The organism is Bacillus sp. RC51 (assembly GCF_044908115.1).
Taxonomy (GTDB): domain Bacteria; phylum Bacillota; class Bacilli; order Bacillales; family Bacillaceae_G; genus Bacillus_A; species Bacillus_A mycoides.
This window is the reverse complement of the sequence record NZ_JBIYCW010000001.1, coordinates 865,069-911,684: the sequence shown is the minus strand read 5'-3', so window position 1 is coordinate 911,684 and position 46,616 is coordinate 865,069. Positions and strand designations below refer to the sequence as shown.

Below are 46,616 nucleotides of genomic sequence, written 5' to 3'. Positions count from 1 at the left end.
GTTGCTCCTGTTGCTCCTGTTGCTCCTGTTGCTCCTGTTGCTCCTGTTGCTCCTGTTGCTCCTGTTGCTCCTGTTGCTCCTGTTGCTCCTGTTGCCCCTGTTCCTGCTGGGCCTGTTGCTCCTGTTGCTCCTGTTGCTCCTGTTGCTCCTGTTGCTCCTGTTGCTCCTGTTGCTCCTGTTGCTCCTGCTCCACCTGCTCCTGTTGGACCTGTTGGACCTGTTGGACCTGTTGCTCCTGCTCCTGGAGTAGCACCAATTAATTGAGTTAATAAATTTAATAGCAGTTGTAAACTTGCTGGATCAATAATTAAAGAGAAGAAGAATGGTGCAAGGGCACTGTAGAATTGTTGTAATAAAGAAAGTAATTCGCTTAAGTTTGGATTAGGGGATTGTAGTACATTGATAATACTTTGAATTAGTTGTTTTAAATAATTCCCCTCTGGAGATGGTGCTAATCCATTTAGTAAATTTAATAGTTGAGTAAACAAATTGAGTAAATTTAATCTGTTTGCATCACTTGGATTTGCAAAAAACGCTGCAATAGCTGAAATTAAAGAATTTAGTAAAGTGATTAATTGTCCTAATTGAGTGCTAGTAATTGGAACTGTTTGTGGATTATTACAACATTCTGGAGTGAAAACTATCGGATTGCAGTTATTATGACCAAAACAATTGTTATGTGACATTTATTTCCTCCTTACTTGTCTTATAGTTGAGTGTTTTCCTATTATAAGAACCATAAAAGTGTACAAAGAGTTATGTTATATATTCACTTAAAATAGGAAACATGAATTATAATTAAACTTTAAAACGACATTTAATTATGTTCATGACTCACATATTAATTATATGTTTTTAATAATTGACTGCTTAGATTAAACACCTAAACTTAAGAGTTTATTTTATTTTTCCACGTTTATCTATTAGGTCCAAAAGCACATTTTCATTTAAAAATTAAAACATAAATAAATCATTAGCATATATTCCACAAGTAACAACATCATTCTTTCAAATAATTAACAATGATACCTTTACTAATATTGTGTTCCTTCTATAAGAATACAGCCGTTTCTATTATAAAAAACTTTCATACAATATAGTGGACAAGTTATTCTATACTTCGTTCAAAAAAATAATTAAAGGAGTGAAATTTAATTGCCAATCATTCAACCATTTATCGCTTCTAGGAGATTTACATCTACACTAGGAGCTGGAACAGGAACAGGTGCAGCTTTTGCGATTGCTGCAACAGCTTGTTTAAACGATGCCGGTACTACTGCAACTGCCTTTCCAACTTTTACGTATTACAACCTCTATGTAAACGGCATAATTCAACCTAGCGTGAACTCCAGTGTCACCACAGGTCCTACTGGTGCTATTACAATTCCTGGCGGAGATGCATTAGACGGTGGAATCCCAATAACAATTGAATTTATCGTCACTTAATTTTAACTAATGTAATTTAGAACAAAAAAAGACAGATTCCTTTTTCCATTAAGAATCTGTCTTTTTTAATTAATAATAATAAATTGTAATATAATTGATGACCCTTGCGAAGGTGGTTGATTATCCAATAAAGTTAGTTTACCAGTACTAACTTCATAAAATGGTTGTGGTTGCAAAATTCCATTAATAAACAAATTTATATATGAAACCTCACTAGGTGATAATATATTCGTTGTCCCATATTGAGCTATCCCATCTGCATCTGTATATATAAGTTTCTCTCCATCTGAAAAAGTATAATATAATAAATTGGTTGTTGTTATGGGACCAATAACCCCAGGTTCTCCTGTTGGTCCCGTTGTACCGGTCGGGCCTGTTACACCTGTGGATCCCGTTGTGCCGGTCGGGCCTGTTACACCTGTGGATCCCGTTGTACCAGTCGGGCCTGTTACACCTGTTGGTCCCGTTGTACCGGTCGGGCCTGTTACACCTGTGAATCCCGTTGTGCCGGTCGGGCCCGTTACACCTGTGGATCCCGTTGTGCCGGTCGGGCCCGTTACACCTGTGGATCCCGTTGTGCCAGTCGGGCCCGTTACACCTGTGGATCCCGTTGTGCCAGTCGGGCCTGTTACACCTGTGGATCCCGTTGTACCAGTCGGGCCTGTTACACCTGTTGGTCCCGTTAGACCGGTCGGGCCTGTTACACCTGTGAATCCCGTTGTGCCGGTCGGGCCCGTTACACCTGTGGATCCCGTTGTGCCGGTCGGGCCCGTTACACCTGTGGATCCCGTTAGACCGGTCGGGCCTGTTACACCTGTTGGTCCCGTTGTACCTGTTGGTCCCGTTGGAATATAAATTGGGGGAAGCACTGGAAATGTAGGTCCAATATTTCCAGGTTCTATCATAGCTTTATTTATTGATAATTTATCATCACGCTTCAATTTAATACCTCATTCCACATTTTTGTCTACTAATTTATATAATAATAACTCTATCATTTTAGAAAAATTCCATAACTAATCTTTTTTTCATTCTCAAATGATTTTTACATACATTAAACATTTACCTTTGCTATAACTACTATTGAACTCTTCCATTCCACTTCCTAGATCTATTTTTACTCCCGCAATATCAACTTCAAATTATAATAATAATTTAATTACCAATTTATTTGCTGGTAATACAATTTCACTTCAATTATTCGGCATATTATCCATCTTTAATTTAGTTGAAGGTGGTTCAACAGGTACCTTTCTAACAATTATACGAATCGATTAAAAAATGATTCATTCTTTTTTTTAATAAACATTTTTAGATACTAAACTAGTAACTATCACGACAGTGATTAAGCAACAAAAACACATTTCACTATATTCATAGTAGTAACTATCTTTACTAAATTTTCCGTATATATATTATCAATTTACACTGCGCCCATGCTGATGTTACATTAAATAAGAAGACAGTTTCTCCTTTACGAACCATCTCAATACGTATTTGAGAAATATTCTCCAATCCTATACGCGAGAGCAATACTGTGTTGACACTCAAATGAGTGTCTTTTTTTGTAAATTGTAATAAATAAAACCATCTCTTATAGATGGTTTTATCAAAACATATCTCTTTATATTTTAAATAAAATAGCAAGTTTATGAAGCTGGATAATAAATGGTCATACTTAACCGAGTTAGCGTTCGTCCGGAATTATGATAAGAGTGCGGTCTATCCGCCTTAAAGCGAATTGAATCTCCGCTATTTAATGTATATTGACAATCATTTATTTCAATTGTCAATTCTCCCTCAAACACCGTTATAAATTCTTCGGTCCCTTCTTTATGGCCTTCCGAACTTAATTTTCCTTCCTTTTCAATTTCAACCGTATAGATTTCAAAGTTCCTATCATCTTGAAAAGGAAAAGAAGGATACACTTTATATCTCCCATTGTCTTCTGATAATACTTGAACATCGTTTCGTAAAACCACTTTCGTATCAGGCTGTGGATTATTAATTAAAGACGTAAAAGACACTTTTAAACCATTCGCAATTTTCCATATCGTTGTTAGTGTCGGGCTTGAATCTCCTCTTTCAATTTGTCCAATCATCGTTTTACTCACACCCGTTAATTGGGAAACCTTTTCTAAACTTAATTTTTCTTTCTCACGTATTGCCTTTATATTTTTCGCCAAAATAAGTTGAATTTCTTCCATAAAAAACACTCCTATACTATATACAATATAACGACCGTTATGTATAATAAAAAGCACGCGTTATATTGTTCTTTTCGGTCATTATAACACACGAAAAATACTTAGGGGGTTTTGAAATGCCTTTATTTTCTTTTTTATTATTTGTTTTTATTAGTAGCTTCACACCAGGTCCTAACAATTTTTTAGCTATGACATACGCAAATCAACTTGGTTTGAAAAGGAGCATGCAATTTTGCTTTGGAGTAGCTTTCGGTTTTTTCCTCCTCACTTCTTTATGTAGTTTCTTTAATATCGTACTAATTAATATTTTACCCAAAATCGAATTACCTTTAAAAATTTTAGGAGTAGCATACATGCTATATCTAGCTATTAAAATACTCACTAGTAAAGGCAGTACAGATCCCGATGAAAAAGATAATAAAAACTTATTTACAGTGGGGATTTTTCTTCAGTTTGTTAACCCTAAAGGGATATTATTCGGACTGACTGTAGTTTCTACTTTTATTCTCCCTTACTACAATTCATATTCCAGTTTTCTACTTTTTTCATTATTTCTAGGTGTAGTCGGTTTAATGAGTACATTTAGTTGGAGCCTGTTTGGTTCAATATTCCAAAAACTTTTATTACAACATACTCAATTATTTAACATCATTATGGCTGTTTTATTGGTTTTCAGCGCTATATCAATCGTTATAAACTAGCTCTATACTCATTCCGGTTACTTATAAACTACCTTTCTATATATTTTTAAAACTTAGATTGTTTTTAATAGTAATCTATTTCATAGTTCTAATTCATTCATGGGTTGAGGTGATACTCTATATACCATTTGTGACATATCGAAACGAACTAATTCCGATATGTCACAAATGCTTAAAGCTTTTACCTAGTCAGCTCAAATCTCCCACCTATTTATTGGACTCTGCTCTATTCACTCCTTAAGGCGGGAGTTTTCTGCAAAAAAATAATAACGTATAGCTTTAATCGAAGCGGATTTTTGTTCATTTCCCACTAAATATAAGCTGAAACCAAACTGACTTGCCCCCCAACATAACAAAGCAACAAACACCGAATCAATCTTACTTCAAATTTACTCAACTTCATACCACCAGCCTTATGATCAAGCCAACCTCTTTTCACCTAGTCTGCAAAAGTACGCTGTTAAAACATTCAGTGAAAGACTATTCGGATAGCAATGTTTGCAAATATAAAAAATGAGGTTTCTCTTTTCTAGAGAAACCTCACCACATCAATATTTTTGTTAAATTTTAAACTGACTCGTATACAAATCAAAGTAGAATCCTTTCTCTTCCATAAGAGATTCGTGATTTCCTCTTTCAAAAATACTACCATCTTTAATTACAAGTATTTGATCTGCTTTTTCAATCGTTTTCAGCCGATGAGCGATTACAAAACTTGTTCGCCCTCTCATTAAATTATTTAATCCAGATTGAATTTGTAATTCTGTTCTCGTATCAATATTAGATGTTGCTTCGTCGAGAATTAATATATCTGCATCTGCTAAAATCGCTCGTGCAATCGCAAGGAGTTGTTTTTGTCCTTGACTTAAATTCGAACCTTCTGAAGCAATTTCCGTTTCATATTGATTCGGTAGATGTTTTATAAAAGAATGTGCTGATGCTGCTTTTGCTGCTGCAACTACTTCTTCATCACTTGCATCTAAACGTCCATATCGAATATTTTCCATAATCGTTCCTGCAAATAAATACGTATCTTGTAAAACAACCCCTATTTTACTCCGCAAAGAATTAATATCATAATCCTTTATATCTTTTTCATCAATGCTAATTTGCCCTTTTTGAATGTCATAAAAGCGAGTTAACAAATTAATAATTGTTGTTTTTCCTGATCCAGTTGGACCGACTAAAGCGATTGTCTCCCCAGGATTCGCCTTGAGACTCACATCTTTTAAAATCATGTTGTCCTGTGCGTATCCAAATGAAACTTTCTCAAGCCTAACATGTCCTTGTAAATTTTGTACAAGTACTGCATCTTTTTTATTTTGAATTTCTGGTACTTCATCCATAATTTCAAAGACACGTTCTCCTCCAGCAACTGCCGCTTGAATCGTATTCATTAAAGTTGCAAATTGACTAAGTGGCCTTGAAAATTGTCGAGAATAATTAATAAAAGCTGCAATGACACCTACTGTTGTCATTCCGTTTAATACCATTACCGATCCAGTTCCAATTACAAGCCCCATTCCTAAGTTATTAATAAAGTTCATACTTGGAAAAATAAATGCTGAAAACGTTTCAGCCTTCGTTGCTGAAATTCTTAGCTGTTCGTTAATTTTATTGAAGTTATGTACGGTTTCTTTTTCTTTTCCGTATAACGTAGTTACGTCTGCACCTGTAATGGCTTCCTCAATAAATCCATTTAATTCTCCTAAATCCTTTTGACGCTTCGCAAAGTTTTTCCCACTATAAGCAACTAGTTTTTTCGTAACGAAAAACATAATAGGTACTGTAATTAAAGTTACAATCGCTAAAATCCAATCTAATGAAAACATCGCAATTGTTACACCTATAAACGTTAACGCTGATGAAATGATTTGCACAACACTTTGTGTCAAAGCTTGATTTAAGTTATCAATATCATTTGTCACACGGCTCATTAAATCACCTTGAGAACGTACATCAAAGAATCGTAGAGAAAGTGTTTGGATTTTTTCAAAAATATCTTGTCGTATTTTTTGTATCGTCTTTAATGCAACATTAATCATTACAAATGTTTGTAACCATGTTAACAATACGGTTATCCCATATATTGCAATGAGCAGCATGCACATTCTCGCTGTCCCGCTTAAATCCTTCGGTACAATGTATTCATCAATGATGACCCCCATATAATATGGCCCAAGTAAACCTAGTAATGTCGTGATAAATACAAGAATAATAACGAACATAAGAGATGCTTTTTGATACCCCATGTAGTTCCATACTCGCATTATAGTTCCTTTAGTATTCTTTGTTTTTCCAGTTTTCGGATTGTTACGTCCACCTTTATTTCCAAATTGTCCTTGAAAATTACGCATGCTCTTCCCCTCCTTCTTGCTGCAGGCTACCACCTTGGGAAAGATAAATTTCCTGATACACTTCACAAGTTGCCAATAAATCCTCATGCGTACCATTTCCAACTAATTCACCGTTATTCAAAACGAGGATTTTATCAGCATCTATAATAGAAGATATTTTTGATGCAATTAAAAATGTCGTTGTGCCACTATATCTTGTCCTTAACGCTTCCTGTATTACAGCTTCTGACTTCGCATCAACTGCCGATGTAGAATCGTCTAATACAAGAATAGATGGCTTTCTCACTAGGGCTCTTGCAATAGATATACGTTGTTTTTGACCACCAGATAGATTGGTTGCACCTTGTGTTAAGTTATATTCATAAGAGTCTTCCAGCTTATTGATAAACTCAGTCGCACAAGCAGATGAAGATGCTAATTCCAATTCATCATAAGTTGCATCTTCTTTGCCATAACGTAAATTCTCTTCTATACTACCTGAAAAAAGAAGTGCCTTTTGTGGAACGAAGCCAATGGAAGCACGAAGTTTTTGCAAATCGTATGCTTTCACATTAACATCATCTATACATATTTCACCTTGATCAACATCGTAAAGTCGTGGCAATAGTTTCGCCAATGTAGATTTACCACTTCCGGTCGATCCAATAATCCCTATTTTTTCACCTTTACGTACAGTAAATGAAATATCTTTTAAAACATATTCATTATTTTTCGTATAACTATAGCTAACATTTTTAAACTCTACATTACCACCCACTTGTTTTGGTTCATATACGTCGCCTTCAGTTGTAATATCAACTTCAGTATGTAAGACTTGTTGTACACGATCAGCTGATGGAAAAGCACGGGCAATTTGAATAAATACCATACTAATAGACATAAGTGACATTAAAATGATATTTAAATAGTTAATAAAAGCTAAAATGGCCCCTACTTGGAGTGTACCGTTAAAAACTTTCTCGCCACCAATCCATAAAGTTGCTACAATTCCGCTATTTACAACTAGCATAATAATTGGCATCATCAATGAAATAATTTGTATTGCACGAATATTTATTTCAGTTAAACTTGTATTAACTTTCTCAAACTGTGCGATTTCATATTTTTGTCTTACATATGCTTTTATAACACGTACACCAGATAAATTTTCTTGTAGCTTTGTGTTTACTTTATCTAATGCTTCTTGTACTCGCTTAAATGAACCGCTCGATTGACCTGCAATCAATACAATTGCAACTAATAATACGGGTACCACAACAAGTAAAATTGGAAATAGGTCTCTCGCTGTTACAAAGACTATAATGATACTTCCAATAAATAATAACGGTCCACGGACAAGTACACGTAACGTCATCGTCATTGCCGATTGAATAGATGTAATATCATTTGTCACGATTGTTAATAATTTACCTGTTCCAAATGAATCACGATTTTTGCTAGAAAATGTTTCTATTTTCGCGAACACGTCTTTTCGTATGTCTGTAGCGAAATTAACAGCAGCTTTTGTAGAATACATCATACAACCAAGTCCTCCAACTAAACCGATTGCTGCTGCTCCTATCATAAGAAGCCCCATTTTTATTACATAATTCAAATCCCGGTTTGCAATTCCAACATCAATAATATGTTGCATTATTGTCGGTTGAATTAAGTCCATCGCGACCTCAAGTACCATAAATAGCGGTCCAATAATAGCGAAGAACATGTATGGTTTTAAATACTGTAACAACTTGCGAAATGATTTCATACACAATCTCCTTTTTTCATGAAATTACCATCGAATAATTTATATTCCTCCTTATTTGAGCGATATAGTCTGTAATTTCTCCATTAGTCCTATTATATTAGGTAAATTAATATTTAACATTATTAAATGATAAGTTTTAAATCATTTTTAGTCAATAAAATGGAACTTTAATCTACCAGGCATTTTCACTGCCAGTTGATGTGAATACTCTTTAACTTAATAAAAACCGCATTCTCATTTAGTAAGAATGCGGTTTTCCCATCTATATTTGTTCAATTTTAAAATCGAAAACCTCGGTCTCGAATCCATTATTTTCAGAAGGACTACACGTATAAAAACCAATTTTAACAGGCTCATTACCTATGTCCTCCATCAAATGAGCGATTCTTATTTGTTCCCATCGCTGACTCGTTTTCACATATATTGTATAATCGCCAAGTTTTCTAATAATTCGAAAACGTAATCGTTGCTTAGCAAACTCATTTGGATAGTCTTGCGTTGACCAATCAGAATAGCCATTATTCGTTACGACAGCACCTAAATGTGATGGCCCCTCAGGAATATATTCTAAAGATGTTTTTAACCAACACTTCTCAGAAATCATAACAAATAAACCCGCTTGATCGTATGTCGCATTTGGATTCATGCGCAATTGAACCTCAGCCTGAAAATCTGTCATTATCTCATCATAAAATACATGGCCATTCATTACTTCAAAACCATAATGGGTTTTCAGCCAAAAATCTGTTTCTTCTTTCGAATGGACAATGAATGTATCATTGTCTTCAAGTTTGTAAAATTCAGGTGCGTTCATTACAGTAAGTTGCTCAATATGATTTGGTATATATGATGTTTTCATAATTCCTCCATAAAAAAGCATTTAAATTAATATTTAAAACTCAGTTAATACCGGGAATTTATAACCTTTAAAATCTAATTCTTTATTACTTCGAACCATTAAATACTTACTAGTCTGTAATTCTGTATATTGTACATCATCAATTCCTAATTGATCTGGGTAAAAATAAAATTCAATCTCCGTAAATTCCCCAGGGATTTCCTCACATAATTCATCTAAAATCGGAATTACCGGCGCAAATACTCCAAATAATTTTAGTTTTTGATTTTCTACTGTAAAAATAATCAGCGCATCTAATTTCTCTGAATAATACAGGTTTTCATTCCATGTTGAATCATACATATTTAAATAAAACGAAGAGCGGTAATTTAACGTTGAAAATTTATTAGAAAGCCTTTGGCCATTTTCAATAATCTCATATATTAATTGTCTATCCGCTTCATTATAAAAATCTAACTTTTTAAGTTGAGAATCTTTATTACTCTTGTTTTCGTATGATACTGTCATCAAATATTCTTGCACAATTTGAAAACCAAATGGTTTATATAGTTCCGGATTTTCAGTAAACAAGACCGTACACTCGAATTGCTCATCAATTTCCTCTATCATCTTACTAAATAATTGTTTCATTAATCCTCGTCTACGATAATTCGGATGTGTCATTACTGATTGAATACCCGCTGCATTTATTTTTTCACCATTAATTAAAAGCGGAAGTGAAAATGCCGCAACATTTGCAATCGCTTTATCATCTTGTAAAAATGATAATGCTTTATATGTATAATCCCAATACCCTTTCTCCGAAAAATCATTCAATGTTTGACTTGTAATCCCAAACACTTCTTCAAATAAAGGAAATAACTGTTCTCTTCTCGGTTCTTCTAATAGAAAGTTTGCCATTTTTTCAACATTCCCCATGTTGTACCTCCATATGTCAATTCCATAAAATTAGATATGGTTATATGACCTACTCTTAAAATAATAGATCTTACAAATCAATATACTATCATAAAATATAAAAAAATAGTCCAATTAATTTTATGTTTTCACCATTTGAAAACAAGTCGAATAAAAAAATATTAAGATTTTTGCATATTAATAAGGTTATTATATAAAAATAGTGCTTTCTATTTAGTCTTTACTAATAGAAATGCACCATTTTTTTAAAAAAATTTTTATTCTTTCGTTCCTTCAAGCCTCTCCTTCGTATTAATTTCTTCTCCCCTCAGTCGCTTTTCAAATGTCTTTCTCCAACTAGTAGAAAGTGCATGTACTTCTAATATTCTCTTTATCCCTTCTATATTCTGTTTTTCCTTATGCATAATACGATTAGCAAACGCTACTGTAACACTTATTGGATCAGACTTCAGCAACTTTAACGTATCAACTGGTGATACCCACCCTTCTTTTAATACACGAAAATAAAATCCTGTATATCCCGTGTCTTGAAAATACAGTGGTAACTTGGGAATATTGTATTTCTTAGCTAACTTAAAACAAGGTTGTCTTGGTTGCGTTACTTGTACAATCGCTTCTCCGAGCTCAAACGTATCACCGATACAAACATCCTCTTCACGTATACCGCTAACTGTTATATTTTCTCCGAACGCTCCATATTCAAGGTCTTGATTCAATGTTTCTTCCCAATAACTATAATGTTCGCTCGAATACACACAAACCGCTTTATCCACACCACCATGATGAACTAAATCCGCCTGACCATCACCTTTAAATTTTAGAAATGATAAATATATAGGTTCCTTTGTTTTCGTTTTATTTATACCCGTATGAATTAATTTGCCTCCATACATAACTTCTTTTGGGAATCCTATATTTAGTGATAGTACCTCATATAATTTATTTATCATAATTGCCTCTCTCACTTTCCGCACATTTTTTTAAAAGATTGATTTATTATTTCAAAACCCTTATCAATTTCTTCATTTGAAATGACAAGAGGCGGTAAAAAGCGTAGTACATTATCAAATATCCCCGCTCCAATACTTATAAGCCCATTCTTCCAAAAATCTTCAATTAGCTTTACTGTTAGTTCTTTTGCAGGTTCTTTCGTTATGCGATTCGTTACAAGTTCCATTCCAACCATCGCACCGATTCCACGAACATCACCAATCACTTCGTACTTTAATTGCATTTGATGTAGATGTGACATTATTCTATTTCCAATTTGCTGAGCCCTTTCAACTAGATTTTCTTCTTCCATTATTTCAAATACAGCAAGACCGGCTGCACATGATAACGGACTCCCAGCAAAAGTTCCACCAATTTGTCCTCTCCCAGGAATGTCCATCAACTCCGCACGACCGACAATAGCACTTAATGGTAAACCGCCAGCAATTGATTTTGACAAAGTCATTATGTCAGGTTCTATATGAAAATATTCCGTTGCAAACCATTTCCCTGTTCGGCCAAATCCAGTTTGCACTTCATCCATTATCATTAAAATACCGTATTGATTACAAATTTCTCGTAATCGTTTTACAAATGAAATAGAAGGAACAATAAACCCACCTTCTCCTTGCACTGGTTCCATTACGATTGCTGCTACTTGTTCAGGTGATACTTCTTCTAAAAACTTTTCAAACTGATAGATGACTTGAGAATCCACTTCTTCAGGAGAAACTCCTTCTTCAGCTCTGTAATAGTACGGATACGGCAATATATGCATGTCTGAAACGAACGGACCAAATCCTGCTTTATATGGATTTTCTTTGGTCGATAAAGACATTGTCATTAATGTTCTCCCATGAAATCCTCGTTCAAACGAAATTACTTTCCTCCGCCCTGTTACTTTACGTGCGATTTTTACAGCATTTTCAATCGCTTCCGCACCACTATTGGCAAACATCGTTTTTTTCTTACTTGTACCTGGCACTTTCTCATTAATTTTCTCCGCTAAAGTAATATAATTCTCATATGGAGTTACATGAAAACAAGGATGTATAAATGATTCTGCTTGTTTTTGTACCGCTCTTACAACTTTCGGATGACAATGTCCAACATTTTGCATACCAATTCCACCAGCAAAATCAATAAACTGATTTCCATCTACATCTGTTATTATCGCTCCCCTTGCTTCTTTTACATATAAAGGCGTTAAATGATATATTCCTTTCGGTACAGCCTCCTCATACCTTTTTTGAAGTACTTGTGAATAACTGCCCGGTAATACATTAGATTTCAACAATTCTTCTTCACCTCATCTAATTTTTTAATCAATCCATTTCTGATAAAGTGATTATATATCCCACAAAACCATTGTTCAATTCAATTATTTATATAATAATGATAGGTATATCCTATGATTAAACTTGAGGTGATTTCAATCGAATTACGACAATTAGAATACTTTTTAGCTGTTTCGAAAGAATTACATTTCACAAGAGCAGCCGAGAAATTAAATATTTCACAACCTTCACTAAGCCAACAAATACGTGCATTAGAACATGAAGTAGGAATGCCACTTTTTGATCGAATTGGTAAAAAAATATCTTTAACTGAAGCAGGCAGAGTTTTATTATCGCACAGTAAAACAATCTTCCACGAAGTCGAACAAGCCCGCTCTACCATTCAAGATTTAAACGGATTACAACATGGATCCTTAACAATCGGCTCATTGTTAACCGTCGTAAATTATTTACTGCCACCAGCCATTTTAAATTTCAATAATTTATATCCGAATATTGAACTTTCTGTATTAGGTCTTCGTACAGGGGAAATTCGTGAAAAATTATTACAAAATGAATTAGATATTGGCATTACATTTCTTCCAGTGCAAGATAAAGAGATTGTTTCTATCCCACTATATAAAAGTGAGCTTACATTAGTCGTGCCAACCGGTCATACTTTAACTGAACATGATCGTGTATCTATTGCAGAATTACAGAACTATCCTCTAATTCTTTTACCTAAAAATTTCTTTTTAACTGAACTAATTACATCCCATTGTCAAAACTTTAACTTTAAACCAAAGCCAATTTTAGAAATTAGTACAATGGAATCTTTAATTCAAATGGTCGCACAAGGTATGGGGATTACCGTGTTACCAAAACCGTATATAGACTTTTTGCAAAATGAGCACATACAAGCTATTAAAATTGAAAACCCCACTCCAACAATAGATATAGGACTTATTTATAGAGGAGATAAATATATGTGCGCTGCTACCCGGAAATTTATTGAGCAACTCAAAATAACAGTACATTCTTTACAAAAATAAGCATAAAAAGAGATTATCCTATGCAGCCGTTACACAACGACCTATTAGAATAATCTCTTTTTATAATGATATAAAACATTACATTTTATGGTTTCTTTTCTAATAACCTATTATTCATTATAAGTGCTAAATTATTATCGTATTATTAAGCTACACATCAGCGATATTTTATGTCTATTTCGTATAGGTGTTAGCAAGTCCGTTTGCAAACTTGTTAGCACACTTTTATAAAAATTATATAATGCTTCACAAAGTAGGAATCCGTTTCGATTAATCTTTTTTCAAAATGGATTCCTTTTTGTCTCTTATCAATATTCAAATGTTACAGTAGTACCATTAAAACCATCAAAACAATTAGAGCAATTAGAGCAATTAGAGCAACCACCACAGCCAAAACAACTAAAGCAACCGAAGCAACCAAAACAACGGAATCCACCACAACGACCACCGCCACAACCACCACAACGACCACCGCCACAACCGCCACAACGACCACAACCGCCACAGCGACGAGCATCATCTGTAATATAGTAATATGGATATTGGTTTTGCTGGTCCCAATACACAATATTTCCAGACTGATAATCATTAAGGCTTAACGCTTGTAGTTCTTGTTGAAACTTATTCATTTTCATGACCTCCGTTTATAAACTACAACCCCATCGATGCTTTCCTATATTTCTGTTCGTTAAATCTAAGTAGAAATAGCGCTATAAAGTGACACTTTAATCAGTGGGGAGTGTTCATCCCCCACTGATTATTAGCCCGCCCCAGTAGGGCGTTTACAGGTAGCCTGACTCCCACCTAACTTCTTTGCTCGTCGAATTTTGAGGTGGGAGTTTTACTGCCCACAAATAGCGGGATAAACTAAGTTCAATACGTACACCAACAAAATATGACCTATCACTAGAGGATGCACCTTGTTCATATGCCTATTTTTAGGTTATTTTTACTATGGGCTCATTTTTATAAAGTGACACTTTAATCAGTGGGGATTTTGTTCATCCCCCACTGATTATTAGCCCGACTCCCACCTAACTTCTTTGCTCCAGTCGAATTTTGAGGTGGGAATTTTACTGCCCACAAATAGCGGGATAAATGGAAATTATAAAATATGAATTTAAACAATAACATTTAGATTTATGTCGTCATTTTCTAGTTCTATAGTCGTATATTCCATAATTTTGTTTGGTCATCTTCGTATTTCCAATAAGCAATCCCATCTTTATTTTTCTTCGCTTCAATATCTGCTATATTAGAGCTAATTTTATAAGTATTTATAATTAGTGATTTCTGCTAAGAAAAATCTATTTTTATGAATGGCATATCAGCGATGTTTTATGTCTATTCCGCATACATGTTAGCACTTTTTTATATTTCTTCTATTGCATACACCTTCATAATTTCAATATATTTCCCCTTATCACACGGACATGGTTGCTCTCTTCTATATGATTCTTATCGTCACTTTTCATTTTAGAAAAAAGAACGATGCCCCCGCTTGAGCCTGTTCTTCTTGATTTTTCATCTGAACGCACAATGCTTTGTAGTTTTTCAGCTCCTTCATCACAAGTCTTCGCATCTCTTTTTCATCTGCGTTTCCAAAAAAATACAATTGATTTGTACGATACGGTTCCCCTCCGTTCGATCTACTTACTTATAAAGGATTATTTTATTAAGTTTTATTTCCACTAAACAATCCAGTCTCTTAAATGTATTAAGAGGCTGAAAAAAATTCAAATCAGATGCCCGTTATATGGAATGCGCGTCATATTAATAAAATCATATGTCATAATATTTTCTATGCCTATGATTACATGTAAAATAAGAGCATCTTCACTTTATTCACATATACTTTGAAAGAAGAAACATTTCTGAACATTTCATATTAAACATATAACCATAAATACTTTAAACTCAGTTGCTAATATAGATTATCAAGACATACCTAACATTTAAAATTTTTTAGAGGAGTTATTTATGAGATATAATAATAAGTCCAACTCACCAAATTCGTGTGATAAGTTTCAGCTCCCCTGCTTTATTTCTGTATCCCCTTGTAATCAAAGTAATTGTTGTACACCTGTTTTTTTCTCAAATTCTCAACAACAAGAATTATTGCAAATAATAAACCAATTAAACCAAGCTATTCTTTCTTTCTTCACAACACCAAATCCTACAACTAGACATATACTCCAAATAACATTACAGGCATTAAATGATTTATTAATAGCAGTACAACCAAATACACCAAATAGAAATTTAGTTTTACGAACTATAAACCAATTAATCAATTCCTTACCTACTGCATCTCTCACTCAAATCTCAGCATTGTTCCAATTTCTATTCCAAAACTTGTCTTCGCTTATTAGTTGTTCAAATATATCGGACCCCTTGTTGCAGCAGACATTTAGCTTAATTTTACAAGGAGTCTTGAATAGTTCACTATTAAACATTACTGGAACGACGGGACCTACGGGACCTGAAGGGCCTACTGGACCTCAAGGCGTGCAAGGTATTCAAGGAACTGAAGGGCCTGAAGGGCCTACTGGACCTCAAGGCGTGCAAGGCATTCAAGGAACCGAAGGGCCTGAAGGGCCTACTGGACCTACTGGACCTCAAGGTGTGCAAGGTATTCAAGGCATTCAAGGACCACCAGGACCTACTGGTTCAGGGACAGGAACAGGAGTTCCTGGTCCACCAGGACCTACTGGACCTCAAGGTGTGCAAGGCATTCAAGGGTCTGAAGGGCCTGCAGGACCTGAAGGACCTACTGGACCTCAAGGCGTGCAGGGCATTCAAGGAACTGAAGGGCCCGAAGGGCCTACTGGACCTCAAGGCGTGCAAGGTATTCAAGGGCCTGCAGGACCACCGGGACCTACTGGGCCATCGGGAGATTGTGATTGCCCACCGGGGCCAACTGGACCGACGGGACCTGGATGTAATTTCCTTGTTTATGCTACAAACGCAGGAGCCATTGATGATCCTGCAGATGATACAGTATCTGTAATTAACACCGGAACAAATACAGTAGTCGATACAATCACTGTAGATAATGCACCTCTCGAAGTAACAGTTTCACCAAATGGGACTCGTGCTTATGTTACTAATATTTTTTCTAATACCGTTTCCGTTATTGATACTGCCACTAATACAGTTATCGCTACCATCCCTGTTGGAACTAATCCAATTGGTGTAGCTGTTTCTCCAAATAACACAACTGTTTATGTTGGAAATCATGGTAATAATACAGTTTCTGTTATTAACGCTGCTACCAACACAGTTGTTGGTACCATTAATGTCGGAATCGCTCCGCAAGGAATTACTGTTTCTCCAAATGGGACCTTTGCGTATGTTGCAAACGAATTAAGTAATACAATTTCTGTTATCGCTACTGCTACCAACACAGTTGTTGGTACCATTAATGTCGGTATTCGACCTAGGATAATCGTCTTCACACTAGATGGGACTCGTGCTTATGTCACAAATCAAAACAGCAATACTGTTTCTGTTATTAACACCGCTACAAATTCCGTTATTGATACAATTAACGTAGGTACCGAACCTGTTGGTATAGCTATTACACCGGATGGAGCTCGTATTTACGTTGTAAATAAAGTAAGTAATAATGTATCTGTAATAAGTACGTTGACAAACACCGTCATCGATACCATTCCGGTTGCACTATCACCAGACCAAGTAACTATCATACCAGATGGCACTCGCGCCTATGTTACAAACCAAGCTAGTAATACTGTTTCTGTCATCAATACTGCTACAAATACGGTTATTGATACGGTCCCAGTAGGTGTTGCTCCAACTGGTATAGCAACCGGATTTATTTGCGGATAATATAAAAAACAGAGAGACACTAATCATATTTCTCTGTTCTTCCATTAATCCCCATCATATCCGAGCAGTTAGCTTTTGCTAGCTGCTTTTTTTATAAATAATAATTAATTTGCCCAAGAGCATTTCAAAATATTTTCGTATGATATGGTGTATTCCTTTCTTTTGAGTGAATGATCTCGTCATGAGAGCACTTTATTAAGTGCTCTTTTCGTGTTTCAAATACATACAAAATAAAATTTTTATATTAATTTTAATTACACATTTAATTGAATATTAATTCATCAGATACGAATCATTTCTTATAAGGGCGCTCTGTACTTGCGCCCTTATATAAATACTCAAATTTATTCCCTCGCATATTTTTATAAATTGTATACAGTTCCATATGGAATTGTTGAAACAGAAATTCCGTATGGTGTAATATGATGCATTGGATAATAATACTCCATAGATGAATAGTACGGTTGTATACCTTGCTGTATTTGTTGCATTTGCTGCTGTGCTTGTAACGCTTGTTGAACAGCTTGAATTGTACTTTGCGCTCCACTATACGTAATACCCGCCGTACCATACGGACGCATTCTATCTCGGGTATCAAAATATGAATAAAACATTAGTATTCAACTCACTTCCATATAAGTTATTACAAAGTATATTATGAGTATTAATTTCAGTGAGTGTTAAAAACTAGTCCACTAGCTTTTATTCAAATAACGTTTTTGTTCAACTGCCTTTTTTTAATCTCCACGCCTTATCAAAATATAATCTTATATATCTTTCAATTTATTATGATGCAAGTGTCTACACTAAATTGTTAGACAAGAATAAAATAAATTAAGTCTAATAATAAAGGAAAAATAAATATGCAAAACCGTTACATGCTTACAGTCAAACTCACCTCATTTAACGGGACAACGCTGACTGGCATTACTATAGAAGGTATCACGTTGACAGCGAACGTCACGTTAAGAACAACCTATCATCAATCATTTCTCAATCGATTTCCTCCTCAGGACCCAGTTCGTCCCCTAGTCGTGAACTATAACGTAGCCGTCAAATCTGGCAGAAAGTCTGCTATCTTGAATGCCGTGACGCAGCTCGCGAATGCTGGGGTAAGCGCGCAGGTCCGTCTGGATTCCTGCAACAATACCGTGGCAGCCTTCCGTCCCGTTCCCTCAATAATATAAGTCAGATACCCGTCACAATAGGATAACGACTGTGACGGGTACGAAGCTGTTCGAGTGAATAGCCCTCAAATTTGTCCCCATTCCCCTTCACTACTTGAATATTTTTCCAAAACCAATACATACTATTTTCAAGCCGCCGTATCCACGGCTAATACTTCTTTCTTTTGTTACAGCAGAAGCAGGTAGATTCGTCACTTATCTGCTTTCTCTGTATATTTTTTAAAATATCGAAAAGACTACCTACAAGCTGTTTGAACTAGCAGCTTCACTCTTCTTGTAATGGGAAAGCAATTTATCACAATTAGCTAACTCATTCGACTCACTGGCAGACAACCAAAATTGTTGTCTGCTTTTTGTATGGAATTTTTCATTTTGCATATACTACTTTTGAGCCTGTTTACCAATGCAAGCCATTTTGGTGTTTTGAATTCCGACTAAGCTTTTTTGTTGCATAGATTATTACATCTTTGACAACACTGGTTAAAAGCGCGTTTTCTGGTTATTCGTAGTTCTAGTCCAGAATAATTTTTCTCCTATAAAGGACAGTAGGTACGACTGCTCGTCCTTTTTTACTTATATCGCATACTCTCCCTTTTGACAGCTATGAACCACATTGCCTTCTTCATCGAAGTAAGCAATTTCCCAATAAGGGTGGCAGTTGTACGCTTCTATTTCCCCATCGAACAAATTAGTTTTCTAGTTTCCAACGATCGTACCCCACTTGCCAGCTACATTTACTCGTATACCCATGTAAGCAAAATGTAGATTTCCGTGGTTCTACATTTTCTTGAAAGCTTTTTCCGCGCTGTACATCTGCTTGATGTCAAAAAAATCTTCGTTCTCGCACTTTGCAAACTTCATGAATTCTGTCATTGGCATTTGATATCTCTTTAACTTTAAGGGTATATTCTCATGTCTTACCCAATATGCAAGAAGATGCAGCGAAAACATTCACGAAGAGTATATTTTAATATGTGTTTGCAAAATGTTTGCAAACACATATCGAAATGCTCAAAAGCATTGATTTAAAGGCATCTATAGCACATTGAAATAAAACATTACATATAAACTCATATAATTTTAGTGTACCTTTTTTGAGATTGGAATATATTTTGTAAAATATGCCCCTACTAGCAACAATACAATTGAGACTAGCCAAGTAAAAATACCGCCAAAACGAAACCAATATGCAAACAAATTTAAGATTGCAATTAAAAAGCAACAAATAGAAGTTAATGCACTTTTTAATCCTTTTATCCCTGCTTTTTTTCTTTTTTGATAAGTTATATACATCGAAACGACTAAAAATAAGATAAGAACAAATGGTAACATGGCTTGTAGCAATATCAACCCCTCCTGTCTATTTTCACTCCCTTCATTTTACCATCTTATTCCTTTTTAATCTTTAGGAGTCATTTCATTTTTCTCTTCTCTCCAAAAGTCAGCATAAGTTTTATTTTTAAAGTTCACATTCACTTCGGAAAACGGAAGGCTTTCTCCAACTTTCAATGAGTACCACTCGTTTAAAAGTGGCGATCCGAAGCAAATATTCAATGTACGATCCTGTAAATCAATTAATACAGAATGCAAAGTCCCAAACCACTCTTCATAATTATGCACCGTCACCCCAATAGGATATTCTTCTTCTACCAATCCTTTTAAAGATTCCATGCTCACCTGTTCATTTCGATTTAAATGCTCATGTAAAATGTGATATCTTTTTGTAGATTGTTCTAATTTCCTATTATTTAATTTCTGAATAGGTGAACTGACTGCATGGTTTGTTGATACGGTAAAAGCTTGACTTTCCTCATTAATTGTTGTTATTGATTTATGCCCGTCAAATATTTCAATATGTGCTGCGTTTAAAGGATCCGCTACAATTATATTAATATTACTTGCTATAGGCATTTCTTTTATTAAAGATGTAGCTTCATGCGTATTTCTACATTTCTCCAATATTACTCGAATTACCGCAAAACATTGCAAACCATTTACCATCGGTTTTCTTAAACCTTCAATATTCCCTACAGGTTGACCACATGCTGAAAATGTAATAGATAACCCATGCTCATTAACTCCTTCTGTTCGGCCAAAATATTGAGTAGAAAAACCACTATGTGCATATGCACCTTCAACATGCGTCGAACAAAAACGCATATCATCTATTTTGGGTGATAAATCAAAATTTCTTAATACATATGTATGCTTTAAATCAGTTTTTTTAGGTAATACTGCACAATGACTACAACCTGCTTTTAATAGTGTCTGATAATAATACATCATATTCCTTGAAGGAATTTTCAATACTTCGCAAAAGCCTTCAATTTCTTCATTAATTCCTGGACAATATTGTTTTAGTACATTTCTAGATTCTGTCCAATGATTATCCCATATTAAATTTTCTTGCTGTATAAATTGTGGAATAAGATATGGATGTTTCTTTACGAATTCTCCTTGTTGCTTACCAATTTCATAATGATTTCCTTTTAGTGACGAAAAATACCCCTTTATTTGATACACATTAAATTCCCCCTCACATTGAATATATCCATATTATACTAAAATTTTCTTGTTCATTCTTGATGTTTTTCGCTCTTTTCCACATACATTAACGATCCTTTTTTCTTTTCAATCAGGTCAGTTAATAACTATTTGATACCTACTCAAAACATTGTTAAAATCACCGTAAGAACAAGTGTTTGAGAAGTTATTAGGATGAGCACAGTATTTCGAAACCAGTTAAAATAATATCAAATGGAATAAACTCTACATTGAACCTGTTTATTGGCGTTCAACTAATTATGAAAACGCGAAAACTTGTATTTCAAAGGGATGCAAATGGCCATATTGTTCAGTTGAAGAAAGAATTTTTTTAATCATCCATTTATTATGATAAAGGGAGTAATTGTATATGAATAAAAGCAAACCAGTTGATGAATTGACTATTGAAGACTTGAAACAAAACCCGATATGGGAATGGGCAATAGATGAAGAGGAAAATGAAGAGTGCGATGAAAAGTGGGTAAAACCAGTGGAAACTATAAATTTCACAGAAGAATCAAACGGTTCAATAGTACTGGCGAATTAATAATACATAATGATGAGAAATTCCCTATGATGTGTAGTATTGATATTGAAAATAACGAGGTATTAATTATAGTTCCATTGTTTTTTATAACGAAAAAGAAAATGAGTATTTTTCTATAGAAGATGTAGTGAAAAAGGTTGAGATGCCAATCTCAATTAATATTTATCTCACAATTAATGGAGAGCCTAGATTTTTAAAATTCTCAGCAAATAAAATTGATATTTATAAAAACACTATAAAAACTAACTTAAATTAAATTCAAATTGAAGTTAGGAGAATACTCATTAAGTAAAAAATGGGAAACCATTATAATTAACGGTTTCCCATATATCCTCCTATTTTCAATGTTTATATAAATTTATACTAAATAATCCCCTTTTCCACCAATGTCTCTGTGATTTGAACTGAGTTCCAAGCCGCACCTTTTAATAAATTATCAGAAACAATCCAAAGATGGAATCCTTTTGGCGTATCCGGATCTTTGCGTATTCTACCTACAAATGTATCTCTTTTACCCTCTGCATATAATGGCGTTGGATAAATTTGTTCACTAGGATTATCTTGTAAAATAACACCTGGTGCATTCAGTAGTACTTCTTTAATTTCTGCAACGGTCGCTTCTTTTTCAAGTTCAATATAAACCGATTCAGAATGCCCCGATACAACTGGAACTCTGACGCAAGTAGCTGCCATTTTCAGATTTGGATCTTCTAAAATTTTCTTCGTCTCTTGAATCATCTTTACTTCTTCGAATGTGAAATCGTTGTCTGTAAATATATCCACTTGCGGCAAAACATTAAATGCAATTGGATAATGTTTTTTATCTTTTTTCGCTGGTAATATAGTACTCTTCACTTCTTCACCTGTAAGCATTGACTTAGCCTGTTCTTTTAATTCATGAATCGCATGAATTCCTGATCCTGATACGGCTTGATACGTTGAAACAATAATTCGTTCTATACCAAATGATTTCCGAATAGGTTGAAGAGCTGTTACCATCTGTAGTGCTGAGCAATTCGGAACTGCAATGATCCCGTTATGTTTCCTTAAAGTATGTGCATTTACTTCTGGAACGACGAGTGGTACATCGTGTGCCATTCGGTATTCACTTGTGTTGTCAATTACAATTGCACCACTAGAAACTGCATGATTTACATATTGTCTAGAAATTTCTTCTCCAGCACTAAAAAATGCAATGTCTACACCTTCAAAACTAGTTGATTTTGCCTCTTGTATTTTAATCTCCCTGCCTTTAAATTTTACTGCCTTACCAGCAGATCGTTTTGACGAGAGTAATGTAATTTCTTCTATATTAAATTTCGTTTCTCTATCTAACAATGCAATAATTTTTTGCCCTACTGCACCTGTAGCCCCAACTACAGCTACATGATAGCTCTTTTCACTCATTTTTTCTCCTCCAATTTCACTTGAATAAATTTCTCCACAACTTAATTTTAAAAGAAATTTAATGATTTGAAAAATTGAAATACATGATATAATCATTCACAAATCATGATAATAAAAGAGGTATCGCTTATGGAAATGAGACATGTTAAAACATTTTGTGCCATTGTTAAATATGGCAACTTTTCTAAAGCTGCTCATGCATTAGGTTATGTGCAATCTACTGTAACAGCTCATATTAAATCATTAGAGAGCGATTTAAACATTCCTCTATTCGATCGATTAGGAAAAAAAATACTTCTTACAAAAGCAGGTCATCAATTTCATCCGTACGCATTAGAATTACTTACTATTTATGATAAAGCGCAAGAAATCCCTCAAAACAGTGACCATTTAGAAGGAACATTAACTATTACATCTAATGAATCATTGGCAGTGTATCGATTACCACAATTATTACGTACTTACAAACAGGAAAATCCGAAAGTAAATATCGTACTTGAGACAAATACCAATGGGCAAGCATTGAAAAAACTACATGAAGGAGAAACCGATGTTATCTTCATAATTGGAGAAAGTATAGAGCATAATGATTTTATTACGTGTAATTTATGTAATGAAACATTTGGATGGATTTTCCCTGCTCATTTCCCTTCAAACACTGATCCACTCCTTTTATTACAAAATACTCAATTTATATTTACTGAACAAAGCTGCGGCTATAGACCGATGGTAGATCGTTTTTTACGTCAAAGCGGGAATATTCCCGCTAAAACATTCGAAACTTCCAATGTTGAAGTCATTAAACAATCTGTGATGTGTGAGTTAGGAATTTCAATTCTCCCTTACATCGTTGTACAAGAAAGTTGTCAAAAAGAGCAACTCTGTTTTCAGCCCATCGAAACTCCAGCAGTCATTCAAAGCCACGTAATCTATCATAAATCTAGATGGATATCACCAGTTTTACAATCGTTTCTTACATTATTAGAGAGAATAGAAAAGTAAGCGAGTAATTACAAAAATGAGTAACTGCTCTAAAAAGCAATTACTCATTTTTGTTAAAACATTTGTGTTCATAACAATACAGGTGTTTCAAAATCAATATGTACCTTATTTATTAGTTTGTCCCCCACCTGCAATTAATTTACTACCTGAATATGTACCTTTTTGTATAAAAACTTGATTAATTAATTCTTTTTGCTCCTTTTCTGACATTACTCCTTTCCCTTCTCCTAAATTCCCACTTTGTAATTTCCAAATCTTGTTGTGGTCCACATCAACCTTTTCATATTTTCCTTGTTTCCATCGTTCTAAAATATCCACATATGTACTTTTTTGTGCAACATCATTACTATTTATAATTTCAAGTAAACTTTCAATACGTTCTTGTGTAATAAAGATATATCCCCATTTTTGATCTGCTTTCGCTTTTTGATGTGCCATTTCATGTAATGCTGTCTGTATGTTCTCATCTGTCCATTTGAAATTTTTATTAAAACCACTATTCGGCAATGAATAATTCCCGTTTTCTAACATCTTTGCATCTTCGGCTTTTACATTACTATCAGCTAGCACTTCTATTGCGGGGGCTGCTGGTGTTGTCTTTTTCGCAGCTGGTTTACTATTATTTAAATAATACAGCATACCATATGTTAAACCTACTCCAATTACTGCCATACCAGCTATAATTCCTATTATTTTAAATAATGTTTTCATCTTGCCTATTTCCTCCCATATTTCCCTTTTCATAATATCTATTTATCAAAAACAGATGTAGCTTCTCTTTTTTCGCAACTTGCTGCGATTCATTTTTCCATACTAATTAACATAAATATAACTATTACTTTCCAGAAATGTAGCAACTCCATCCTCATCATTACTTTTGGCAATAAATTTAGCGACGGATTTTAATTCTTCAACAGCATTGCTCATCGCTACGCCAATCCCACACTTCTCTATCATTTCCATATCATTGTAGTCATCTCCAAATGCAATTACTTCAGATACATCTCGATTTAAGTGCTGTAGAACATGCTGAATACTATTCCATTTTGAAACATCCGTATGCATAATTTGACACAATGTTCCGTTATCTGTAATGACTGCCTTGCACTCATCAGGCAACTCCTTAGTGAACTCCTTATTTATTGAGCCATTAGTACAAACAATTACTTTAGAGGCTTTTTCAAAGTTTAATTCTCTTATATCCATGACTTCACACGGCACATTACCAAAATAATCAGTAACATCAAAATTTGAGTACAGCTTATCATTTATTTCAAGACAAATCTGATGAAGATTATACTTTTTTGCTATTTCTATGATTCCTAAAATATCATTTTTAGAAATCTTCATTTCATATAAAATATCATTACCTTTAAGAACTAGAGCTCCATTATAACAAATGATAATCTCATTCTTTAACACGTTGGGAATATACTGATTTATAGCTCTTGGAGGCCTTGCCGTAGCAAAAATCAATTCGTCTCCATTATTTTTACATTCCCTCAAAATATTAATAGATTTCTCTGAAATTGTTTTATCACTTCTTAATAAAGTCCCATCAAGATCTGAAATAATAATCTTTTTCATGCTTATATTTATTCCTCCTTCACAAGTTATAACTCGAAGCATCGATTATTTGTTGAACCAATCGAGCTTTTACGGGTAGTAGACCTCCGCCTAATTTTTTGTCACAGCTGAATTTCGAGTCTTATTTCCCGCAAATAGCGGGATACATTTTCATTTATTACATATTTTCTATTTCCTGAATCATATATGCATTTCCTTATATTGTATTTCTTTTCTTTATAAATTGAAAGATTATTCCGTCAAAAAGTGCAGTCTTTTTCAAATGCTAATTCCACTCTAAGCATTTCGTTTTAAATTTATAAAAATATATGCTAGCCTAATAATTTATAGTAGCTGCATAAATATGAGCTTATTGTATGATGGTTTAACATCTTCAAACTTTGATGAAACTATCTACACTTTTAAAATGTATTCATTCTCTCACTATGAATAATTCTGTTTATGGTATCGATGTTTGTAGTGAACTACCAGTTTCTCCTTCTCAACTCTTTCTACCTAAATATACAAATACTATTAAGAAAAATGAAAAATCAAACTTACAACAATATATAAACTCACATATTCAATATGCATAAAAAAACAACGAGTACCTTATAAGGCACTCGTTGTTTTTTATGCACGACTCTCTTTTAACCACTTCGTAATAGCTTCTAACCTCGAAACATCAAACCGTCTTTTTTCACACACGTTCAAGCTGTTTAAACTTTTCACAATTTCTAATTCATTCGACTTTACACTTTTCGCTTCAATCAAATTACAGTAACCATCTGTGACGGTATTGAGATTTTCATAATAACGTTGAAACGATTTTGATATATGTAAATGTTTTTCAAAGTTCCTTCTTTTTTTCGTCTCATCAGATTCTTTCCGTTTTCTAAGCTCTTCATCATTCGTATATAAATAAAAATATTGATCGGGAAAACCAATTTCCTTATTGATCAGTTTTTCTTTATAAAAGTTTTCTATTAAAGATAACGGCTGATTAAATATATCAAAATGGAAACACCAATTATAACTAAGTGGCTGATAAATATCACCATCAAGTATTACAATTTCATATTGCTGCGACTTCTGCACTGCTATATTCCAGCGCTCTACTTGTTTTTCAAAATACCATGTATTATGTTCATTTTTCGGTCTTTCAAATAAAAAATTCACTTCAGGTATAATGTATGCACCATAATTTTTTTCTAGTTCACGACATGTGCTACTCTTACCAACAGCACTCGCTCCCTCAAACGCTATAATCCCCATATTTTCTCCCTCTTTCATTAGCTAATATCTCGTTGTTTCACTTTTCGCCCCCATAACTGTTTCCATAAAACGATTGAAGCGATAGAAAGCATTATTGTTGTAATGATACTACCTTCAATACCAAATGAGCCTCCCTGAAGCACTTCTGACCCATTTGTTACAGGTTTAAATAGTGGTGTTGAATATATCGTCATGCCACTAACTGCAAAACCATAGACATTATATTGTGCCCAATTCCAAATGGAATGCCATGCACAAATCCCCCAAAGACTACTGTCCTTTAATACGTAAAAAGCTGCAAATACACCAACTAATATTATATTCGATATTGAAAGAATTGTAATACCTGGATTAAGTAAATGAAGAAAACCAAATAAAAAGGACGTCACTATAATCCCAACCCATATACGACTTCTAACAGAAATAACTGGAAACAACCAGCCTCGTACAATAATTTCTTCCGTTGCACCTTGTATTAAAAAAGCAATTAAAGATCCTACAATACCAAATATGGCGGTTGCCGTAATTTGTTGCATTTGTAGTTTTACAATACCTGTTAATACAAGTACAATTACTGGTATTGAAATGAAGATAAATCCTATTAACGCACCTCTCAAATACTTTCTCATCCATTGCACTTTCCAAAAAACAATGGATGAAAATGACCTTTTCTCTACAAACCTAATCCATAAAAAAATAAAAAATATAGCCCCACCAAACGTTAATATCATCTCAATATTACTATAAATTGCCTTTACAAATGATGTATCTGCTTTCGGTAAAAACAGCATAAACAACATGAAAAATTCACCTAAAGTTAAAAATACAATTGCAAGTATAACAGCGAAAATAGGATGAACTTTTCTTCTTCCTTCTTTTGCTGCTTCAATTATTTTAAATTGTTTATTTAGCAATATTCTATCCTCCTTATTATTGTAATCATCTGTATTCTTGAAATATATATCATTTCCCTTAAACATATTTATTAAAATAAATGATTTCTGTTTGGAATAAATTCAGATTAGGAATAATATATAAATAAAAGAGATGTCTTCGTGCCTTTTACCAGTATCACCCAATTCATTCACTGGTATTACCAGCACTTGCTATTTCCCACCATTTGTTGTAAGATAGTAATTAAGGTCAATTTAGCACTATACTTTCTTTGCATATTATCAAGTATCAATCAGGAATGTTTTGTACTCCTTATGGATTTTTGATAATATGTGAACTTTTATTTTCAATCGAATAAGGCCGATCATATTGTAATCTTTTTAAATTTTAGGAGGCATTACCATGACATTAACAGGTAAAGTAAAATGGTTTAACAGCGAAAAAGGTTTCGGTTTCATCGAAGTTGCAGACGGTAGCGACGTATTCGTTCACTTCTCAGCTATCACTGGCGACGGCTTCAAATCTCTTGACGAAGGTCAAGAAGTTAGCTTCGAAGTTGAAGACGGTAACCGTGGACCTCAAGCTAAAAACGTTGTAAAGCTATAATTCAATCAATAAAAAGGTTGTTACCAGCTCGGTTAACAACCTTTTTAATATATAACTAAAAATTTTTACATAAAAGGAGTGGTTACATGTATCGCAATCGAAAGAACGATGTAGCAGAAGTACCACCAGAACAAACCCCTGTTTGGGAATGTGAATCAGAGGATTGTTTAGGATGGATGAGAAAGAACTTTTCATTTGAAGAAGAGCCTAAATGCCCTTTATGTAAAAGTAGTATGAAAAGCGGAGAACGTTTATTACCTAAAATAGGTTGATTTTTACAAGCCCCTCTTATTTTAAATAAGAAGGGCTTTTTTATTAATAATGAATATCCTCTACATCTGTTCGTACAATAGAATACATTAATGCATCGTGTTGTTTATTTCCTTGATGAATGTATCCACGTAACAGCCCTTCTTGTTGAAAACCTAATTTAGATAACATATTACACGAAGTTATATTTTCAGGATATGTAATAGCTCCAATTCTAAATAAGCCTAAATCTCGAAATCCATAAGTAATAATTTCTCGAGCAGCTTCAGAAGCATAACCATTCCCCCAATAACGAGGATGCAAATCATATCCAATCTCTGAGCGTTTACTCCAAAGTTGTAAATTATTTAATCCAATTGTTCCTACTAAATTATTTGTGTCTTTTAATACAATCCCCCAACGCATTGCCTTTTTCTCAAAGTAATTTTTTGAAAAAGATTCAATCATACGTGAAGCTTGTCCAAACTCAGTAAAAGAATTCATACCATAATAACACGTTACCTCATCTAATGAGAATATTTCATATATTTTTTGACAATAAGATTGTTCTATTTCAACTAAGCGCAAGCGTTCTGTTTCTAACATAGGAAATACCATAGGATCACTCCTTTCTCTCTACTCATTTATTATAGCAGAAAAAGTATTTATAATTAGGAAAGTCCTTAATGTCCCACAAATCAAATATTTCTAGCGATGTTTATCCTATTAATAATATATAACTTCGTTGTATTTATTAATTCCCCTCTAAAAACCACCCCTAATTTACACCCTCTCATGTTAAAATATAGAAAAACAGTAAATATTTCTTACGGAGGTGCTTAAACTTTATGTATATTTTCATTGGCTTATCCCTCTTGCTCATTTTACTCATTTTTTTATTCGCAAAAAAATTCACACCAAACTCATTTATGATGACAAGTTTTAAAGGAAATAGCTTTAAGACATTTTCAGTTGGTATATTAATCGCTGCCACACTCTCTCTTTCATACGGAATGTATCACGCAGCAACATATCAACCTAGATATTTAGATATTAAATTGCAAAATCAAAATTTCACTGTTTTTGGTAATGTCGGTGAGTTTGGTTATTTCTCAGAAAAATTACTAAAAAAAGATGCAGAAGTTGAACTGTATTTTGTCTCTTGGGAAACAATACAATTAAATAATCCAGAAATAATAGTAGACTACCCTTCAGGCAAACAGGAAACATGGAAGCCTAATATAACATTAATTCCTACAAATAAATTAAAAGAAAAACATAGTATTAAAGAACTTTATCGGCTCTCACCGTATTCATTTGAAGAATCTGGAAAAATAACATTAACTATTAAAGAGAATAAAGCCAATCATAAAAAGATTGCAATTAATGTTAAATAATTACAAATAAAATGTCCCTCCATTATGTTGGAGGGACATTTTATTTACATATGTATTCAATATTATTATTTTGACTGTTCATTCAATGTCGTAATTATTTCATTGGCAGTATTCTTTCCGTTTCCAATACAAGCACCAATTCCTACACCGTAATATGAAGCACCAGCTAAGTATACATTAGGATAAAGCATGGCCAATTTTTCTTGTAATGATTGAACAGCTTGATTATGTTCTAAATGATATTTCGGCATTAAATCTTTCCAATTTGTAACTTCAATTACTTCCGGTTCACCTTTAATTCCGAGGCTCTTTTCAATATCATATAAAGCAACTCGTACTAATTCTTCTTCACTATAACTTTTGATCGTTTCATATACTGGATTAGTGCTCTTATAAAACATTCTTACTAATAGCTTTTGTTTACCAGATGTATGTTTCCACTTCCTGCTTGTCCATGTGCAAGCATCACAATGTAAATCACTGTTTTCCGTTACGATAAAACCTGTGCCGTCAGCCGGTAGTTGTTCATCTAGTATGTCAAAACCTAAGTAAATACTTATAAGCGATGAATTTTTAAATTTATTAAAATGCTCATTTAACTCATTAGACTGTAATAACGTTTGTGCGATATCATGTGGAGCTGCTAAAACGACATAATCAGCTTGTATTGTCTCATGATTTGCAAAAGAAACCTCATACCGATCCCCTTTTTTACTTATCACTGTTGTTACAGCACCTTTATTAATGACAGTCTCCGTCAGCACTTCTTCTAAGCGATTAATAATCGTAGATAGTCCACTTTTAAATGATACAAACTTTTTATTTCCTGCTGACTGAAATTGTTTTTTATTCTCTTCAAAACCTTTAATAATACTTCCATATTTATTTTTATACTCAAGTAAATATGGTAACGTAGATGCCATTGTAAGCTCATTCAATTTACCAGAATATACACCTGAAAGCACAGGTGCAACTTGTCTTTCCACTAATTCTTTCCCTAAAAAGCTTTCTAAAAATACAGCAAGTGATGTATCCTTTGTAAACTCCTTATTTTTCGTAATAAAATCTTTTAAAGCAACGATTTTCCCTTTTTTTGAGACTAGCGTACTGCTAAATAATGATTCAACACTCATAGGAATCCCAAATATAGTGTCAGCAGGAATTGGATGTAATATGTTATCAGAGTATATGTAAGAAATACCTGTTTCGTTATATACCATTTCATTTTCTAAATTTAAATCTTTTACAAGCGGCAAAACATGTTCATTACGAGCTACAATAGAATCTGCTCCAGATTCCATAATAAAATCATTTTCTTCCACACTGTGGATTTTACCACCTAAATACTCTTCTTTCTCAATAAGGATTAAATTTAAATCTATATTATAATCCTTCTTTAATTTTTCTAAATAAAACATAGTAGAAAGTCCAGTAATACCTCCACCGATGACAACGACTGTTTTCATATTTGCTGCGCCCCTAACCGATACAATTAATAATTCCTTTATTATTATAACCAAAAATTATCATAGTCGACTAGCAGCTTGCGCATTCTGTAAGAAATTAGACAATATATATGAATAAAAAAGAACTATAACATATTCAACTCACGTCATAGTTCTTTCTATTTTAAAAACATAAACCAGTTTATTAATTTGTCAATTTCTTGGCTGAGTGCTATTACTTTTTCATGTTGAAGTCCATAATTTGAGACTAGATTCAATAATTCTTCTTTTTTCAATTCAATTATTTTTTCTAACTTCACTAATTCCATGTCGTCTTTATTCGCTCCAATTTCAAAATATATGTATTTTAGTATAGCCTACTTACATAATAAGTAAAAGTCTCATGCTAATGTAAAATCTTACATATTTGAAAAAACAATATACTACTAACAAAAAAAGAGACTTAAACTAAGCCTATTATTACAGGTCATTATAATTTCCTACCATTTTTTATAACTATGTTAGTTTATGAATGTGTGCCATTTACTATTAATTTAAAGTTAGACACTTTTACTCATTAATAATACAACAGAATTTCTCAAATGTTTTATCTTTATATACTGGAACCCTTGTTAAGTGATCAAAATAACTATATGAAAATTTAAATATGTGCCCAAAATCCCAATTAAATTCGCTGTAGTCTTTAAGCCAGAATGCATTATCTAGCGGAAGTGTATCAACTTGTTTTGCTTTTGTGAGAGGTAAACGATCTACAGGAGAATTCAATATTATTTGGGCATTCGGCATTAAATTGCGACTTTTTCTAAGTACATAAACTAGCTTTAATAGTGGTTTTATTCCTCGTTGAAATAATTCTATATGCCCTAAGTCATATAATATATTAATCGCATGTGAGAAGGTAAGCATATGACCAATTAAATCGTGATGTGATTCTGCCTTATATATAACATTAAATTTAGATAACTCATTTAAAATAAATTCAGATAATTGCTTCGGGTTTTTAATTTCGCTTTGAATCTCCTCATTATTTATAATTAGTCGCTTTACTTCTTTAGTTGTAAAACCAATCCAAGATCTACCGGGAATTGTTTTTTGAAACGATAATATAAGGTTTGCTATATTATTAATATCTTGCTCACTCCCCCAATGACTTAACTCCTTAATGGCTAGTAAACTTAAAGAAGCGTAAATTACATTATGACCAACCCAATGGAGTTCATCAATCGTTTGTTCCAAAGATTTGATTATCGTTTCTTCAGCACTTTGATAATCGACACCTTGTTTATTATCAATTGTTTCGCCTAACCTTTGCTTATGGAGCATCATTTTCGCTTGAGAATAAATGTTACAGGCAGTTTTTTCATCAATGTTATTGTTTTTCGTAAAAAAATAACTAGCAATGGCAGCTGCTCCGAAATGTGCATGCCAAATATCATTTGTTTCTTTTTTACATTGAGATATAATTGAGAGCCCATCTTTTAATACATTTATATTTCCCATTATTATCCGCTCTTCCCCCCTAATAAAAATGACTTTTCAGCATCTACAAAGTCGGCAAAAAGCCAGGTGAAAACTCTTGAAAAGTTTCCTCCTTTACAGCTATAAATTTAAATTGCCCCTGTCGCTCAACAAGAATTAAATTTGCTTCTAATAATATTTTGAGATGATACTTATTCATCCCTAATGCAGTCTCAATCTTCCACAATTGTGTTTGTTTTGATTATGAAATAAATAACGAACAATCTCTCGTTTTACTCCTGCCAAAGCCTTAAAAATTTTCACTCTTTGTTTATCTGAATTATTTGGTTTGATAGTCATGGAACTATCTTAATTTTTCGTCAAGCCTCTCATCTTCTTAAACATACAAAGTGAAAATCAAATGTGTATGTATTTATAGATAGTTGTTTTATTATACACGCGAATCTTTATGTAATTGATACTTTCTATTATGTTACCACTTAGTATGTATCCTTAAGCTACTTCCTTAGCTTAACGAAGGTGTTAATACAAATAAGATGTGATTCATTTCATCACTCTTATTCAAAAATCTATGTTTCACGTTCGGTGGAATACGCACAACATCTCCTTCTTCTAAAAAATATTCATTCCCTTCCAATTCCACATACACTTCCCCTTTCATTACAACTGCAATTTCTTCCTTATCTTCGTGGGAATAGTGACTTTCTGTTGTATTTGCATATCCGTTTAAATCCATCATTAACATTTCAATGCGAGCTTTCATAAAATCTGGTGTTAACACATCATAAACAATATGATCATTATTTTCTCGATATACTTTTTTCCGATCTTTCTTCTTAGAAATAAGTGAGTCTGTATCAATATCATTAATAAAAAGAGTAAACAGCGGTACATTTAATGCTTTCGCTATTAATTCCAATACATTTAAAGAAGGATTGGCATGTCCTCTTTCAATTTGACTAATAAGTGAAGTACTGATTCCTGCATAATCAGCAAATTTACGAATTGTCATATTATTTTTCTTACGATAACTTAAAACAGTTTGACCTAGTCGATAATGAATCATTGTTACAACTTCCTTTCGTCCATCATAATACATCTTTCGTTCCTTTTGTGCTGACATACTAAACAGTGGCAATTAATCCTTCCTTATTTCATCTTAGGCTTATATACTAACTTTTGTACATTATATTATATACAGTTCATTATAATAAACAATCAAACGGAGGGACAAACTTTGAAATCACCTATTCTTTCATATTTCATCTTATTTTTCGGTGTGTTCGCCTTATCTACTTCAGCAATCTTCGTAAAAATAGCAGATGCCCCTGCAGCAATCACTGCTTTTTATCGATTATTGTTTGCTACGGTAATTCTTTTACCGTTTCTAATATTTAATACAAACAATCGAAGCGAACTTTGCTCATTATCAAAAAAGCACTGGGGATTTGGACTCTTATCTGGATTATTTCTAGCAGCTCATTATGTACTATGGTTTGAATCATTACAGTATACTTCTGTAGCAAGTTCTACAGTTATTGTAACGTTGCAACCTTTATTTTCAATGGTCGGTGGTTATTTTTTATTTAAGGAACGGTTTACGAAAGGTGCAATTATAGGCTGCCTTATTGCAATTTCAGGAAGTATCGTGATTGGGTGGCAAGATTTTCAAATTAGTGGTGAGGCTTTATACGGCGATATTTTAGCTTTTATTGCTGCTGGCGTCATAACAGCTTACTTTTTCATTAGTCAACATGTTCGTAAAGACCTATCCCTAATACCGTACTCGGTAATTAGTTATGGCAGTAGTTCACTCTTTCTGGGTATATTTGCTTACACACAGCAGTCATCTTTCTTCAATTACACTACACAAACATGGTGGTCCTTTATAGGTCTTGCATTCATTGCAACGATTTTAGGACAAACAATTTTCAATTGGTTATTAAAATGGATGAGCGCTACTGTTATCTCGATGAGTATTTTAGGAGAGACAATTGGAACTTGTATTTTAGCCTATTTCATTTTAGATGAAACAATTTCTTTACAGCAAGGACTAGGAATTCTACTTATTTTCATTGGATTAGCAATATTTTTATTACAACCGAAACAATTGAATCACAATTTATAAAGTGAAACTTTAATCAGTGGGAGTTTTACTGCCCACAAATAGCGGGATAAACAAGAAAAGCATGACATTAGTTTGCCATGCTTTTCTTGTTTATTTATTATTGCGGAGATTGTTCCACTTGCTTTTGCTTTAGCCTTTGCTCCAATACATGAATCATAAAGAGGAAATGCTCTGCCTCTCTTGTAACATGATCAGCAAGCAATGGATTTATGACATTTCGAATTTGGCATGTTTGAATTAACTCTAATCCTGCTTTTTTGAAATTCCTTAACTCAACAGTAGCATTTTCACTATCTTTATTCATTTTTCCTATAATCGGATATGTCGGTTCTTTTTGATATAACATCGATTCAACATCTCTAGCTTGATTAAGAAGAATTTCAAAATCATCTCCAAATTTCAACGCTGTATGAACAAGATTTCTCTCCGATTGATCCAGTAATGAAGCAATAAAACGTGAGTGTTCCATCATAATTCGTAACCAGAAAACATTCTCGCTAATAATCGCATCTTGAATAGGATCCATCTTGCCTTCATTAAACTTTTGAAGTGTCCGCATAAAATATTCCGCTTCTCGTGCAACATGATCCACTAAAAGTGGAAAATTAAACCCTTTCACTTTACAATTGATGATTAAAATTAGTAAGTTTCTTTTATAATTACGAAAAGCATACACTAACTGAATGCTCTCTTCATTTAATTGCCTTACCGCTTGAACAGTTTGTGGAATAGTAAATGCTTTTTGCAGCTGCCTATCAAACTGATTATAAAACTGTTCTACTTGCTGAATTAAATTTTTATCGTTACGATTAAACCCCTCACCAAGAAACAAAGCATGCTCTTTCATAATACGTAACCAAAATCTATTTTCAGTTATAGATCGTTCAATAAATAATTGTTCTGTTAATGATTCAGATGGAGCTGCTTTCAATTCCGGTGGCAACAGCATAGCTCGCTGTGGGTCCATAATAAAATGTCCAGGAATAGGTTGGTCTGTCGACATTACAATCACTCCTTGTTCCTTGAATGCTCAATTATACTATGTATGAAAATAAATAAAATTTAAATATACTTATGCAATCGTTTTTTCAAGGTTTTTGAAATTTCCACATATGCATTCCCCTTGCACATAGAAATAGATTCTATTAAGTCATATGCTTTCCGGATTAAGATGATTCCTAATGCTTCATCCGTTAAAACATCCTTTAAATAAAAATTGCTCTTTATTTTTAATAAACTAAAAAAAGTATGGCGTCCTTTTGCCATACTTTTTTCAAAACAAATCGATATTTCTGTTCAATTTACCCCCCTATTTATTATGTATAATCAAACCATTTGGTCTAAAACGACTCATCATGATTTCGTTAACAAAGTTCCCATGAGCCCTCAAATTCCCAACCTTTACACCCTCTTCGATAAATCCAAATTTTTCATATAATACTTTGGCTCTAGGATTCGTTTCTAATACACCAAGTTCCACTCGTTCTAACATTAGCCAATTATCAGCTAAATCAAGCATTTTTGTAAGAAGTACTTTTCCAATTCCTTTATTGTGATACTCACTATCTACTCCGATGAATAAATCACCCGAGTGGGATCTTCGCCCTGGACTTTGGGTTAAACCGACAAATCCAACAACTTCTCCATCATATTCTGCTACAAATTCAAATTGATTCTGTGCTAAATTTCGAATTCTATTCTCCATTGCATCTACACGCATACTAGGTAGGAAAACCATATATGGTAAAACATCATCTTGAATGCATATACGATGAATTGCTCTAGCATCTTGTGTTTCTACTGCTCTAACGTTAATCTCCATCTTTTCCCCCTCCATTCAAATATAATATTCTAATATCCCATATTAAAATCCTGCCAACCCTTATTTCTTTGTGTTATTTTCATATAATTATTTCGATATAATATTCGCTTTTTGAACATCATCTCTTATATTCCCTCTCGTTCAAAATGAAAAAATCACTTAGAATATGCTAAGTGATTTTTTATTTAATTTTTTACCCTATTATACAACTCAAGCAAATTTTCTATTGGAATACCATTTATTTTCATACCAGTTATATCACAATTTATTATTTTAATATTTTTCAGGTTACTATTATGTATTGTACTACCTTCCAAATCACAGTTTTCAAATGAAATAGGTTCCTTCTCATCTCCAAGACTTGTATTTTGGAATTGCACTCCACCTAATTTCACCAAATTAAATTTACTACTAGAAAGATTTAAATCTGCATATGAGGAATTTCTAAAATTTATATTTCTAAACTTTGATTGACTTACATTACAATTACTCATATTCATATGCATTATATTACTACCAACAAATGCACTATTTTTTAAATTTACTTGATAATATTCTGTATTAACCAAATTACAGTTTTCGTATTGACCATTTTTCATATCTTTATTTTTAATTAGGTTCTCTCCAACTGCATCTACATTTTTTCTTTTTACATAGCAATACTCATCTTCAGATTTAAAAATTATTTCATAGCCCATTTTTTTATAAAAATGATGATTATTAATTTGTCTACTAGATGTTTCAAGATCCCAAATCCTTATGTTCGGAAATTTTTCTTCTATTAACTTAATAACCCGCGATCCAATTCCTTTTCCTTGAAGAAAAGGCTCTACAAAAATACGATCGATTCTTCCATACGATTTACCAGAGATCGTAACTATAATTCCCCCGATTACTTTTTCATCCATTATCACTTTGTAAATATCCAATTCTTCAATTGAATATTTCATCATTTCAACTGAAGAATATCCTGGCGGTTGAATGTTATAATCAATTACATCACCTTGGCCGTATAACCATCGCTTTGCTTCTTCATCAAATGTTCTTTTCATTATTTCTGTTAACTTTTCAGCATCTAAAATTGTAGCTTTTTCTATAGATATTATTGTCATTTTTGTTTTCCCCTTCATTGTTATAAACCGATAACTTTTGTGAACGATATAGTTATTAATTTACTTTTGTCTTTAATATTTTTCCCATTATTACATATGGGACATCACTTTTACTTGGGTGAAATGGCTCTAATACATCCATCCAATCCAATCTTTTATATAAAGAACGCGCTTTTTCATTGTTTATTTGTGTTGTTAAAATACTCGTTCTATTTGAAATCCCTTCTATTAATTCATTATGTAATTTCATTCCAAGACCTTCATTTCGATATTGTGGGTGAACTGCTAACTCTACAAATTCAAAACAATCTTGTAACCATTCGTCTGCTTGTTCTAGATTTAACGCTTCTCTCATTAATTGATTATAGTACTGCCCTTCTAATGAGCGATAACCATAAGTAAAACCAACTACCTCATTTTCATCATTTATTGCTATTATACCTTTAAAATCTGCATATTCTATATGTCTTTTCATTCTCTCAATCATTTCAGTAAAATTTGTTTTCTCAAATGCTTTACAATACAATTTTGCCATATTATTAATTAGGATTTCATCTTTTTCAATACGTATGAATTTCACTTTACCTTCCCCCTATTAAAACATTTGAACCCTTAAATAATTATAAAATAAAGAATTTTAAAACTAATCACTCTCTTTACTATTAAACTACAAATCAACCTATATTTTCCACTGTTACTTAGTATGAATGAATAAAAAGAAGAGAACATGTAATATACATATGTTCTCTTCTTTTTATTTTAACGCTTATTCATTTTCAATTTTATATAATTAATAATTAGATATTACTTAAGCCACTCGTTACAAGTATTAGCTAGCTCCTGTAAATCCTCTATAAATCGACTCGCATGATATCCATCACAAACCGCATGATGTACTTGCAATGAAACAGGTAGCATAACCCTGCTTCCATCATTGAAATATTTCCCACAAGTAATAATTGGTAATAAAAAATCACCATCATTATTAATATTTAAATTAAATCCTGTAAAACTAGTCCAAGGTATACCAGAAATCGGAAAAATATTTGGCGGAATATTTTCTTTCGTGAAGAAACCATGAACATTAGCATAACATCTCATATCCTCTTCATAGTTTTTATAGAAAATGTGGAAATCGCTAGAATAATCCGTCCATATACTTGAAAAAGATTTATCATCTTTATGAAAGATTGTATAACTAGGTATCATTTCCTCCCAATACCCTAAAACTCCTTCATCATTAAAACATGTTCGAAATTCTGTATGTTTATTTATCACTCTAGAAATTACATAAATAAAAGTCGGATAAAATTTAATTTCCTTTTGATGTATTTCCTCTAGCATCATCGTAATATCAACATTCGCTGTCATACTAAACGAACACTTTAATTTTAAATAATGTTCAAAATACTGCTCTCTATTCCAATTTTCTCTGTCAATTACATGAAACTTCATTTTAATAGCCTCCTAAAATTTTATTTTTATTTTAGAAGGCTAACTTTCTTGTTTTCACCACACTTGTTCACTCCTTACAGTTTAAATTTAATACTAAGCTTTTTATTTAACTATATAACATCTGCAGAAATTCGTTCACATATTTCTGGAAATCCATCCACATACTATTAATAAATCAAATGATGTTTGGAGGATTCAAGCATGAATGACAAAAATGTAAATAAAAAAGAAAATGTTATCGAAAACACTACATCTATTCAAAATAATAATACTGCAAATCTTAATATCGAAGAACAAGCAATGAACGGCTTATATGGAATGCCCGAAACAACCATTGAAGATGCTGATCACGTTGTAACTGATGATTTGACTTCAAAAAATTAATGAACTACATAGAAAAGAGCCAAGGAAAATATCCTTGGTTCTTCTCTATTATACATCCAATTTTTGTACTTCTTCTCTCTTTTTAGAAAGTTTCCCTGGCCAAAAAGCAAAGCGGCCTAAAACAACTGTGATTGCTGGTACAAGTAATGGTCTTACAATAAATGTATCTAGTAATACACCAATTGCAGTTACAATACCAAATTGGACAAGAACTTGAATTGGAAGTGTGCCTAACACTGCAAATGTTCCTGCTAAAATTAAACCTGCGGATGTAATTACACTACCTGTTTGTATAACACCATTTTTAACTGATTCTAAATGATTTTGTTTCTTTTTATTCTTCCATATTTCAGAAACCATAAAGATATTATAATCCTCTCCTAAAGCAACTAAAAATACGAATGCGTATAATGGGATCGCGCCTTGTATCGCGGGAGCTCCCATACCGAAATGCAGTAAAATCCAGCCTGCTCCTAATGCAGAGAAGAAAGATAAAACGACAGTTACAATTAAGTAAATCATCGCAACGATTGAACGTAAATACACGAGTAAAAGTAAAGCGATGATACTAATCATAACCGGAATAATAACCGCTTCATCCCGTTCAGTAATTTGCTTTGTATCATATAAGGAAGCTGTTTCTCCGCCAATCCATAAATGATTCTCAGCTCTACTAATTCCTTCATCTTTTAATACCTTTTCTACACTATTTTTCAATTTAGGGATTTGATCTAATGCTTCAATTGAGTATGGGTTTTCCGCTAAAGAAACTTCATACATTTGCAATTGATTATTTTCTTTTCCCTTCATTGGCTCTTTCACTTTATTAACAAAAGATAATTTCTCTATTTCTTGTTTAATAGGTAAATCTTTTCCGTTTGAATCAACTACAATCTTTACCGGTGCTAATTCTCCAGCTGAAAAATGATCAGTAATTAATGTAAACCCTTCACGTGATGGCATATCTTTCGGGAATGATTCTAATAAATCGTACGTGTATTGAATACGTGGTACAAATGAAGCCAATCCTCCTAATAAAAATACAGTTAGCATAATAATTGTCCACGGTTTACGTACAACAATATCCCCAAGTTTTTTACTAAAGAACCCTTTAGTATTTTTTACTTTTACTACTTTCTTTTTCTTTCTTGCAAACTCTTCATTCATCGAAGTTGTTCTCGGTATGAATGGGAAAAATGCAACTCTACCAAAAATCAATAAAAATGCCGGAAGAATTGTTAAAGCAGCAATCCCCATTATGGATACAGCAACACTAAATGGTACTGCAAATCGATGAAAGGCTCCATAATGAGCAAGTAATAATGTTCCTAATCCAAGTACGACAGTTAATGCACTCATTATAATTGCCCCACCTGATGCTTTTATCGCAAGTTGCAGTGCTTTATATTTACTTTCTTCTTCTAACAGATACTCCCTATATCTTGAAATTAAAAATAGACAGTAATCCGTTCCTGCTCCAAACAGTAAGACAGTCATAATCGAGATAGCCTGTGCATCTACTTTAATCCATCCATTGTCTGCTAAAAAGCCCAGTGTCGGACTGATAATTCCGTATGCAAAACCAACAACGAGTAAAGGTAAAATTGCTAAAATTGGTGAACGGTACAGTAAAATTAATAAAACCAATACTAGTAGTACAGTAGCAACTAATAATTTCACATCAGCTTGACTAAATAAACTTACCGCATCCGTTTGAATACCTACAGGTCCAGATAATCGAACATGTAAACCAGAGTCGGTAATTTTTTGTTTGAACGGATCTTCATCCACTTTACTATTTACTATTTTTCGTAACTCTTCTAAATTACCTTTTAATATATCCGTTCCAGCAGATTTATTAAAAAATATTGGTGTGACAAATGATGTACCATCTTTTGATGCACTTTTTGATAATACTTGCTCTGGAATTGTATCAAATGGTGGTAACAATGATTGTTCTTTTAAAGAGTCCGTTTTTAACTCTTTATAAACGTCCTGTATTAATTTGTAGTCTTTTGACTCTAATCCACCATCCCGATGCCATACAACTAACAACGGGTTTCCTGCATTATTAGGAAATTCTTTTTTCATAAGTGCTTCAGCTTGCTGTGACATAGCTGTTTCAGGTAAATTTTTCGGATTCGGTTCTTTCGTACTGTTTACTTGTGGTAACGTAAATGAAAGTACTAATGTAATAAGAATCCATACCGATAAAGTTATCCATTGCGTATTCTCCCCTGCTACAAGCCTCCCTAACATATGTAACGGGTGCTTTTTCATAAAACCCCACCTTCCTTTTTTCCTCCAACATTAATTATATATACTGGTCGGTTAATTAATCAAGAATGATTAAAAAATTATGTTATAATTATCTCAATAATAAATGTCAGGAGCGAATGTATTTGGATCAAAAACAACGTCCTCTCGGAAGGCCTCGTCAAAATAAAAATACAAAGTCTACAAAAGAAATCATTTTAGAAGTTGCAACTAGGTTATTTCTCACTCAAAATTATCAAGTTGTTTCGATGGATGAGGTCGCGAAAGAATGTGGTGTTACAAAAGCAACCGTCTACTATTACTATTCAACAAAAGCGGATTTATTTACCGCTACTATGATTCAAATGATGGTACGAATAAGAGAAAATATGGATCAAATACTCTCTACGAATAAAACCTTGGAAGCAAGATTATTGAACTTTGCTACAGTATACTTACACGCAACGATGGATATTGATATGAATAATTTTATGAAAGATGCAAAACTTTCTTTATCTGAAGAGCAATTAAAGGAATTAAAAAATGCCGAGGATAACATGTATGAAGTGTTGGAAAAAGCGCTAGATAACGCAATTCTCCTTGGAGAAATTCCTAAAGGAAATCCTAAATTTGCTGCCCATGCTTTCGTCGCTTTATTATCAATCGGGAATTTTAAAGATGAGAATCACAACCCTACTCTTGCAAATATAGATGAATTAGCAAAAGAAATCGTTTCGTTTTATTGGAATGGATTAAGTCATCAAAATTAAATTGATTATATTTAATAAAGAGCACATTTGAAATTCCTTCAAACATGCTCTTTATTAATTTAAGGGTTTTATTTATATACTAGCAATTAGATTATACTTTAGCACCGATTAACAAAAAATTCTTATCTACAGCTTTTGAATTTGTGCATTTATATTCCCCTTACTTACTCCACCATGGTAACAAACTACAGAATCAATTTCTAGATTTAAATACTTCTTCAAAGAATTTTGCGCTTCTTTTATATCCAAAGTAGTTGGGGCATGAATTCCACCTAAAATTCCGTTTACGCTATACATTGAATCCCCAGCGATAAGAGTTTTACTTTGTCTCAAATATAAACTAATATGACCAGGAGTGTGCCCTGGGGTATGAATAATAAGAATACCACCGCAATATGGAAGTTCTTGGCCGTCAACCAAAGTATCATCCACTTTTCCTTTCGGAGGATTCTGTACTTGTGCATCCTTCAACAAAGGTAACTCCCCCTCGATATACGGCTTATCTAAATCGTGAGCATAGACTTTTATATTACTTCCACAGTTTTGTAATAGTTCAGGAAGACTACCTATATGATCTATATCTTGATGCGTCAAAATCACGGCTTTTAGTTTATCAAACGATACTCCAACCTTCCCCATCTCTATTCGTATATCTTCAATTTGTCCAGGAAATCCAGCATCTATTAAAACTGCCATTTCATCATCCCATAAAAGAATTGGGTGAATAATATACTCTTGAAATTCAAGATGTAACATCTCTACCCCTTTAGCAATCTTCATAACTTTATGCTCCTTTATGATAAAGTTTGAACATATGTACAAGTACACCGAAAATATAAAGCCCCGCTATCTTATAATATGTTTTGTCATTCCAATAGAGAATGCCTTAAACCCTATAGATTCATAGTAAGATTGCAGATTTTCTACACACATAAGTTGGGGAATAACTTTGTTTTGTTCACAGTGCTGGATTAATCGTCCCACTATTTCTTTTCCAATGCCCATGGACTGATATTCTGGCAATACACATACACCGCAAATAATACCCGTTATTACACCATCTGATATTACTCGTCCCATCCCAATTAATTGTTGCTCCTTAAAAGCATATATCACATACCAACTTTGTTTACACATTTGCTCTAACTCGTTAACCGATAATTTAAGAGAATTCCATCCTAAAGATTCATACATAGTTAATAATTCATTGAAATCTTTAGGGGGTTCAATCGTGTAATTTAAAATAGTTTTCATGTAAATACTCCCTATCATCCTTTTTGTTTTATTCCAAAAAAATTTTGACCGTCGTTAAACTGACTAGAACAATACTTCAATAAGAAAAAGAAGGCATCTCACCATTGTGAATTACCTTCTTTTTTATAAATCCATCATTATATTATCAACCAAAAATCATACAGCTACATACGATAAGAACAAACAAAACTAATAAACTATTTGAGAAATAACCCATAGAGTACTACCCCTTTATTTCATTATGTAAAAGATTTTACCATAAAATTATTAATAGTATAATGACCGAAAAAGACATTGGCTTCATTAGTTTTTTATGTATAAAGTAATATTTTATAATCTTTCTATTCACCGCTCATAAAAAACTTTAACTTTTCCTCTACTGCATCTCTCACGATTTACATAACATTGATATTAGTAATAAAATAATTACTAAATTGATAAAGGACACGAAAAATAATGACTAATAAAGAATTAACAAACGAATACATGAATTTATTATTAAATATGTCAGGTACTTTTAAATTATTATCAGAGAAATCCACTGAATTTACACATTTAGAGCAACACATAGTTGAGTATACAAAAGAAGACCTCGATTTTATTAAATTCATATAATAATCTATAGGATAGTTAGTCCATTATGAGGGCAAATTATTCTTTTTATTTACATAATGAATGAAATAAGTAAACAATAAATATTTAGTTTAATCAGTATAATAAAGATATATAACTTGAAACGTTCGATTGGTTTTTGGAGGAGGACAAAGCCTCGGTGCGAAGGCAGTACTCCGCTTTCGAGGACATTAAATAAAAAATCCTAATTTGATTAGAGGCAGCCTTAAAGATAAACAAAGGACGAGAGAGTGTTTTAATGAGAGTTCACGAAATACCCATTGTTAATAAAAAGGCTTATCTTTTACTGAATGTGGAAGGAGAACATGCTTCAGTTATAGTTTGTCACTATTTGGATTATAAATCAGTTCTTTTATCTTTATCTGGATTCTCGCCCAAATTAATGACCTCTTCTCCTTTTCAATAGTTTCGAGTTAGGTCCGGGATTTCTAAAGGTCGCGTACGTTCCAAACAATCTCACCGCGCTCGTCCCACGTACTGTGATGCCTCTTAAATCCTATCTTTTCTAACACCCGGAAGGACGCAACATTCCAAGCGCCTACAGTCGACCAAAGTCTGTGGCGCCCCGTAGCAATCGCAGCGTCCAGAACAACAGATGCTGCCTCAGTCGCATAGCCTTTGCCATGAGCACTGCGGAGCAACTCGTATGCGATCTCCGGCTCTTCCAGTGTGGAACGACCGATAATCAAGCCACAGTATCCGATGAAATCACCTTCGTCTCGTCGGCGGATAGTGAGAAGGGAAATACCATTTTCGACTGCCCTCTTACGCATCTCGATAAGCTTGCTACCAACGGCGTCAAGGTTTGGCATATCCACACCACGTTCGCCAATTAATTTTCTCATCCAGACTGAATCGGATTCCTCCCACATACTCAGATCAAGTCGTTCAGTTTTCAGCTGGAACTCCATAGCTTTAAATAAAGCTGTCATAGTGGAAACCTCCTAGTTATGTCACTGCACTCATAATAGCTTCGCACCTCATCACCACATCAGGTTGGAAACCCGGCTATTTTCCAACTCTCGCGAGAATTTATAGCAACAGTGTACAAAAAATTAGTGTTATTTTATGCATGGGTAATTACCCTACAAAATAGACCTTTTTATCAAACTTTTTTCAAAACTAACTATAATATAAAGGCAAAAACATACTATACATATCAAATAGGTCCTTGCCTTTACTTTTATTGACTTCAACAACTATAAACTAAATTTAATTCGGACGAGGTCTTTTTTACTTATCTTTCAACTAAGCTAATTGCTAACTCACGTTTGTATCGAATAGATGTGAAACCTTCGCCTACAGGTAGCCCATAAGCTGGTCTTCCATCTTGGTATTTAAATCCAACTGCTTCATAAAATGGAATTCCCATATCATTATCTTTTGCAACTGAAACCCATTGTTCTTTTGCACCACGTTCAATTTGATTATTTGTAATTATAGAAAGTAATTCTGTACCAATGCCTTCTCTTTTTCTATTTGGATTTAAATATATTACAAATAACTCTGCTGTCTCTTTACCAGTGAAACCACCTCCACCAGCACCGAGTATTTCTCCATTATCACTTGCAACAAACCAGCCATTCCACTCTTGGCTAATATTTAATATTTCACTTCTCACTCTTTCTTCATTGTAAAACTCCTTGATCGTACTTTCTATGTATTGCTGGGGCAACAAACCTGGATATGTATTTCTATAACCGTCTGAACACACTTTAATAATCCCCTGTATATCTTCCACTCTTGCTTTTCTATATTCAATCATATTGCATCCTCC

The 46,616-nt window shown here is 33.4% G+C and carries 44 protein-coding genes and 5 pseudogenes; 16 read left to right on the top strand and 33 right to left on the bottom strand.

The genetic code is table 11. The annotated features are described in order from the left end of the window. The coding region (locus ABH959_RS04665) for a collagen-like repeat preface domain-containing protein (RefSeq protein WP_404492321.1) at positions 1-686 on the bottom strand (686 nt) is incomplete at its 3' end. A 469-nt stretch (positions 687-1,155) separates the two neighbouring features. On the opposite strand from ABH959_RS04665, the gene ABH959_RS04660 reads away from it, so the two are divergent. After that, positions 1,156-1,446, top strand: a complete 291-nt coding sequence (locus ABH959_RS04660; RefSeq protein WP_002136293.1) for a DUF4183 domain-containing protein — start codon at positions 1,156-1,158, stop codon at positions 1,444-1,446. A gap of 65 nt (positions 1,447-1,511) precedes the next feature. Here the strand turns inward: ABH959_RS04660 and ABH959_RS04655 are convergent, their stop codons facing one another. Then, the gene (locus ABH959_RS04655) at positions 1,512-2,387 is read right to left on the bottom strand and encodes a DUF4183 domain-containing protein (protein WP_404492320.1); all 876 of its coding nucleotides are present in this window, start codon (positions 2,385-2,387) and stop codon (positions 1,512-1,514) included. A gap of 136 nt (positions 2,388-2,523) precedes the next feature. On the opposite strand from ABH959_RS04655, the pseudogene ABH959_RS04650 reads away from it, so the two are divergent. Next, positions 2,524-2,724: pseudogene (locus tag ABH959_RS04650) on the top strand (BclA C-terminal domain-containing protein); the annotation flags it as partial. A gap of 371 nt (positions 2,725-3,095) precedes the next feature. Here ABH959_RS04650 and ABH959_RS04645 read toward each other — a convergent pair. Continuing rightward, positions 3,096-3,710 (bottom strand): helix-turn-helix domain-containing protein, encoded by a 615-nt coding sequence (locus ABH959_RS04645; protein ID WP_113936519.1) that lies wholly within the window; start codon positions 3,708-3,710, stop codon positions 3,096-3,098. Between the two features lie 59 nt (positions 3,711-3,769). Between ABH959_RS04645 and ABH959_RS04640 the strand changes: the two genes are divergently transcribed. Then, the gene (locus tag ABH959_RS04640) at positions 3,770-4,354 is read left to right on the top strand and encodes a LysE family translocator (protein WP_113936520.1); all 585 of its coding nucleotides are present in this window, start codon (positions 3,770-3,772) and stop codon (positions 4,352-4,354) included. Positions 4,355-4,914: 560 nt separating this feature from the next. Here the strand turns inward: ABH959_RS04640 and ABH959_RS04635 are convergent. From ABH959_RS04635 to gabT, 6 genes are all read right to left on the bottom strand, one after another. Beyond that, positions 4,915-6,711 (bottom strand): ABC transporter ATP-binding protein, encoded by a 1,797-nt coding sequence (locus ABH959_RS04635; protein ID WP_113936521.1) that lies wholly within the window; start codon positions 6,709-6,711, stop codon positions 4,915-4,917. Then, complete coding sequence (locus ABH959_RS04630; RefSeq protein WP_113936522.1) at positions 6,704-8,458, bottom strand: ABC transporter ATP-binding protein; 1,755 nt, start codon at positions 8,456-8,458, stop codon at positions 6,704-6,706. Before ABH959_RS04630 ends, ABH959_RS04635 begins: the two co-directional genes overlap by 8 nt. 262 nt (positions 8,459-8,720) lie before the next feature. Further along, complete coding sequence (locus tag ABH959_RS04625; protein ID WP_404492319.1) at positions 8,721-9,317, bottom strand: DUF1349 domain-containing protein; 597 nt, start codon at positions 9,315-9,317, stop codon at positions 8,721-8,723. A 33-nt stretch (positions 9,318-9,350) separates the two neighbouring features. After that, positions 9,351-10,235: a GNAT family N-acetyltransferase gene (locus tag ABH959_RS04620; RefSeq protein WP_063219533.1), complete on the bottom strand. Its 885-nt coding sequence runs from the start codon at positions 10,233-10,235 to the stop codon at positions 9,351-9,353. Between the two features lie 257 nt (positions 10,236-10,492). Continuing rightward, complete coding sequence (locus ABH959_RS04615; RefSeq protein WP_016126922.1) at positions 10,493-11,185, bottom strand: MOSC domain-containing protein; 693 nt, start codon at positions 11,183-11,185, stop codon at positions 10,493-10,495. Positions 11,186-11,196: 11 nt separating this feature from the next. Next, positions 11,197-12,522: a 4-aminobutyrate--2-oxoglutarate transaminase gene (gabT, locus tag ABH959_RS04610; RefSeq protein ID WP_404492318.1), complete on the bottom strand. Its 1,326-nt coding sequence runs from the start codon at positions 12,520-12,522 to the stop codon at positions 11,197-11,199. Between the two features lie 129 nt (positions 12,523-12,651). Between gabT and ABH959_RS04605 the strand changes: the two genes are divergently transcribed. Further along, positions 12,652-13,554, top strand: a complete 903-nt coding sequence (locus tag ABH959_RS04605; protein ID WP_088038438.1) for a LysR family transcriptional regulator — start codon at positions 12,652-12,654, stop codon at positions 13,552-13,554. Positions 13,555-13,862: 308 nt separating this feature from the next. On the opposite strand, the gene ABH959_RS04600 is transcribed toward ABH959_RS04605, so the two are convergent. After that, the gene (locus tag ABH959_RS04600) at positions 13,863-14,183 is read right to left on the bottom strand and encodes a heterocycloanthracin/sonorensin family bacteriocin (RefSeq protein ID WP_404492317.1); all 321 of its coding nucleotides are present in this window, start codon (positions 14,181-14,183) and stop codon (positions 13,863-13,865) included. Between the two features lie 1,351 nt (positions 14,184-15,534). Here ABH959_RS04600 and ABH959_RS04595 point away from each other — a divergent pair. Next, positions 15,535-17,406 (top strand): YVTN family beta-propeller repeat protein, encoded by a 1,872-nt coding sequence (locus ABH959_RS04595; RefSeq protein WP_404492316.1) that lies wholly within the window; start codon positions 15,535-15,537, stop codon positions 17,404-17,406. A 362-nt stretch (positions 17,407-17,768) separates the two neighbouring features. Here the strand turns inward: ABH959_RS04595 and ABH959_RS04590 are convergent, their stop codons facing one another. Further along, positions 17,769-18,020: a DUF3947 family protein gene (locus ABH959_RS04590; protein WP_002136277.1), complete on the bottom strand. Its 252-nt coding sequence runs from the start codon at positions 18,018-18,020 to the stop codon at positions 17,769-17,771. A 1,449-nt stretch (positions 18,021-19,469) separates the two neighbouring features. Between ABH959_RS04590 and ABH959_RS04585 the strand changes: the two are divergent. Then, positions 19,470-19,564, top strand: a pseudogene (locus tag ABH959_RS04585) (tyrosine-type recombinase/integrase); the annotation flags it as partial. A 109-nt stretch (positions 19,565-19,673) separates the two neighbouring features. Here ABH959_RS04585 and ABH959_RS04580 read toward each other — a convergent pair. Further along, complete coding sequence (locus tag ABH959_RS04580) at positions 19,674-19,937, bottom strand: hypothetical protein (protein ID WP_113936527.1); 264 nt, start codon at positions 19,935-19,937, stop codon at positions 19,674-19,676. A 54-nt stretch (positions 19,938-19,991) separates the two neighbouring features. Beyond that, positions 19,992-21,116, bottom strand: coding sequence for a C45 family autoproteolytic acyltransferase/hydrolase (locus ABH959_RS04575; protein ID WP_088032974.1), 1,125 nt, complete (start codon positions 21,114-21,116; stop codon positions 19,992-19,994). A gap of 391 nt (positions 21,117-21,507) precedes the next feature. Here ABH959_RS04575 and ABH959_RS04570 point away from each other — a divergent pair. Further along, positions 21,508-21,940, top strand: a pseudogene (locus tag ABH959_RS04570) (hypothetical protein). A 107-nt stretch (positions 21,941-22,047) separates the two neighbouring features. Here the strand turns inward: ABH959_RS04570 and ABH959_RS04565 are convergent. After that, positions 22,048-23,091: an aspartate-semialdehyde dehydrogenase gene (locus ABH959_RS04565; RefSeq protein WP_113936528.1), complete on the bottom strand. Its 1,044-nt coding sequence runs from the start codon at positions 23,089-23,091 to the stop codon at positions 22,048-22,050. Between the two features lie 129 nt (positions 23,092-23,220). On the opposite strand from ABH959_RS04565, the gene ABH959_RS04560 reads away from it, so the two are divergent. Further along, positions 23,221-24,093 (top strand): LysR family transcriptional regulator, encoded by an 873-nt coding sequence (locus tag ABH959_RS04560; protein ID WP_113734464.1) that lies wholly within the window; start codon positions 23,221-23,223, stop codon positions 24,091-24,093. Positions 24,094-24,198: 105 nt separating this feature from the next. Here the strand turns inward: ABH959_RS04560 and ABH959_RS04555 are convergent, their stop codons facing one another. Together ABH959_RS04555 and ABH959_RS04550 are read right to left on the bottom strand one after the other, a co-directional pair. Continuing rightward, positions 24,199-24,804: a PRK06770 family protein gene (locus ABH959_RS04555; protein ID WP_113936529.1), complete on the bottom strand. Its 606-nt coding sequence runs from the start codon at positions 24,802-24,804 to the stop codon at positions 24,199-24,201. A gap of 102 nt (positions 24,805-24,906) precedes the next feature. Then, positions 24,907-25,680: a Cof-type HAD-IIB family hydrolase gene (locus ABH959_RS04550; protein WP_016126914.1), complete on the bottom strand. Its 774-nt coding sequence runs from the start codon at positions 25,678-25,680 to the stop codon at positions 24,907-24,909. A gap of 383 nt (positions 25,681-26,063) precedes the next feature. On the opposite strand from ABH959_RS04550, the pseudogene ABH959_RS04545 reads away from it, so the two are divergent. Next, positions 26,064-26,255 (top strand): annotated as a pseudogene (locus tag ABH959_RS04545) (hypothetical protein); the annotation flags it as partial. 37 nt (positions 26,256-26,292) lie between these two features. On the opposite strand, the gene ABH959_RS04540 reads toward ABH959_RS04545, so the two are convergent. Together ABH959_RS04540 and ABH959_RS04535 are read right to left on the bottom strand one after the other, a co-directional pair. Continuing rightward, positions 26,293-26,934: a DEAD/DEAH box helicase family protein gene (locus ABH959_RS04540; RefSeq protein ID WP_113936558.1), complete on the bottom strand. Its 642-nt coding sequence runs from the start codon at positions 26,932-26,934 to the stop codon at positions 26,293-26,295. Between the two features lie 17 nt (positions 26,935-26,951). Continuing rightward, positions 26,952-27,848 (bottom strand): CPBP family intramembrane glutamic endopeptidase, encoded by an 897-nt coding sequence (locus ABH959_RS04535; protein ID WP_404492315.1) that lies wholly within the window; start codon positions 27,846-27,848, stop codon positions 26,952-26,954. Between the two features lie 382 nt (positions 27,849-28,230). Between ABH959_RS04535 and cspD the strand changes: the two genes are divergently transcribed. Together cspD and ABH959_RS04525 are read left to right on the top strand one after the other, a co-directional pair. Continuing rightward, positions 28,231-28,434: a cold-shock protein CspD gene (cspD, locus tag ABH959_RS04530; protein ID WP_002012849.1), complete on the top strand. Its 204-nt coding sequence runs from the start codon at positions 28,231-28,233 to the stop codon at positions 28,432-28,434. Positions 28,435-28,520: 86 nt separating this feature from the next. After that, entirely contained in the window at positions 28,521-28,706 is a 186-nt protein-coding gene (locus tag ABH959_RS04525; RefSeq protein WP_000286202.1) for a cold-shock protein, read from the top strand. A 43-nt stretch (positions 28,707-28,749) separates the two neighbouring features. Here ABH959_RS04525 and ABH959_RS04520 read toward each other — a convergent pair whose 3' ends face one another. Next, on the bottom strand, positions 28,750-29,301 hold the full coding sequence (locus tag ABH959_RS04520) for a GNAT family N-acetyltransferase (protein ID WP_002031946.1): 552 nt from the start codon (positions 29,299-29,301) through the stop codon (positions 28,750-28,752). A gap of 230 nt (positions 29,302-29,531) precedes the next feature. On the opposite strand from ABH959_RS04520, the gene ABH959_RS04515 reads away from it, so the two are divergent. After that, entirely contained in the window at positions 29,532-30,080 is a 549-nt protein-coding gene (locus ABH959_RS04515) for a hypothetical protein (protein ID WP_404492314.1), read from the top strand. Positions 30,081-30,145: 65 nt separating this feature from the next. On the opposite strand, the gene ABH959_RS04510 is transcribed toward ABH959_RS04515, so the two are convergent. The 4 genes from ABH959_RS04510 to ABH959_RS04495 all read right to left on the bottom strand — a co-directional run bounded on the left by ABH959_RS04510 (position 30,146) and on the right by ABH959_RS04495 (position 34,148). Beyond that, positions 30,146-31,546: a protoporphyrinogen oxidase gene (locus tag ABH959_RS04510; protein WP_113936531.1), complete on the bottom strand. Its 1,401-nt coding sequence runs from the start codon at positions 31,544-31,546 to the stop codon at positions 30,146-30,148. A gap of 158 nt (positions 31,547-31,704) precedes the next feature. Continuing rightward, the gene (locus ABH959_RS04505) at positions 31,705-31,854 is read right to left on the bottom strand and encodes an aspartyl-phosphate phosphatase Spo0E family protein (protein WP_002012842.1); all 150 of its coding nucleotides are present in this window, start codon (positions 31,852-31,854) and stop codon (positions 31,705-31,707) included. Positions 31,855-32,095: 241 nt separating this feature from the next. After that, the gene (locus tag ABH959_RS04500) at positions 32,096-33,046 is read right to left on the bottom strand and encodes a hypothetical protein (RefSeq protein WP_113936532.1); all 951 of its coding nucleotides are present in this window, start codon (positions 33,044-33,046) and stop codon (positions 32,096-32,098) included. A gap of 484 nt (positions 33,047-33,530) precedes the next feature. Next, positions 33,531-34,148, bottom strand: a complete 618-nt coding sequence (locus ABH959_RS04495; protein ID WP_181777906.1) for an XRE family transcriptional regulator — start codon at positions 34,146-34,148, stop codon at positions 33,531-33,533. Positions 34,149-34,262: 114 nt separating this feature from the next. On the opposite strand from ABH959_RS04495, the gene ABH959_RS04490 reads away from it, so the two are divergent. Beyond that, positions 34,263-35,153: a DMT family transporter gene (locus ABH959_RS04490; protein WP_113936534.1), complete on the top strand. Its 891-nt coding sequence runs from the start codon at positions 34,263-34,265 to the stop codon at positions 35,151-35,153. 97 nt (positions 35,154-35,250) lie between these two features. Here ABH959_RS04490 and ABH959_RS04485 read toward each other — a convergent pair whose 3' ends face one another. The 5 genes from ABH959_RS04485 to catA all read right to left on the bottom strand — a co-directional run bounded on the left by ABH959_RS04485 (position 35,251) and on the right by catA (position 39,542). After that, positions 35,251-36,156 carry a DUF2935 domain-containing protein gene (locus tag ABH959_RS04485; protein WP_002165842.1) on the bottom strand — a complete coding sequence of 302 codons (906 nt, stop codon included), beginning with the start codon at positions 36,154-36,156 and terminating at the stop codon, positions 35,251-35,253. Positions 36,157-36,462: 306 nt separating this feature from the next. Continuing rightward, entirely contained in the window at positions 36,463-36,975 is a 513-nt protein-coding gene (locus tag ABH959_RS04480) for a GNAT family N-acetyltransferase (protein WP_113936536.1), read from the bottom strand. Between the two features lie 185 nt (positions 36,976-37,160). Continuing rightward, entirely contained in the window at positions 37,161-38,105 is a 945-nt protein-coding gene (locus tag ABH959_RS04475) for a GNAT family N-acetyltransferase (protein WP_181777904.1), read from the bottom strand. 37 nt (positions 38,106-38,142) lie between these two features. Then, entirely contained in the window at positions 38,143-38,667 is a 525-nt protein-coding gene (locus ABH959_RS04470) for a GNAT family N-acetyltransferase (RefSeq protein ID WP_113936538.1), read from the bottom strand. A 224-nt stretch (positions 38,668-38,891) separates the two neighbouring features. Further along, on the bottom strand, positions 38,892-39,542 hold the full coding sequence (catA, locus tag ABH959_RS04465; protein ID WP_002085665.1) for a type A chloramphenicol O-acetyltransferase: 651 nt from the start codon (positions 39,540-39,542) through the stop codon (positions 38,892-38,894). 201 nt (positions 39,543-39,743) lie between these two features. Between catA and ABH959_RS04460 the strand changes: the two genes are divergently transcribed. After that, a complete protein-coding gene (locus ABH959_RS04460) occupies positions 39,744-39,926 on the top strand; it encodes a DUF4021 domain-containing protein (RefSeq protein ID WP_002012828.1) in 183 nt (60 codons plus the stop codon). Positions 39,927-39,974: 48 nt separating this feature from the next. On the opposite strand, the gene ABH959_RS04455 is transcribed toward ABH959_RS04460, so the two are convergent. Continuing rightward, on the bottom strand, positions 39,975-42,206 hold the full coding sequence (locus ABH959_RS04455; RefSeq protein ID WP_113936539.1) for an MMPL family transporter: 2,232 nt from the start codon (positions 42,204-42,206) through the stop codon (positions 39,975-39,977). A 122-nt stretch (positions 42,207-42,328) separates the two neighbouring features. Here ABH959_RS04455 and ABH959_RS04450 point away from each other — a divergent pair, with 122 nt between their 5' ends. Next, positions 42,329-42,952: a TetR/AcrR family transcriptional regulator gene (locus ABH959_RS04450; protein WP_113936540.1), complete on the top strand. Its 624-nt coding sequence runs from the start codon at positions 42,329-42,331 to the stop codon at positions 42,950-42,952. Positions 42,953-43,078: 126 nt separating this feature from the next. Here the strand turns inward: ABH959_RS04450 and ABH959_RS04445 are convergent, their stop codons facing one another. Together ABH959_RS04445 and ABH959_RS04440 are read right to left on the bottom strand one after the other, a co-directional pair. Next, positions 43,079-43,732: an MBL fold metallo-hydrolase gene (locus ABH959_RS04445; RefSeq protein ID WP_113936541.1), complete on the bottom strand. Its 654-nt coding sequence runs from the start codon at positions 43,730-43,732 to the stop codon at positions 43,079-43,081. Positions 43,733-43,798: 66 nt separating this feature from the next. After that, positions 43,799-44,206, bottom strand: coding sequence for a GNAT family N-acetyltransferase (locus tag ABH959_RS04440; RefSeq protein ID WP_113936542.1), 408 nt, complete (start codon positions 44,204-44,206; stop codon positions 43,799-43,801). 456 nt (positions 44,207-44,662) lie between these two features. Here ABH959_RS04440 and ABH959_RS04435 point away from each other — a divergent pair. Beyond that, a pseudogene (locus tag ABH959_RS04435) lies at positions 44,663-44,785 on the top strand (MarR family winged helix-turn-helix transcriptional regulator); the annotation flags it as partial. 482 nt (positions 44,786-45,267) lie between these two features. Here ABH959_RS04435 and ABH959_RS04430 read toward each other — a convergent pair. Together ABH959_RS04430 and ABH959_RS04425 are read right to left on the bottom strand one after the other, a co-directional pair. Then, complete coding sequence (locus tag ABH959_RS04430) at positions 45,268-45,771, bottom strand: GNAT family N-acetyltransferase (protein WP_113936543.1); 504 nt, start codon at positions 45,769-45,771, stop codon at positions 45,268-45,270. Between the two features lie 305 nt (positions 45,772-46,076). Further along, a complete protein-coding gene (locus tag ABH959_RS04425) occupies positions 46,077-46,604 on the bottom strand; it encodes a GNAT family N-acetyltransferase (RefSeq protein WP_113936544.1) in 528 nt (175 codons plus the stop codon). Positions 46,605-46,616: the final 12 nt, after the last annotated feature.

Coding starts and splice junctions, on each gene's coding strand:
- ABH959_RS04640 (WP_113936520.1), top strand. CDS start 3,770: ATGCCTTTATTTTCTTTTTTATTATTTGTTTTTATTAGTAGCTTCACA.
- ABH959_RS04635 (WP_113936521.1), bottom strand. CDS start 6,711: ATGCGTAATTTTCAAGGACAATTTGGAAATAAAGGTGGACGTAACAAT.
- ABH959_RS04630 (WP_113936522.1), bottom strand. CDS start 8,458: ATGAAATCATTTCGCAAGTTGTTACAGTATTTAAAACCATACATGTTC.
- ABH959_RS04625 (WP_404492319.1), bottom strand. CDS start 9,317: ATGAAAACATCATATATACCAAATCATATTGAGCAACTTACTGTAATG.
- ABH959_RS04620 (WP_063219533.1), bottom strand. CDS start 10,235: ATGGGGAATGTTGAAAAAATGGCAAACTTTCTATTAGAAGAACCGAGA.
- ABH959_RS04615 (WP_016126922.1), bottom strand. CDS start 11,185: ATGATAAATAAATTATATGAGGTACTATCACTAAATATAGGATTCCCA.
- ABH959_RS04600 (WP_404492317.1), bottom strand. CDS start 14,183: ATGAATAAGTTTCAACAAGAACTACAAGCGTTAAGCCTTAATGATTAT.
- ABH959_RS04595 (WP_404492316.1), top strand. CDS start 15,535: ATGAGATATAATAATAAGTCCAACTCACCAAATTCGTGTGATAAGTTT.
- ABH959_RS04590 (WP_002136277.1), bottom strand. CDS start 18,020: ATGTTTTATTCATATTTTGATACCCGAGATAGAATGCGTCCGTATGGT.
- ABH959_RS04565 (WP_113936528.1), bottom strand. CDS start 23,091: ATGAGTGAAAAGAGCTATCATGTAGCTGTAGTTGGGGCTACAGGTGCA.
- ABH959_RS04560 (WP_113734464.1), top strand. CDS start 23,221: ATGGAAATGAGACATGTTAAAACATTTTGTGCCATTGTTAAATATGGC.
- ABH959_RS04555 (WP_113936529.1), bottom strand. CDS start 24,804: ATGAAAACATTATTTAAAATAATAGGAATTATAGCTGGTATGGCAGTA.
- ABH959_RS04550 (WP_016126914.1), bottom strand. CDS start 25,680: ATGAAAAAGATTATTATTTCAGATCTTGATGGGACTTTATTAAGAAGT.
- ABH959_RS04540 (WP_113936558.1), bottom strand. CDS start 26,934: ATGGGGATTATAGCGTTTGAGGGAGCGAGTGCTGTTGGTAAGAGTAGC.
- cspD (WP_002012849.1), top strand. CDS start 28,231: ATGACATTAACAGGTAAAGTAAAATGGTTTAACAGCGAAAAAGGTTTC.
- ABH959_RS04525 (WP_000286202.1), top strand. CDS start 28,521: ATGTATCGCAATCGAAAGAACGATGTAGCAGAAGTACCACCAGAACAA.
- ABH959_RS04520 (WP_002031946.1), bottom strand. CDS start 29,301: ATGGTATTTCCTATGTTAGAAACAGAACGCTTGCGCTTAGTTGAAATA.
- ABH959_RS04515 (WP_404492314.1), top strand. CDS start 29,532: ATGTATATTTTCATTGGCTTATCCCTCTTGCTCATTTTACTCATTTTT.
- ABH959_RS04510 (WP_113936531.1), bottom strand. CDS start 31,546: ATGAAAACAGTCGTTGTCATCGGTGGAGGTATTACTGGACTTTCTACT.
- ABH959_RS04505 (WP_002012842.1), bottom strand. CDS start 31,854: ATGGAATTAGTGAAGTTAGAAAAAATAATTGAATTGAAAAAAGAAGAA.
- ABH959_RS04500 (WP_113936532.1), bottom strand. CDS start 33,046: ATGGGAAATATAAATGTATTAAAAGATGGGCTCTCAATTATATCTCAA.
- ABH959_RS04495 (WP_181777906.1), bottom strand. CDS start 34,148: ATGTCAGCACAAAAGGAACGAAAGATGTATTATGATGGACGAAAGGAA.
- ABH959_RS04485 (WP_002165842.1), bottom strand. CDS start 36,156: ATGTCGACAGACCAACCTATTCCTGGACATTTTATTATGGACCCACAG.
- ABH959_RS04480 (WP_113936536.1), bottom strand. CDS start 36,975: ATGGAGATTAACGTTAGAGCAGTAGAAACACAAGATGCTAGAGCAATT.
- ABH959_RS04475 (WP_181777904.1), bottom strand. CDS start 38,105: ATGAAGGGGAAAACAAAAATGACAATAATATCTATAGAAAAAGCTACA.
- catA (WP_002085665.1), bottom strand. CDS start 39,542: ATGAAGTTTCATGTAATTGACAGAGAAAATTGGAATAGAGAGCAGTAT.
- ABH959_RS04460 (WP_002012828.1), top strand. CDS start 39,744: ATGAATGACAAAAATGTAAATAAAAAAGAAAATGTTATCGAAAACACT.
- ABH959_RS04455 (WP_113936539.1), bottom strand. CDS start 42,206: ATGAAAAAGCACCCGTTACATATGTTAGGGAGGCTTGTAGCAGGGGAG.
- ABH959_RS04445 (WP_113936541.1), bottom strand. CDS start 43,732: ATGAAGATTGCTAAAGGGGTAGAGATGTTACATCTTGAATTTCAAGAG.
- ABH959_RS04440 (WP_113936542.1), bottom strand. CDS start 44,206: ATGAAAACTATTTTAAATTACACGATTGAACCCCCTAAAGATTTCAAT.
- ABH959_RS04430 (WP_113936543.1), bottom strand. CDS start 45,771: ATGACAGCTTTATTTAAAGCTATGGAGTTCCAGCTGAAAACTGAACGA.
- ABH959_RS04425 (WP_113936544.1), bottom strand. CDS start 46,604: ATGATTGAATATAGAAAAGCAAGAGTGGAAGATATACAGGGGATTATT.